55 protein-coding genes and 3 pseudogenes (1 of these 58 running past the window's edge) are annotated in these 57536 nt (G+C 69.6%); 36 read left to right on the top strand and 22 right to left on the bottom strand.

Features of this window, described 5'->3' with window-relative positions:
* Positions 1–245 precede the first annotated feature (245 nt).
* Positions 246–1403 carry an RNA polymerase sigma factor RpoD gene (rpoD, locus tag BCD49_RS27725; protein WP_007510895.1) on the top strand — a complete coding sequence of 386 codons (1158 nt, stop codon included), beginning with the start codon at positions 246–248 and terminating at the stop codon, positions 1401–1403.
* Positions 1404–2742: 1339 nt separating this feature from the next.
* On the opposite strand, the gene BCD49_RS44330 is transcribed toward rpoD, so the two are convergent.
* Positions 2743–3138, bottom strand: coding sequence for a hypothetical protein (locus tag BCD49_RS44330; protein WP_007510896.1), 396 nt, complete (start codon positions 3136–3138; stop codon positions 2743–2745).
* A gap of 168 nt (positions 3139–3306) precedes the next feature.
* Here BCD49_RS44330 and BCD49_RS27735 point away from each other — a divergent pair, with 168 nt between their 5' ends.
* Positions 3307–4011, top strand: a complete 705-nt coding sequence (locus tag BCD49_RS27735; RefSeq protein WP_232794126.1) for a MaoC/PaaZ C-terminal domain-containing protein — start codon at positions 3307–3309, stop codon at positions 4009–4011.
* 53 nt (positions 4012–4064) lie between these two features.
* Here BCD49_RS27735 and BCD49_RS27740 read toward each other — a convergent pair whose 3' ends face one another.
* From BCD49_RS27740 to BCD49_RS27800, 13 genes are all read right to left on the bottom strand, one after another.
* A complete protein-coding gene (locus tag BCD49_RS27740) occupies positions 4065–4388 on the bottom strand; it encodes a hypothetical protein (protein ID WP_007510898.1) in 324 nt (107 codons plus the stop codon).
* Complete coding sequence (locus BCD49_RS44335; protein ID WP_198536029.1) at positions 4385–4963, bottom strand: hypothetical protein; 579 nt, start codon at positions 4961–4963, stop codon at positions 4385–4387. Before BCD49_RS44335 ends, BCD49_RS27740 begins: the two co-directional genes overlap by 4 nt.
* 146 nt (positions 4964–5109) lie before the next feature.
* The gene (locus tag BCD49_RS27750) at positions 5110–6018 is read right to left on the bottom strand and encodes an SDR family NAD(P)-dependent oxidoreductase (protein ID WP_007510900.1); all 909 of its coding nucleotides are present in this window, start codon (positions 6016–6018) and stop codon (positions 5110–5112) included.
* Complete coding sequence (locus tag BCD49_RS27755) at positions 6011–6919, bottom strand: TIGR03619 family F420-dependent LLM class oxidoreductase (protein WP_071042069.1); 909 nt, start codon at positions 6917–6919, stop codon at positions 6011–6013. Before BCD49_RS27755 ends, BCD49_RS27750 begins: the two co-directional genes overlap by 8 nt.
* Positions 6916–7701, bottom strand: coding sequence for an SDR family NAD(P)-dependent oxidoreductase (locus BCD49_RS27760; protein WP_007510902.1), 786 nt, complete (start codon positions 7699–7701; stop codon positions 6916–6918). The genes BCD49_RS27755 and BCD49_RS27760 overlap by 4 nt, the downstream gene beginning before the upstream one ends.
* Complete coding sequence (locus BCD49_RS27765) at positions 7698–8210, bottom strand: nuclear transport factor 2 family protein (protein ID WP_007510903.1); 513 nt, start codon at positions 8208–8210, stop codon at positions 7698–7700. The genes BCD49_RS27760 and BCD49_RS27765 overlap by 4 nt, the downstream gene beginning before the upstream one ends.
* 452 nt (positions 8211–8662) lie before the next feature.
* Complete coding sequence (locus tag BCD49_RS27770; protein WP_083401734.1) at positions 8663–9358, bottom strand: TetR/AcrR family transcriptional regulator; 696 nt, start codon at positions 9356–9358, stop codon at positions 8663–8665.
* Between the two features lie 91 nt (positions 9359–9449).
* Positions 9450–11126, bottom strand: a complete 1677-nt coding sequence (locus BCD49_RS27775; protein WP_071042070.1) for an acyl-CoA synthetase — start codon at positions 11124–11126, stop codon at positions 9450–9452.
* A 123-nt stretch (positions 11127–11249) separates the two neighbouring features.
* Positions 11250–12476, bottom strand: coding sequence for an amidohydrolase family protein (locus BCD49_RS27780; protein WP_007510907.1), 1227 nt, complete (start codon positions 12474–12476; stop codon positions 11250–11252).
* Between the two features lie 41 nt (positions 12477–12517).
* Positions 12518–13975: a class I adenylate-forming enzyme family protein gene (locus tag BCD49_RS27785; protein WP_071042071.1), complete on the bottom strand. Its 1458-nt coding sequence runs from the start codon at positions 13973–13975 to the stop codon at positions 12518–12520.
* A 339-nt stretch (positions 13976–14314) separates the two neighbouring features.
* Positions 14315–15928, bottom strand: coding sequence for a class I adenylate-forming enzyme family protein (locus tag BCD49_RS27790; RefSeq protein WP_007510909.1), 1614 nt, complete (start codon positions 15926–15928; stop codon positions 14315–14317).
* A 120-nt stretch (positions 15929–16048) separates the two neighbouring features.
* Positions 16049–17215 (bottom strand): acyl-CoA dehydrogenase family protein, encoded by a 1167-nt coding sequence (locus BCD49_RS27795; protein WP_071042072.1) that lies wholly within the window; start codon positions 17213–17215, stop codon positions 16049–16051.
* Entirely contained in the window at positions 17205–18173 is a 969-nt protein-coding gene (locus BCD49_RS27800; protein WP_007510912.1) for an acyl-CoA dehydrogenase, read from the bottom strand. Before BCD49_RS27800 ends, BCD49_RS27795 begins: the two co-directional genes overlap by 11 nt.
* Positions 18174–18324: 151 nt before the next feature.
* On the opposite strand from BCD49_RS27800, the gene BCD49_RS27805 reads away from it, so the two are divergent.
* From BCD49_RS27805 to BCD49_RS27825, 5 genes are all read left to right on the top strand, one after another.
* The gene (locus BCD49_RS27805) at positions 18325–19530 is read left to right on the top strand and encodes an amidohydrolase family protein (protein ID WP_232794125.1); all 1206 of its coding nucleotides are present in this window, start codon (positions 18325–18327) and stop codon (positions 19528–19530) included.
* Positions 19531–19636: 106 nt separating this feature from the next.
* Positions 19637–20788, top strand: coding sequence for an acyl-CoA dehydrogenase family protein (locus BCD49_RS27810; protein ID WP_007510916.1), 1152 nt, complete (start codon positions 19637–19639; stop codon positions 20786–20788).
* Positions 20785–22065 carry an acyl-CoA dehydrogenase family protein gene (locus BCD49_RS27815; RefSeq protein WP_007510918.1) on the top strand — a complete coding sequence of 427 codons (1281 nt, stop codon included), beginning with the start codon at positions 20785–20787 and terminating at the stop codon, positions 22063–22065. Before BCD49_RS27810 ends, BCD49_RS27815 begins: the two co-directional genes overlap by 4 nt.
* Positions 22066–22111: 46 nt before the next feature.
* The gene (locus tag BCD49_RS27820) at positions 22112–23269 is read left to right on the top strand and encodes an acyl-CoA dehydrogenase family protein (protein ID WP_007510920.1); all 1158 of its coding nucleotides are present in this window, start codon (positions 22112–22114) and stop codon (positions 23267–23269) included.
* Between the two features lie 8 nt (positions 23270–23277).
* Positions 23278–24243, top strand: a complete 966-nt coding sequence (locus tag BCD49_RS27825; RefSeq protein WP_241832409.1) for an acyl-CoA dehydrogenase family protein — start codon at positions 23278–23280, stop codon at positions 24241–24243.
* A 155-nt stretch (positions 24244–24398) separates the two neighbouring features.
* On the opposite strand, the gene BCD49_RS27830 is transcribed toward BCD49_RS27825, so the two are convergent.
* Complete coding sequence (locus BCD49_RS27830; protein ID WP_007510923.1) at positions 24399–25127, bottom strand: TetR/AcrR family transcriptional regulator; 729 nt, start codon at positions 25125–25127, stop codon at positions 24399–24401.
* Positions 25128–25569: 442 nt separating this feature from the next.
* On the opposite strand from BCD49_RS27830, the gene BCD49_RS27835 reads away from it, so the two are divergent.
* From BCD49_RS27835 to BCD49_RS27855, 5 genes are all read left to right on the top strand, one after another.
* A complete protein-coding gene (locus BCD49_RS27835; protein ID WP_007510925.1) occupies positions 25570–26781 on the top strand; it encodes an acetyl-CoA C-acetyltransferase in 1212 nt (403 codons plus the stop codon).
* Between the two features lie 110 nt (positions 26782–26891).
* Complete coding sequence (locus BCD49_RS27840) at positions 26892–27278, top strand: hypothetical protein (RefSeq protein ID WP_007510927.1); 387 nt, start codon at positions 26892–26894, stop codon at positions 27276–27278.
* A gap of 60 nt (positions 27279–27338) precedes the next feature.
* On the top strand, positions 27339–28349 hold the full coding sequence (locus tag BCD49_RS27845) for an LLM class F420-dependent oxidoreductase (RefSeq protein WP_007510929.1): 1011 nt from the start codon (positions 27339–27341) through the stop codon (positions 28347–28349).
* 79 nt (positions 28350–28428) lie between these two features.
* Complete coding sequence (locus tag BCD49_RS27850; protein WP_035929319.1) at positions 28429–28836, top strand: nuclear transport factor 2 family protein; 408 nt, start codon at positions 28429–28431, stop codon at positions 28834–28836.
* A gap of 126 nt (positions 28837–28962) precedes the next feature.
* Entirely contained in the window at positions 28963–29391 is a 429-nt protein-coding gene (locus tag BCD49_RS27855) for a nuclear transport factor 2 family protein (protein WP_007510932.1), read from the top strand.
* 219 nt (positions 29392–29610) lie between these two features.
* Here the strand turns inward: BCD49_RS27855 and BCD49_RS46515 are convergent.
* A pseudogene (locus BCD49_RS46515) lies at positions 29611–29921 on the bottom strand (AMP-binding protein); the annotation flags it as partial.
* Positions 29922–30059: 138 nt separating this feature from the next.
* On the opposite strand from BCD49_RS46515, the gene BCD49_RS27870 reads away from it, so the two are divergent.
* From BCD49_RS27870 to BCD49_RS43735, 4 genes are all read left to right on the top strand, one after another.
* Positions 30060–31784, top strand: a complete 1725-nt coding sequence (locus BCD49_RS27870; protein WP_071042074.1) for an N-acyl-D-amino-acid deacylase family protein — start codon at positions 30060–30062, stop codon at positions 31782–31784.
* 18 nt (positions 31785–31802) lie between these two features.
* Positions 31803–33026 (top strand): amidohydrolase family protein, encoded by a 1224-nt coding sequence (locus BCD49_RS27875; RefSeq protein ID WP_007510938.1) that lies wholly within the window; start codon positions 31803–31805, stop codon positions 33024–33026.
* 132 nt (positions 33027–33158) lie between these two features.
* A complete protein-coding gene (locus BCD49_RS27880) occupies positions 33159–34469 on the top strand; it encodes an ABC transporter substrate-binding protein (RefSeq protein ID WP_007510940.1) in 1311 nt (436 codons plus the stop codon).
* A gap of 70 nt (positions 34470–34539) precedes the next feature.
* Positions 34540–34683 carry a hypothetical protein gene (locus BCD49_RS43735; RefSeq protein ID WP_157845252.1) on the top strand — a complete coding sequence of 48 codons (144 nt, stop codon included), beginning with the start codon at positions 34540–34542 and terminating at the stop codon, positions 34681–34683.
* Between the two features lie 96 nt (positions 34684–34779).
* On the opposite strand, the gene BCD49_RS27885 is transcribed toward BCD49_RS43735, so the two are convergent.
* Complete coding sequence (locus BCD49_RS27885; RefSeq protein ID WP_007510942.1) at positions 34780–35469, bottom strand: TetR/AcrR family transcriptional regulator; 690 nt, start codon at positions 35467–35469, stop codon at positions 34780–34782.
* A gap of 122 nt (positions 35470–35591) precedes the next feature.
* Here BCD49_RS27885 and BCD49_RS27890 point away from each other — a divergent pair, with 122 nt between their 5' ends.
* Both BCD49_RS27890 and BCD49_RS27895 read left to right on the top strand, forming a co-directional pair.
* Complete coding sequence (locus tag BCD49_RS27890; protein ID WP_007510943.1) at positions 35592–37319, top strand: N-acyl-D-amino-acid deacylase family protein; 1728 nt, start codon at positions 35592–35594, stop codon at positions 37317–37319.
* 55 nt (positions 37320–37374) lie between these two features.
* Complete coding sequence (locus BCD49_RS27895; protein ID WP_071042075.1) at positions 37375–38592, top strand: amidohydrolase family protein; 1218 nt, start codon at positions 37375–37377, stop codon at positions 38590–38592.
* Positions 38593–38724: 132 nt separating this feature from the next.
* Here the strand turns inward: BCD49_RS27895 and BCD49_RS46520 are convergent, their stop codons facing one another.
* The 3 genes and pseudogenes from BCD49_RS46520 to BCD49_RS45300 form a co-directional block, all read right to left on the bottom strand.
* Positions 38725–38964 carry a fibronectin type III-like domain-contianing protein gene (locus BCD49_RS46520; protein WP_083401735.1) on the bottom strand — a complete coding sequence of 80 codons (240 nt, stop codon included), beginning with the start codon at positions 38962–38964 and terminating at the stop codon, positions 38725–38727.
* Between the two features lie 56 nt (positions 38965–39020).
* Complete coding sequence (locus tag BCD49_RS44340; RefSeq protein ID WP_198939468.1) at positions 39021–39299, bottom strand: hypothetical protein; 279 nt, start codon at positions 39297–39299, stop codon at positions 39021–39023.
* A 64-nt stretch (positions 39300–39363) separates the two neighbouring features.
* Positions 39364–39483 (bottom strand): annotated as a pseudogene (locus tag BCD49_RS45300) (integrase); the annotation flags it as partial.
* A gap of 446 nt (positions 39484–39929) precedes the next feature.
* Here BCD49_RS45300 and BCD49_RS46525 point away from each other — a divergent pair.
* The 18 genes and pseudogenes from BCD49_RS46525 to BCD49_RS27995 form a co-directional block, all read left to right on the top strand.
* Positions 39930–40232, top strand: a pseudogene (locus tag BCD49_RS46525) (AAA family ATPase); the annotation flags it as partial.
* Positions 40233–40390: 158 nt separating this feature from the next.
* Positions 40391–40816, top strand: coding sequence for a cupin domain-containing protein (locus BCD49_RS27915; protein ID WP_158072969.1), 426 nt, complete (start codon positions 40391–40393; stop codon positions 40814–40816).
* 58 nt (positions 40817–40874) lie between these two features.
* Positions 40875–41768 (top strand): extradiol ring-cleavage dioxygenase class III protein subunit B, encoded by an 894-nt coding sequence (locus tag BCD49_RS27920; protein ID WP_007510951.1) that lies wholly within the window; start codon positions 40875–40877, stop codon positions 41766–41768.
* Complete coding sequence (locus tag BCD49_RS27925) at positions 41755–42057, top strand: hypothetical protein (RefSeq protein WP_007510953.1); 303 nt, start codon at positions 41755–41757, stop codon at positions 42055–42057. Before BCD49_RS27920 ends, BCD49_RS27925 begins: the two co-directional genes overlap by 14 nt.
* A 160-nt stretch (positions 42058–42217) precedes the next feature.
* Positions 42218–43432, top strand: coding sequence for an ABC transporter substrate-binding protein (locus tag BCD49_RS27930; protein ID WP_007510955.1), 1215 nt, complete (start codon positions 42218–42220; stop codon positions 43430–43432).
* 14 nt (positions 43433–43446) lie between these two features.
* Entirely contained in the window at positions 43447–44319 is an 873-nt protein-coding gene (locus BCD49_RS27935; protein ID WP_007510957.1) for a branched-chain amino acid ABC transporter permease, read from the top strand.
* The gene (locus BCD49_RS27940; protein WP_071042078.1) at positions 44316–46988 is read left to right on the top strand and encodes an ATP-binding cassette domain-containing protein; all 2673 of its coding nucleotides are present in this window, start codon (positions 44316–44318) and stop codon (positions 46986–46988) included. Before BCD49_RS27935 ends, BCD49_RS27940 begins: the two co-directional genes overlap by 4 nt.
* The gene (locus tag BCD49_RS27945) at positions 46981–48156 is read left to right on the top strand and encodes an aromatic ring-hydroxylating oxygenase subunit alpha (RefSeq protein ID WP_007513324.1); all 1176 of its coding nucleotides are present in this window, start codon (positions 46981–46983) and stop codon (positions 48154–48156) included. Before BCD49_RS27940 ends, BCD49_RS27945 begins: the two co-directional genes overlap by 8 nt.
* The gene (locus tag BCD49_RS27950; protein WP_071042079.1) at positions 48153–48698 is read left to right on the top strand and encodes a Uma2 family endonuclease; all 546 of its coding nucleotides are present in this window, start codon (positions 48153–48155) and stop codon (positions 48696–48698) included. Before BCD49_RS27945 ends, BCD49_RS27950 begins: the two co-directional genes overlap by 4 nt.
* Complete coding sequence (locus BCD49_RS27955; protein ID WP_007513321.1) at positions 48695–49699, top strand: PDR/VanB family oxidoreductase; 1005 nt, start codon at positions 48695–48697, stop codon at positions 49697–49699. Before BCD49_RS27950 ends, BCD49_RS27955 begins: the two co-directional genes overlap by 4 nt.
* 112 nt (positions 49700–49811) lie before the next feature.
* Positions 49812–50792: an ornithine cyclodeaminase family protein gene (locus BCD49_RS27960; protein ID WP_007513319.1), complete on the top strand. Its 981-nt coding sequence runs from the start codon at positions 49812–49814 to the stop codon at positions 50790–50792.
* Positions 50789–52231, top strand: coding sequence for an NAD-dependent succinate-semialdehyde dehydrogenase (locus tag BCD49_RS27965; protein ID WP_071042080.1), 1443 nt, complete (start codon positions 50789–50791; stop codon positions 52229–52231). Before BCD49_RS27960 ends, BCD49_RS27965 begins: the two co-directional genes overlap by 4 nt.
* Before the next feature lie 47 nt (positions 52232–52278).
* Entirely contained in the window at positions 52279–52614 is a 336-nt protein-coding gene (locus tag BCD49_RS27970; protein WP_027140879.1) for a carboxymuconolactone decarboxylase family protein, read from the top strand.
* Complete coding sequence (locus BCD49_RS27975; protein WP_007513310.1) at positions 52611–53420, top strand: alpha/beta fold hydrolase; 810 nt, start codon at positions 52611–52613, stop codon at positions 53418–53420. The genes BCD49_RS27970 and BCD49_RS27975 overlap by 4 nt, the downstream gene beginning before the upstream one ends.
* A gap of 28 nt (positions 53421–53448) precedes the next feature.
* Positions 53449–54474 (top strand): dihydrodipicolinate synthase family protein, encoded by a 1026-nt coding sequence (locus tag BCD49_RS27980; protein WP_007513309.1) that lies wholly within the window; start codon positions 53449–53451, stop codon positions 54472–54474.
* Positions 54475–54575: 101 nt separating this feature from the next.
* Entirely contained in the window at positions 54576–55316 is a 741-nt protein-coding gene (locus BCD49_RS27985; protein ID WP_007513307.1) for a GntR family transcriptional regulator, read from the top strand.
* A gap of 5 nt (positions 55317–55321) precedes the next feature.
* Entirely contained in the window at positions 55322–56122 is an 801-nt protein-coding gene (locus tag BCD49_RS27990; RefSeq protein ID WP_071042081.1) for an SDR family NAD(P)-dependent oxidoreductase, read from the top strand.
* 52 nt (positions 56123–56174) lie between these two features.
* Positions 56175–56918, top strand: a complete 744-nt coding sequence (locus BCD49_RS27995; protein ID WP_007513304.1) for an SDR family oxidoreductase — start codon at positions 56175–56177, stop codon at positions 56916–56918.
* A 76-nt stretch (positions 56919–56994) separates the two neighbouring features.
* On the opposite strand, the gene BCD49_RS28000 is transcribed toward BCD49_RS27995, so the two are convergent.
* Together BCD49_RS28000 and BCD49_RS45310 are read right to left on the bottom strand one after the other, a co-directional pair.
* Positions 56995–57486, bottom strand: coding sequence for a MarR family winged helix-turn-helix transcriptional regulator (locus BCD49_RS28000; protein WP_007513301.1), 492 nt, complete (start codon positions 57484–57486; stop codon positions 56995–56997).
* Between the two features lie 9 nt (positions 57487–57495).
* A protein-coding gene (locus BCD49_RS45310) for a recombinase family protein (RefSeq protein WP_007513299.1) crosses the window boundary here: on the bottom strand, positions 57496–57536 show its 3' portion. The gene runs 517 nt beyond the window's last position; the window shows 41 of its 558 coding nt (coding positions 518–558); its start codon lies beyond the right edge, outside the window; its stop codon occupies positions 57496–57498.

Below are 57536 nucleotides of genomic sequence, written 5' to 3' on the forward strand. Positions count from 1 at the left end.
GCCGACGGTCAGCGTGACACCCACCCAGCAACCTTCAGCGACGCCAACGTCGGGCTTCGCAGGGCTGGTCTACGCCCTACTCAACCCTTCGTCCTCCACGACACCATCCCCGTCGACGCGCTGACTGCGCGCCCACCTACCCCGTCGTCTCCAGAGCGCGCTGTTCGCAGGAGCGCGGACGTGATCCCTCCTGCGGTTCGTTCTCACGTAGCGTGGTGCTCAGGAGAGGAAGTGATGTTCCGTCCATGGCCACTGGCATCGAGCCGCGAGAGGCCCTCGGGAAGCGGATCAAGGATCTCCTCGTCCAAGGTGGGGACACCGGTGTCGCCGCAGCCGCCGACGTGACGACCACCGGGCAGGTGGCCCGCCTACAGCCTGAGCCGACCGAGGCAGTTGCGGGACTACCCACCGACATCGAGATCGTCGATGCTCCGGACGCGGCCCCCGCCGCGAGCCGGCGGCGTGGGCCTGAGAAGCCGGCAAGCGACGCTCCGGCCACTGACCCGGTGCGGGTGTACCTCAGGGACATCGGGAAAGTCGCCTTGCTGACCGCCGAAGGGGAGGTTGATCTCGCCAAGCGGATCGAGGCAGGGGTGTTCGCTGCCCACAAGCTCGCGACCGCGACGGGTGCGACGACCCCGCGGGAACGCCGCGACCTGGAGGCCGTGGAAGCAGACGGGAACATCGCCAAACGCCGGCTGGTCGAGGCCAATCTGCGGCTCGTCGTGTCGGTCGCGAAGCGTTACGTCAGCCGCGGCATGCCCTTCCTGGACGTTGTCCAGGAAGGAAACCTCGGTCTGATCCGCGCGGTCGAGAAGTTCGACTATGCGAAGGGTTTCAAGTTCTCCACCTACGCAACCTGGTGGATCCGGCAGGCGATTTCCCGATCCCTCGCCGATCAGGCGCGCACCATCCGTATCCCGGTGCACCTCGTCGAGATAATCAACCGGCTGGTTCGTGTCCAGCGGCAGCTCGTGTCCGAACTCGGCCGGGACCCGAGTCCGGAGGAGCTCGCGGCGGAGATGGACCTGACGCCGCAGCGGGTCCGGGAAATCCTCATGATCTCCCGGGAGCCGGTGTCACTGGACACGCCGATCGGCGAGGACGCCAGTGCCCATTTCGGCGACCTCATCGAGGACTCGGACGCGGTCGTCCCGTTCGAGGCGGCCACCGTCGGGCTTTTCCAGGAACAGCTCGACGCCGTCCTGCGTACTCTGCCCGACCGGGAACGGCAGGTCGTCCGGCTCCGGTACGGCCTGACAGACGGTCGTCCCAGAACGCTCGAGGAAGTCGGCCACGAGTTCGGGGTCACCCGCGAGCGCATCCGGCAGATCGAATCGAAGGCGCTCGCGAAACTGCGCCACCCTTCACGTTCGGAGAAGCTTCACGGCTACCTGGAATAGCCCAACCCGGGCTGGCGGCCCTCCCTGAACGCCGCCGCCGAGTTCGTGACCCGCCTCGCACCAGCAGCGGCGGCGGCAGCTCGACCGCGAGCTCGACGGTCACGTTCCGTCGCGTCGATCGCCTACGCGTCGCAGCGACGCAGCGAGGTAGTCCCGAGTCGCGCGGGCAGGAACTTACGTGCGGTTATGGGCACGCCCGGTGGTCCCACTTGTGCATGACACTGGCCCCACTTGGCGATCTTCAACGGGCTTGATCGTGAACGAGTCTTGACCCCGCCCCCCCAACCCTCCTCGCAGCCGGGTGTGGTCCTCGCTCGCCGCAGGCCCAGATCCTTCGTCCTCGCTTCGCTGGGGGCGCTCCACCTGGACCTGTGGCTTCGTCGAGGACGCGGCGGCACCTGGGAGGAGGCAGGGGAGCTGCGCCATAACCACCCGAAGGTGGCATCGCGGAGGTGGGTGTCCATTGACAGCGAAGATGACCCACATCCAAGCCTGGCCAGGGCGGGTCAGATTCGACGACAGGCCTTGCTCGTCACGATCGTGGTAACGGCCGACAGCCTGTCGGTCTGTGCCACTGAAGTTGGCCCTGGCGTGAACTCCGTGACGACCGCCGGCACCAGCCCATTCGCAGACATGGTGATTCGGTCCGGTCCAATTTCAGTGGCACGAACTGCTGGCGGGCCCGAAGGGCGCAAGTATGCGATTTCGCTGGTCAGCGCCCGATCGCGTCCCTTTGATATGCGTGGGGGAGACCACCGGAGCGGTCGATGCGTCTGATCGGCTGCGCTGTTGTCGTCGGGGCTGGGCAGGCGCGTGCGGTGGGTCTGGGCCGCGTCTTTTGGGCTGCCAGGCGATGTCGAGTGGGGGAGGGTGCAGACCGCGTGCGGTCGGCCGCAGCTGTTCCTGATGTGCGCATGCGGCGTGAGCGGCGGATGCGGACAGCCCGCGCTGGCCATGACCGTTGTGGGCGTGGATTGGGCGTGGACGCGCTAACACTGACCGGCACGGGCCAACAGCCGGTATCAAAAAACGCCGACAAGAATTTTGAGAACTGCGACGACATAAACATTTTCCATCATTATTCGGCACGTTCCGGCATTTAATATAGCTGGCTCTTAATCCGCGGGTGCGGCTTTCGGTTCCCGACTAGTGGGCCGGCGCGCAGGTCTGTGAACTGCATGTTTGGATCCGCTAAATGATGATCTTGCCTGCGCTTGATCGTGGTGAGCCCTGGGTGGGCGTGATCTTGTGTTCAGGGCTGGATCACAGTCGTGGCCGTTGTGGCGGCCGGTGGCGGGYTGTGGGGTGAGTCTGCTGGTGATCGTTCGCGTGGCTGGCGTCAGCGAGGGCGAGTTGGCGGGTGGCGACGAGTAAGTAGGACGGTGTAGAACCAGGCCTTGTCGGCGCGGAAGTAGTCGTCGTGGCCGGAGGTGGTGTCGACCGCGTTGGAGGCGATGAGCGCGGCCACGACCATGGCTAGGTAGACCCACAGTTCCGTGGTCTTGTAGGAGGCCTTGGTCTCGGTCGCGAGCCTCGTAGAGCTGGCCGAGGCCGACTGGCGACTTTCGACCTGGTGCGGGTCGGCCCGCAGCTGGCCTTGGCCGTCGAGTAGGAGCGTGACGTGGAGCCAGTGCAGGCCCGAGTGCAGGCGAAGTTCGTCATCGAGCGCACCAGGGCCGACTTCGGTCGGGTGGGCTCGACCCCGAGCGCCCTGTGTTGACCAGTAGTTCCGCATGAGAGGCGGGGCGGTGCTCGGATGACCGAGGCTGGAGTGTTTGTCGGGGAGTCGACGGGGCCTTTTCCGGGATCTCTGGATGCCGACCTGATCCGGCGTTACGCCGTGGCTACCGGTGATCGGTCGGCGCGGACGCGGGCCGGCCTGGCAGTGCCAGCGGTCGCGATCGTGACCCAGATCTGGGCGGCGCAGGAGGCCGGCCGAGGGGCGCTGGTCGGCAGGGAGGTACAGGCGTCGGCCTCGGGCGGGGTGCACGGTGAGCACGATGTCGTGCTGCACCGGCCGCTGGTCCCCGGCGAGCCGCTGCGGACCTGGGTGCACGGCTTCGCGGCCCGGCCAGTGGGTCGGAATGCGCTTGTCACGCTGCGCTACTCGACGCTGGACGGGCGTGGCGAGGTTGTCGCCGAGCAGCTGTGGACGACCGTCTACCTGAATGCCACCTGCGGAGCGATCGGACCGCCCGTTCCCGACCATTCCTTTCCTGCCGACGCACGGCAGCGCCCGGTGGGGGAGTACGCGGTGACGGTGGACGCCGACATGCCGCGCCGGTACGCGGAGGTGTCGGGGGACTGGTCGGATCACCACTTCGATGTGGCCGCCGCCCGTCGCGGTGGATTCGACCGGCCGTTCCTGCATGGGCTGTGCACGATGGCGCTGTGTGCGCAGGGCCTCGTCGACGCGGTGGCCGGCGGCGACCCGGACCGGGTCCAGCGGGTCGCGGTGCGGTTCGCCTCACCGGCCTTCGTCGGTGATGATCTGCGGGTCGGTATCTACGAGGCCGGTCCGTTCCGCTACGCATTCGAAGCGGACTCCGCCGGAAGCCCGGTAGTCACGCACGGCCGGTTGGAGCTGCGCGGCGATCGAGTTCGATGAAGAACGGCACGTACGGCCTGGCGAATGTAACTGCGTCGAGGGTGAGGAGCCGTTCAGGTGCGGAGCCCGATCTCGGTGAGGGGCGGTGGCTGGGCGCCGGCGACCGGCGTGGCGGTCTGCTCGAACAGGTAGCAGGCGGTGACCTCGACGCTGTCGGGGTAGGCGGTCGACCGCAGGATCTCGGCGAGTGCCAGCGTGTGCTGCAGCGCGGCCTTGTAGCCGCCGGTGAGATGTACGTCGACGGTGCGTGGCTGGCCTGCTGGCAGCTGGGCGGTGGCCGAGCGGACGGCCCGCAGGACGTCGCCGATCCCGAACGTCGCCAGRCTGAAACCTCGCTCGATGTGCGGGGCGAGGCCGGTGATCCGTACCACGGTCACCCGTCCGCGGGCGAGCGGGTAGTGCCAGGCCGTTTGCGTGAGGCCTTGTCCGGTCGCGGGCGTCGGCACCTGGGGGTGGCGGCGATGTCGACTCTGTCTGGGTCTCCGCCGGCCAGGAATGTGGCCACGAGCAGCGCGGCGCACATTCCGTCTGTGGTCTGGGTCGCGAGCACCACGGCCGCGTCGTCGGGATCGAGCAGCGTCGGCATAGATGTGCCGGTGATCTGGCGGCGGCGGGCGGCGAGTGTGGACACCTCGGCGCTGACCTGAGGCGCCCAGCCCGGGAGGGTCAGGTCGCTGGCGGGTATGGGGAACTGTGCCCGCCATGGGCGGCGACGCTGGCCGGCGGGTCGGTGGCGCCCGCGTGGCTGGTGGCCGCGGCAGGGTCGCTGGGCCAGGGTGGCCAGCAGCATCCGATCGAACGGGGCGTACCGCGGCCGGGCGACCTGGCGATGCAGCACCGCCATCTGATGGCGCAGGACGGCGATCTCGACGTCCTTCTCGTCCGGCCGACCACCGAGACCGGCCGCACCGAGCAGCCTACGGATCAGCAGGAACACGACGGTCGACACCATGGCCCGCATGATCCCTGACGCGTTCGACCAGCTCAGCACCCCTGACCGTCCATTCGCACCCCACAGGCCCTCGAAGACAAGTATTGGGCAGCCACAGGAATGTCCTGAACGAGGTTTCAGCGGCAGGTGAAGGTGACGGCGGCGGGTTACAGGGTGTCGTTCAGGAGTTGGCTGGGCACCAGTTCGTCGAGTTCCTCCTGGGTCCAGGGGGGTGAGGTGCGTGGGTCGCCGCGGAAGATGGAGCGTTCGTCGCGGTAGGGGGACCAGACGCTGATCTTGTTGCCGCCGCTGTTGAAGACCTTGCCGGTGACGGAGGCGGCGACGTCGGAGCAGAGCCAGGCGACGATGGGGGACATGTGGCTGGCCGGTCCGGGTCCGGCCTGGATGTCCTCCCACATCTTGTCGCTGATCTTTCCGTCGCGGTGTGCCTGTTCGAACTGGGGCACCACGAGTTGGGAGAGTCGGCTGGTGGCTCCGGGTGCGAGGCAGTTCGCGGTGACGCCGCGGTGTTGGTACTCCTGGGCGATGGCCTTGGTGAAGGAGATCACTGCGCCCATCGCTCCGGCGAAGATCGGATTGCCGAGGGTTCCGCGCGCGCCTTCGGAGGTGGTGGTGATGAACCGGCCCCAGCCGCGTTCGGCCATCCCTTCCACGGTCGCGCGCGCCAGCCAGAACTTCTGGGAGAGGAAGAGGTCGACGAAGCGGTGGTAGGTCTCGTCGGAGGCGGCCAGGTCGCCCTGGAAGACCGCGCCGGCGCAGGCCACCACGATGTCGACGGGGCCGAAGGCCTCCTGGGCGACGCGCACCGCGTTCTCGCATCCGGCCGCGGTGGCGACTGAGTCGTAGCTCGGCTCGGCCTTGCCGCCGGCGGCGCGGATCTCCTCGACGGTGCCGTCGGCCGCGGAGCGGCTCTGTCCCTGCGCGAACTCGTCGGTTCCGAGATCGTTGACGACGACGGACGCGCCCTGGGCGGCCAGTGCGAGCGCGCAGCCCTTCCCGACGCCGTTTCCGGCGCCCGTCACCAGTGCGACCCTGCCCTGCAGTCTGTCACCCATGTGACCCGTCCCTTCTCTGCGACGATGTCTGTTTCTGGCTGTTGATGGCGGCGAGTGCCTCGAGCTGTTCGAGGTAGTGGGCCAGCGAGTGGTGGACGAACCTGGCGGAGGCGATGGTGGCTCCGGAGGCGGCCAGCACGGCGAGCCCTTCGCGCGCGGCATCCGGTTCCTTGATCGGGTCCAGCGGGTTCTCCGGGCCCAGCACGATCTCGAAATCCACGGGGAGCTCCTCCCGCTGGATCCACTCGTGTGCCTGCGCCGGGGTGATGCCGAAKGGGCACCATCCGTCCGCCAGGGCGACTGCCCGCCGCAGCGACCGCGGCGTGCGGCCACCGACCCACAAGGGCAGCCGTTCCTGCACGGCGCAGGGATCCACCAGGAGGCCGCCGAAGGCGTAATAGTCGCCCTCGTAGGCGGGGGTGAACTGGGAGAGCGACGCGCGCAGCGCGCGCAGCGCGTCGTCGGCCCGTGCCCCGCGGTCGGCGAAGGGCACATCGAGGAGATCGAACTCTTCCTTGAGCGTGCCCACACCGACACCGAGGACCACGCGGCCGCCGCTGATCACGTCGAGGGTGCCGTAGCTCTTGGCGATCTCCAGCGGGTGGTGGTAACCGAGGACCAGCACGCTGGTGGCCAACCGGATGCGCTCGGTGCGGGCAGCGAGGTAGCCGAAGGTCGCCAGTGGGTCGAAGTAGCGGGCGCCGCGGCGGACCGCMTCGGTGGCCGGGACACCGACGTGCTCGCTGCAGGTGAGGTGGTGGTAGCCGAGCCGGTCGGCGGCCTGGGCTATGCGGGCCACGTCGTCGATGGTGGCGGTCTCCTCCCAGCGGGCGTGGGCGCCGGGGAGCATCGTGACGACGGGCGTGGGAACAGACAGCTGCAGGGCGGGTGCGCCGCTCATCCGAGCATCACGCCGCCGGCGTCGACGATGATGGACTGCCCGGTGATGGTGCGGCTCTCGTCGCTGACGAGGAACAGCGCGGTGTTGGCGACGTCGGTGGTGCTGGAGATGTCGCGCAGCGCCGTCCCGGACAGCACCGTCGCGCGGCGGTCGTCGTAGTCGATGCCCTGCTCGGTGGCGGTGCGCCGTACCCAGTTCTGCCACAGCTCGGTGTCGATGCTGCCGGGCACGAGGCAGTTGCAGCGAATCCCGAACTGGCCGACCTCGTTGGCGACCGTCTGGGTGAAGGCGCGCAGCGCCGTCTTCGCGGTCACGTAGTGGGTCTTGCGGGGCATGCCGCGGAAGCTCGCGGTGGAGGAGAAGTTGAGGATGACGCCCGTTCGGCGCTCGAGCATCGACTGCTTGAGGACTTCCCKGGTGCACAGCATCGCCGCCGTGACGTCGATGCCGATCGTGGCGTTCCAGTTCTCGAGGGTCTGTTCCCAGATCCAGGTGTCCTTGCCGGGCGCGGCGGCGTTGTTGCACATGATGTCGACCTGCCCGAACTCCTTCACGGCGCGGGCGACCATCGCGATCACGTCGTCCTCGTTGGTCACGTCGGCCCGCATCGCGACGGCGTCCGGGCCGCAGGCGGCCGCCGCCTCCTGTACCAGCTCCTCGCGCCGGGCGGAGAGGAGCACCTTGGCTCCCTGCTCGACGAAGAGCTTCGCCATCACGGGCCCGAGGCCGGTGCTGGCGCCGGTGATGATCGCGACCTTCCCGGCCAGGCGTCCGGCGGTCATCGGGCGACCGCCTCGGACAGCTCCCGCAGGGTGGCGCCGAGGAGCTCCCGGCCGGCCCCGGTGTCGTCGAGCAGCCGGTTCGTCCGTCGTCGCACCGCCCAGCCACCGTCGTCGCGGGTCAGATCCCAGCGCGCGGCGCTCACCCGCCACAGGTAGTAACGCCCGTCCGCCTCGTCGCGGCGCATGATCAGCGAATAGGTGATCGCGGTCGCCGTGTCACCGTCGACGTCGATCAGCGGCGGTCCCGCCACGTGGGCGACTCCGGCGTGGATCAGGCCCCGATGTCCGTCGGTCAGCAGCATGGCCTCCACGGCTGCCCGGCCCTCGTAGGGCGTGCCGTTCGCGTCCCAGTCGTAGACGCAGTCCTCCCGCCACACCGACGCGGCCAGGTCGGCGAACCCCGCGTCCGCCGCGGGGCCGTACGACAGGATCAGCCGCCCGATCGCCCGCTCATCCTCGACAGCACGTAACCGAGCCTCCAACGCGGCCAGATCTCCCGCGGCAGCCATGGACACCTCCTCATCCCACGGCGGCACCAGCCACCGCCCAGACCGACTCGCCAGCCCCGTCTGGCTTCCCGCCGGGCCCCGCTCGTGCCCGGCGGGGCAGGAACGGTCCGTCACGAAGTCGCCAAGGGGTGTCGATTAAATATTGACGTCAATATTGAGATACGCCGGTGAACGCTGGCTGCGACGTGCCGCCCAACCCGAGACCGGAGCGTACCCGAGGATGGGACAACATTGCGAGAGTGTCCGATCCTTTCGCATGATGCCGTGGTGCGGCGGCCCGCGCCAGCGACACCGAGGAGCCGGAGGTGCGGGGTGATCAGAGTGAAGACAACGTCGTCAACTACCCGGAACTTCGTTCGGTGCCGGGTGTCCTTCAGGTGCCGGGTGTAACCGGCGAGTGGCTCTACGGCTTGACCGACAGGGGGTTCCCAAGGTCGGCTCCTCGCCGACACTCAGCGCCGGGGGAGGAGCCCGGGCACGACGTAATTCTCGACGAACTCGCGCTTCGCCCGGTCCGGGCGCTGCGTCCACGGTGGTCCCAGCAGCAGCAAGGCCACGGTGTTCATCCACCGGCTCGTCTCTCGGAGGTCGAGATCCCCTCGGAGCTGACCCTCGGCCCGCCACCGGGCCAGGAGCGGGCCGAGATGCTGGTGGAAGGCGTCGACGACCGCCTCGGACCGCAACTCCAGCGAGGTGACCAACCACCGGCTGTCCGTCGCGAACATCGCCTCGTTGAGCGGATCACCCGCCACCAGACCGACCGAATGCATGATCAGATCGACGACGGACCGAGCCGCGTCGTCCGGGTGCTCCAGCATCCCGAGGACCCGCCGCATCCCGGCATCGACACGGCTGAGGATCACACCAAGAACCAGCTCGTCGCGCGACCTGAAATAGCGATAGACCGTGGACCTGGCCACCGCGGCTTCCCTGGCGACATCATCGACCGTCAGCCGCGTCGTGCCCCGAGCAACGAGACACCGCCCCGCCGCCGCCACCAGACGACGCCTCGCCTCATCGTCATCCACGAGCGCCGTCTCGCTACCCCACCGCACCCGGCCCCCCGAACCCACGCCGGACGACCTGGCCTTCTCGGACGACACAACGCCCGATCCTACGAGACCCCCACGTAGCGTCGTTGCGATCATGCTGCGACACGCTCCACCCAGGAGGACCGTGGTGACCGCTGGCGACGTCCCAGGTTGGTGCATCCGGCCGGCCCGGCGCATCGCGGCCTGTTCAACTCGCCGCGGCGGCGACCTTGACGGCCCAGCGGTAGTCGGCTTTCCCCGCGGCCGTCCGCTGGACCGCGTCGACGAACACCCAGGCCTTGGGGAGCTTGTAGCGGGCGATGTGCCGGGCGGCTTCCGAAGCGAGATCGCTCTCGGAAACGGAGGCGCCGCGGTGCAGGTGAACGATCGCGACGACCTCCTGGCCCCATCGCTGCGACGGCCGCGAGGCGACCACCACGTCGGAGACGTCGGGATGGGCGATGATCGCTGCCTCGACCTCCTCGCTGAAGATCTTCTCTCCACCCGAGTTGATGGTCATCGAGTCGCGGCCCAGGAGTTTGATCGTGCCGTCGGCGAGCCGCTGGGCGCGGTCGCCGGGTACCACCATCCGCTCGCCGGCGACGATGGGGAAGGCCTGAGCCGTCTTCACCGGATCACCGAGATACCCGAGAGGGATGTCGCCCCGCTTCGCGAGCCAGCCGACCTCGTCGTCTCCGGGACCGAGCACCCGGGCGAAGTCGGCGGACACGACCACAGAGCCCTCGGTGGGCGAGAAGGTGCCGGTCGAACTCGTGCCGCCCGCGGTAGTCGTCTGTACGGCCTGACCGCCCCCTTCTGACGATCCGACGCTCTCGATGAGCCTCACCTGGGGCATGCGGGCGAGCAGCCGTGTTTTCACCGGCGGGGTCAGCGCCGTTCCGCCGGACAGGACCGTGCGTAGCGACGACAGGTCGTAGCTCCCGCGTTCCATCTCCTCGACGATCGGGCGAGCGAATGCGTCGCCAATCATCTGGAGATACGTCACCTTCTCCCGGTGGATAGCGGAGCAGATGTCGGCTGGGTCGAGGCGTTCGACATTGTCCTGGATCACCACGGTCCCGCCCTGGTTCAGGCCGAGAAACGCCGTCCAGTGGCCGGCGCCGTGCATGTACGGGGACGCCGCGAGCACCACCTGTGGTGCGATGTTCGTCGCCGCGAACTCGGCAAGTTCGTCGAGTGTCCGCCACGGTTGCCGGGTGAGCGGGTTCCGTCCTCCCATGGCCGTGCGATGGATGTCGGCCTGTCGCCACAGGACGCCCTTGGGCATCCCGGTGGTGCCGCCGGTGTAGACGAGGTACAGGTCGTCGGGGGACCAGTCCGGCGCCCACTCGGGCAGGGTGGCGGGGGCCTGGGCGAGTGCCTGCTCGTACCACTCGGAGCCGGGGAGCAGCTCGTTGCCGGAGCCGTCGGCCACCTGCAGCCGGACCCRCAGTTCAGGCAGATCGGGCAGCACCTCGGCCAGCGTCGGAGCGAATGCCGAGTGGTACACGACTGCCTTCGCGGCGCTGTCCCGAAGGACGTGGCGCAGTTCCTCGGCGACGTATCGGTAGTTCACGTTCACCGGGACGACCCGTGCCTTGAACGCCCCGAGCATCGCCTCCAGGTACTCGTTGCCGTTGTAGGCGTAGACGGCGAGATGATCCTGGTGGGATTCGTGCGTGCTCGGTCCGCCGTGTCCCGTCGGGCGAGCGCCGAGGCCGCGATCGGCCAGGACGTGCGCGAGCTGCCGGGTGCGGGCGGCCAGCTGCGCGTGGGTGAACCTCCGGTCGCGGAAGACGATCGAGGCTCGATCGGGTACCCGCTCGGCAACGGCTTCGTTCACCGTCGCGAGGTTGTATTGGGGTGTCGTCGTCTCGGTGGTCATCGGCGCCTCGGCACGGTGTCGACGTTGACATTGATGTGATCGGCGGAAAATTCGATCTTGGTCGGGACCGGGAAAGTTTCGATGCCGCCCACTCACCCTCCAACCCGGTGCGTCAAATCACCGTCAGAGCACCTTTGCCAGTGGGTCGACACCCATGATCGTGGACAGGTTCCCGCCCATGATCTTCCGCTGTGCCGGCTCCGGCAGGCCGTCGATCTCGTCGATGAACGTGACCGGGTCGAACAGGCCCTCCGGGTGCGGGTAGTCGGACCCGAAGAGCACATTGTCGGCGCCCAGGACGTCTACCAGCCCCAGGACGTCCTCCTCGTGGAAGGGATGGACGAAGACGGACCGCCGCCAGGTCACCATCGGGTCTTCGTCGAAGAGGTCTGGCTGGCGGTCGTAGATCTTCTCGAACTGCGCGACCAGCGGGCGGACCCAGGAGCTTCCGTTCTCGACCGGCATGAAGCGCAGCTTCGGGAAGCGGGTCGCCAATCCGTGTCCGATGATCGACGTGACGACATCCTTGATCGTGCGGTGTTCGTTGGCCACCACCGCGGTGAAGGCGGACATCTTCGTCTTGAACGGCAGGAACTCCGAACGGTATCCCTCCCACTCGTTCAGGTAACGCTGGAATCCGTCGTCGGAGGCGTGCATGCCGACGGCGACGCCTGACTCCTCGACCCGCTTCCAGAAGGGGTCGAACTCCGGCAGAGCGAAGGACCGGCGCCGTCCGCTGTCGCTCGGGACGGGCGCGGGACGGACCAGGATCGCCTTCGCGCCCCGCTCGACGACCCAGTCCAGCTCCCGTATCGCCTCGTCCAGCAGCGGCAGCGTGATGATCGGAGTCGGGAAGATCCGGTTCTCGAAGTTGAACGTCCAGTGCTCGTGCATCCACTGGTTCAACGCTCGGACCACGACGACGGTGGCCTCGGCGTCGTCCGCGAGGCGCTCCTCGAGCAGGCTCGCCAGGGTCGGCCACATCATCGCCCGATCGATGCTGAGCTCGTTCATGAGCTCGAGGCGGTCCGCCGGGTTGAAGTAGGCCGGGATCGACGGGACGTGCCGCGGCGGCGGGGCGACCTCGATGTCGCCGGCCTTCGTCTTCGACGACGGGTTCTTCAACCGGAACTCGAGTTCCTGCGCTCCCGGCGGCGCGACCACGTTGAAGGTCGGGTTCGGGATGTACTCGGAGATGGTGTTCTTGAGGGCGATCTTCGTCCGGCCGTTCACCTCAACGTACTTCACGAGCCCGGCGTGGGTCGCCGGAAGGTATTTGGTGAACGCGTCCGTGGTCTCGTACATGTGATTGTCGGCGTCGAACACCGGAAACGCGATGGATCTCGACATGACGGCCTCCTGGGAGAAGTGTGGAAGAACGGCTGGGCGGTTCAGCCGCCGCGGGCCTGGACGAGGGTGCCGCGGTTGACCTTGGTGGCCTCGCTGCGGGGGATCGCGTCGACGATCTCGATGGTCTTGGGAACCTTGTAGGGGGCGAGGCGGCTCTTGGCGTAGCCGATGATCTCGGCCGCGGCCGGTGGGGCGCCCGGGTGGGTGGGTTCGATGATGGCGTGGACGCGGCGGCCCCATTCGGGATCGCGGAGCCCCACGACGACGATGTCGGCGATGTCGGGATGGTCGATGAGGGYGGCCTCGACCTCGGCGGGGTAGACGTTGGCGCCGCCGGTGATGATGAGGTCGACGCGTCGGTCGATGAGGTGGAGGTAGCCCTCGGCGTCGAGATAGCCCATGTCGCCGGCGGTCTGGAAGCCGTCGTGCGTCGTCTTCATGCGGGGGGCATTGCCGAGGTACTGGTAGCCGCGAGAGGAGGCCGACCGCAGGTAGATCTCCCCGACCTCGCCGGAGGGCAGTTCGGTGCCGTCGGCATCGAGGACGCGTACCTCGGTGCCGGCGAAGCCGCGGCCGACGCTGCCGGGATGGTTCATCCATTCGTCGCCGCGTAGCGCGGTGAGGCCGAGTCCCTCGGTCATGCCGTAGGCCATGAGGATCCGCTCGGCGCCGATCAGCTTCGCCCACCGGTGCACCAGGGAAGCCGGCATCGGCGCCGCGCCCTGCATGATCCAGTGGATGCTGGACAGGTCGCGGCCGTCGATTCCGGGGAGGTCGGCAATCCGCTGGAGCATGGTCGGCGTGGCGGTGAAGTGACTGATCCGGTGCCGCTCGATGACGTCGACGACACGCGTCGCGTCGAATTTCTCCATCAGGACCAACTGGTCACCACCGAGCAGGTTGTGCAGGGTCGTGAAACCGTTGGCGTGGTACATCGGCGCGGGCACGAGGATCGTCTGGGGACGGGGCACCGGTCCCCACGACTGTGCGAACGGCGTGGCCAGCCTTTCGTCGTACAACGACGGCCGGCTGGTCAGGATCACCTTCGGCGTGCCGGTCGAGCCGCTGCTGCAGATGCCGTTCACCTGAGGTGAGACCCTGTCAGGCAGCTCCGGAACAGGTGCCTGTGCCGTCGCGTCGATCCAGTCGAGGTCGGTCGCGCTCAGGTAGATCCGCGGCGCGATGACCTCTCGGACTCGGGCCAGCTCCCAGTCGGGTACGTCCCAGCGCACCGGTACCGGTACCGCGCCGACCTTCCAGGCCGCCAGCGCGGCCACCACGAACTGAGGCGTGTTGCGCAGACCGAGTGCCAGGTTGTCGCCCAGGTCGAGGCCGCGCTCGACGAGCGCGGCGGCGAGCTGGCTCGACCGCCGGTCCAGCCATGCCCAGGTGAACGCCGGCTCACCACCCTCCAACGCGATATGCCGCAATGCGATCTCGTCGGGATGCTCGTCGGCGAGCTGGCGGATGCGGCGGGCGTTACTTACCTCGGACTCCACGAGGTTGTCTCCTATCCGGTTCCAGCGAAGGTCGCGCTCACGGGATCGAGGCGCGGCTTGACCGGCTCCTCGACGGCGAAGGCGCCGCTGCCCGCTCGGCTCGGGACGTCGCGAGTCATCGTTCTCGAAGTCGAGGTTGACGTCAACATAGAGTCCCGCGCAAGCGACTCCACATGATCGCCCGTAGGTGGTGGCGATCCCGCGTCAGTGTGGATCTCTGGTCGCGTGCCCAGGCCCGGGCCCGTCCGCCGCCGCAGACCGTCACCGCGGCGACCAGGATCGCCGCCATGACCTTCGGTTGCCGGCTCCGGACCGCTATCTCGTCCGCCTCCGGGCTGTTTACGCGCGGCGTAGGCGGGCAGCCAGGTCGTTGGTCTTGGCCGGGGACTCCATGACCAGTCGCGAACGGATGACCTTTCCGGAGGCGGTCCGGGGGAGTGGTCCGTCCCAGCGGGCCAGTTGCTCGGGCAGCTTGCGTTTGGCGATTCCCCACGAGAGCAGGTGCGCGACGACGTCGTCGAGGGTGACCGCGGTGTCATCGGCTTCCAGCACGGCCACCGCCAGTCGCTCGCCGGTGTCCGGGTCGGGCATGGCGAAGGAGGCGTACTCCTCGACGCCTGGAAGCGCCGCCAGCGCGGCGTCGATCTCGGTCAGCGAGATCTTCAGGCCGTTGCGGTTGACGACCTCCTTGAGCCGGCCGACGACGGTCAGCCTGCCCCGATGGGCTTCGATCTGGTCACCACTTCGGTACCAGCCGTCTTCGAAGGCGGAACTGTCGTCCGCTGCGTCGAGGTAGCCGAGGAAAAGGCTAGGCCCGCGCAGCAGCCCCTCCCGCTGATGGCGCGTGGAGCCGATCCGCAGCTCGCTGCCAGGCATGAGCGCACCGTCATCGGACAGCCGTCGCTCGCGGTCGTCCGTGGCCAGGCTGCCCGAGAAGTTGGGTGCCTCGGACGAGCCGTAGACCCGGGCGATCTCGATGCCGAACGCGTCGGTCGCGAGCTCCAGCAGCGGGCGCGGCAGCATCGCGCCGCCGAGCGCGAGGGTCCGGAGGGTGACGCCGCCGTTCGCGCCGTCGCTGGCGGCGCGCAGCAGGCGTTCGGCGATGACGGGCGCGCCGCCCAGCAAGGTCGCGCCCACAGCCGCCATCCTCCGCAGCGTTCCCCGCGGCTCGAAGCGGTCCTCGAGCGCCAGCGTCGCGTGCTGGTCGGCGGCCAGGTGGACCTGCATCAGGCCGGTGATGCTGGTCAGCGGGCTGACGAGGAACGCCACCGTGCGCTCGTCGGCGGCGGTGATGCGGGCCATGTTGCTGGCGCCGGCGGTCAGCGTGTTCAGCGAATGAGCGACGCCCTTCGGGCGTCCAGTGGTGCCCGAGCTGAACAGGATCACCGCAGCGCGGTCGCGGTCTGGCTCGGCCCTCGGCGTCGATGGCGCCGCCGGAAGCACTGCTGGACGCGGTTCGCCACCAAAGATTTCCAACGGCGTGGTGTCGACGGCGACCAGCCCGTTCTCCAGACGTCCGGCCTCCTCCGAGGAAACGATCACCCGTCGCCGTGCCGGCAGGACGCCGAGCGCGTCCCGGACGTCGGCGACGCCACACCGGCGGTCGAGCACCGCGACCGTCGCGCCGATGCGCAGGAGGGCGTGGTAGGCGATCACGCCATGCCTGGTGTTACCGCTGATCAGGATGACGCCGTCGCCCGCGCCGATGTCTCGTGTGCCGAGCGTGGCGACCCCCTGGACGATCTCCGAGGCCAGCTGCGCCCAGGAGAGCTGCCCTTCACCATCCACCAGCGCCGCCGCGTGGGGACGGCGTTCGGCCGCGGCCTCGATCCCATCCGTGAGGACACGGTTGTCCCAGAGACCGTCCGCCCGATGCCGCAGGACGCGTTCGGAGGCCGCGCGAGGAAAGCTGTCGGGGACAGGCGCCGAAGCCCGTCCGGTTGTGGCGTCCATCTGTCAGTTCCTCCGTTCAACTCGCGGCGTCGCCAGGCTGTGGCCGACATCGTCGTGCGGCACCCGCGCGCTCAGGGCTTCCCGCCGGTGGTCCTGGCAGCCTCGAGGTGGCCAGGCTTGTCACGACCGCGGTAGGCCGAGGAGCTGGCGGCCGATGAGCCCTCGCATGATCTCCGAGGCGCCGCCCGAGATGGTCAGGGCTCGCCCCCAGAGGTAGTTGTGGTGCCATCGTCTCGCGACCTCGACGTCGGCATCGTCGAWCGAGACGGAGGAGGAGATCAGTTCCATCGCGAGGTCGCACAGCGCGACGTTGGTCTCGGTGTAGGCGAGCTTGGCGACGGGGCCGTCGCTGGGGTGCTCGTCGCCCGCCAGTATCCGGTCGACGGTGTCGCGGACGATGAGCGTGACCTCCTCGACGCGGGTGAGGGCGTCCGCGATCCGTGCCTGGACATCCTCGTGCTCCAGCGCGGTCGTGCCGTCGGCCAGCCGGGCGGCCGCGGCGAGCGAGACCAGGTCGGCGAACATGCGCTCGAGCTGTACGGCGTTGGCTCCGACGAAGGCGCGCTCGGAGGCCAGCCCCGACGTCACCACCTTCCACCCGCCGTTCACCTCGCCGAGGACGTGCTCGCGGCCGAGGCGCACCCCGTCGAGGAACACCTCGCAGAACTCCGCGTAACCGGTCATCTCGCGGATGGGTCGGATCTCCATGCCGGGAAGGTCCATCGGGACGACGAACGCGGTGATCCCGGCATGGCGGTCGACCGTGGGGTCCGTGCGGGCCAGCAGCATCCCCATGTCGGCCCATTGCGCGTCGGTGCTCCAGATCTTCTGGCCGGTCACGACGAACTCCTCGCCGTCCGGTTCGGCGCGGGTGCGCAACGACGCCAGGTCGCTGCCCGCGCCGGGCTCGCTGAACAGCTGGCACCAGATGTGCTCGCCGGCGCGGATGCGGGGGAGCAGCTCGCTCTTCTGGGTGTCGGAGCCGAACCCGATGATCGCGTGGCTTGCCAACATCACCTGGTCCAGCGGGCGATACGCGTCGCCGCGGATGAGCTCCTCCATCAGGACGAGGTCGTGGGCGGCGAGGTGGTCGGCCCGGCCGCCCCACTCCCGCGGCCAGCCCCCGCCCAGGTGCCCGGCCTCGTAGAGCGCCCGCAACCAGGCCCGGATCGCCTTCTCCTCGTCCTGGTTCCGGGGGACCCGAACGCCTTCTCCCTGCATGGGTACGCCGTGTTCGGCGATGAAGGACCGGACCTGTTCCCGGTAGGCCTCGACATCAGCGCGCATGGGTCCATCCCTCGAGGTCCGCGAGCGACCGCCGGGCCGCCCGGGGGTTGGCGGCCAACCGGGCGTCCTGATGGGCTCGGCGGTCGTAGAAGTGCAGCCCGTACTCCCAGGTGAAGCCGATCGCGCCGGTGAGCTGGAGCAGGTCGTGCAGGATGAGCGGCGCGCCGGAACTCGCGCTCAGCGACGCCGACGCGGCGGCACGCCGCAGGCGGACGGGATCGGCGCCGAACAACCTGGCCGCCTCACGGACCACGAGTGTCATGCCCCGCACCCGTACCGCGTGGTCGGCGAGACGGTGCTGTACCGCCTGGAAGGCGCCGATCGGCCGGCCGAACGCCTGGCGCTGGCCGGCGTAGGTGACGGCGCGGTCGAGCATCCGGCGCGCGCAGCCGACGGCGTCCGCGGCGAGGAGCAGCTCGTACAGGGCCACGGCGTGGCCGGGGGCCGTGAGCCGGTGGCCGCCGCGCGCGTCCACGGTGACATCGGCGCAGGTCCTGGAGACGTCGAAGTGATGAGGCGCGGTGTCGACCGTCCAGCTGCTCGGATCGACGAACAGCACCAGGCCGTTTCCTGGCTGTTCCAGCAGCAGGGCATCCGATCCTGGCAAGCCGTCGACCAGCCGGGCGAGCCGGCCGTCCGCGCCGAGGTGTCCGAACGCGCAGACCCGTTCGCCGGCGAGGATGCCACCGAGAAGTTCGTCGACGACGGGGTCGTCGGTGATCTGGGCCAGTGCGTGGGCGCTCGCGGTCAGCCCCGCATACGGGCTTGCGTGCAGCGCCGCGCCGAGTTCCATCGCGGTCATCACCGCCGCGTCGACCCGCAGCCCGAAGCCGCCCAGCGGCTCGGGCACGCACAGGCCCGGCACGCCGAGCTCCGCCATCGCCGGCCACGCCAGGCGCCACTCGGTGGCGACGGCGGATGGAAGATCTTGCCGGTCGGTACCGAGCGTCCCGCGCACGGCCTCCCGTAGCTGGTGAAGCTCGTCAGGAGCTGTCGTGGTGGACAGAGCGGCCTCGACTTTCGGTACCCAGGAACCTCGACATTGGTATCGACTTCGATATTCTGGCGACGCCGGGCCCGGCGTCAAGCCGCGCGCCCGATGATCGACCGTGGACGAGAGGCCGACCGGGATGAACCAGGCAGCTCCGTGGATCTTCGACTTCGACAACCACTACTACGAAGCGGAAGACGCGTTCACGCGGTACCAGGACCGGGCGCTGCGCAACCGGGGCGTCCGGTGGGCGGGCGTGGACGGGCAGCGGCGGATCCTGATCAATGGAAAGATCAACAACTACATCGCGAACCCGACGTTCAATCCCGTCGCCAAGCCCGGAGCTCTCTACGACTGGTACCGGGGTAACCCGCGCCGGCAGCAGATCAGGGACGCGTTCGGTGAGCTGGAGCCGCTGCGGCCGGAGTACCGCGACCGCAAGGCCCGCCTCCAGGTGATGGACGAGCAGGGGCTGGCCGGCACGCTGCTGTTCCCGACGCTCGGCGTCGGCGTCGAGGACGCGCTCAGGCACGATCCGGAGGCCTGCGCCAAGGTCTTCGAGGCGTTCAACCGGTGGCTCGACGACGACTGGGGCTTCCGCTACGAGGACCGGCTGTTCGCCGTGCCGTGCATCCCCCTGCTCGACCCGGCGGCCGCCACCGGGGAGCTGAGGCGCGTGGTCGAGGCCGGGGCCGTGGCCGTGAACGTCCGCAACGCGCCGGTGCCGGTGCCCGGTGGCTTCCGCTCGCCCTTCGACCCGGCCTACGACCCGTTCTGGGGGCTCGCCGCCGAGGCTGGCATTCCCGTGGCGACGCACGCCGGGCTCGACGGCTACGACGCCCTGGTCCAGATGTGGGAGCCGGGCGGCGAGGAGAACTCGCTGTTCCGCTCTCCGCTGCGCGGCATCGTGACCAAGGGCCGGGCGGTCAGCGACTTCTATGCCGCCGCGGTGTGCCACAAGGTCTTCGACCGTTTCCCCACCCTGCGGTTCGCGAGCGTCGAGAATGGCGCGTCCTGGGTTCCGGAGCTGCTGCACCGCCTCGACGACGCCGCCAACCGCAACCCGGGCTACTTCCGCGACCACCCGCGGGAGGTCTTCGGTGAACATGTGTGGATCACGCCGTTCTGGGAGGACCACATCGACGAGCTCGTCGCCGACGTGCGCGTCGACCGGCTACTGCTCGGTTCGGACTGGCCGCATGCCGAGGGCACCCGCGCACCGGCCGACTTCGTGACCGAGTCGCTCGCTGGCCTGCCGGACGAGGACGTCCGACGGATCGCGCGGGAGAACGCGCTCGAGGCACTGGGGATCTCGCTCGGCTGAACCGGCCGGAAACGGCGGGACGACACCACGCCGGCCCGGACCGGAGACGGTTTGGCGGTACGCGCGGGGACTGGGGCCGGTGGGATCCGGCCGAGTGGAGGATCTGATGAAGGTAGGACTGGCCGCGGAGCAGGAGCTTCTGGTCAGCACGACGCGCAGGTTCCTGCGGGACACCGTTCCCGGGGATGTCCTGCGCGAGCTTCGGCACGACCAGCGGGGATACCGACCGGAGTACTGGAAGGCCGGGGTCGAGCTGGGATGGACCTCGCTGCTGGTCGCCGAGGAGCATGGCGGCGGAAGCGTGAGYGGCGTGGGCCTGGTCGATCTGGCGTTGGTGGCGTACGAGTTCGGGCGTCATGCGGCGCCCGGGCCGTTGCTGGGGGCGAACGTGGTCGCCGGCGCGCTGTCCCGGGCGGGCGGCGAGGCGGCCGAGCAGGCATTGGACCGGATCTGCGCCGGTGACGCGGTCGGGGCGTGGTGTCTGAGTGAGCCGGTCCCTCATGACCGGTTGGGTGAGGTCACCGCGACGGCTGTGGCCTCGGGTGCGGACTGGGTGCTTTCGGGCGAGAAGGCGCCGGTCGAGCACGGCGCCGAGGCACAGCTGTTCCTGGTCACGGCGAGGACCGGCGACGGGCTGACGCAGCTGCTCGTGCCGGCCGACAGCGCCGGTGTCACGGTCACCCCGTTGAAGACCCTGGACACGTCTCGCAGGTTCGCCCGGGTCGGGTTCCGTGAGGTGCGGGTTGCGGGGGCGGCCGTCGTCGGGAAGCCGGGGGCGGCGGCGGAGGAGGTCGAGCGGCAGTTGCGGACGGCCCTGGTGATCCAGACAGCGGAGATGGTCGGCGCGATGGACCGGGCGTTCGAGCTGACGATGGCCTGGGCGGGTGACCGGTACTCGTTCGGCCGGCCGTTGGCCTCGTACCAGGCGCTGAAGCACCGGTTCGCGGATCTGAAGATGTGGCTGGAGACCAGCCATGCGGTGGCGGACGCGGCCGCGGCCGCGGTGGGGGCCGAGGACGAGCGGGCGGCGGAGCTGGTCAGCGCGGCGAAGGCGTACATCGGGCAGTACGGCCCGGAGCTGTGCCAGGACTGCGTCCAGCTACACGGCGGCATCGGCGTGACGTTCGAGCACGATCTGCACCTGTACCTGCGCCGGGTGGCGGTGGCGAGCGCGCTGCTGGGCACGCCCCGCGAGCACCGGCTGCGCGTCACCTCCCTGGTCGAAGCGAAGAGCGGCGCACGAAAGGTCGAGGCGTGAGCATCGAGGAGACCGAGTCGGTCGAGGACTTCCGGTCGCGTGCACGCGGCTGGCTCGCGCGGAACATGCCGCGCGCCGAGCCGGATGCCACCGGCCGGATGACCGTCCGTCCGGACGAGGAGGAGCTGGCCGAGGTCGCCGAGGAGCGGCGGCTGCAGCGGCTGCTGTGGGATGGAGGCCTCGCCGGCATCTGTTTCCCGAGGCAGTACGGCGGGCTGGGCCTGACACCCGCCCATGCCGCGGCGTTCAACGAGGAGATCGCTGGATACCGGTTCCCGGCGCGGCTGCAGGTGCCGACGATGACGCCGTGCGCGGCGGTCATCCTCGAGTTCGGGACCGAACAGCAGAAGCGAGAGCACATCCCGGCGATCCTGCGGGGGGAGGAGCTGTGGATGCAGTTCCTGTCCGAGCCGGGGTCGGGGTCGGACGTGGCGGGCGCGAAGACGAGCGCCGTGCGCGAGGGCGACGAGTGGGTGATCAACGGCTCCAAGATCTGGACGACCGGGGCGTGGTGGTCGGACTGGGGCCTGTGCCTGGCCCGGACCAACTGGGACGTGCCCAAGCACCGCGGGCTCACCGTCTTCCTGTTGCCGATCCACCAGCCGGGGATCGAGATCTCACGCATCGAGATGCTCGACGGGAACAAGGAGTTCTGCCAGGAGTACCTGACCGACGTCCGGGTTCCCGACAGCGCCCGCGTCGGCGGCGTGGACGACGGCTGGACCGTGGTCACCCGCTGGTTGTTCTTCGAGCGTTCGTTCACCTCGTCGCCGTACACCATCCGTCCGGCCGGAACCGGCGGCGGCGAGAGCTTCTACGGCGAGAACGGCGTCAGCCTGGTCCGGCTGGCGGAACGGGCCGGCCGGCTGGCCGATCCGAGTGCCCGTGACCTGATCGGCGAGGGACACACCCTGAACGTGGCGATGCGCGAGCTGGACCGCCGGCTGCAGGCGGTCGCCGCGGCGGGAAAGGGATCGGACCAGCTCGCGGCGGTCGGGCGGCTGATGCACGGGGTCGTCTCGGCCCGCCTGGCGACCATCGCGTTCGACCTGGCCGGCCCGACCGCGGTGGCCAGCGACGACGACGAAGACGCGCTCGGAAGCCGAGGCATGAGCTATCTGCTCCGCCAGATCGGCTCGATCGGCGGCGGTACGACCGAGATGGCGCGCAACGTCATCAGCGAGCGCGTACTGGGAATGCCACGAGAGACCGCTCTCGACCGCAACGTTCCCTACCGCGAGGTACGCACGGCGCCCTCGTCCGCGTCGCGGCCCTGACGAGTCCCCGGTGTTTCGAGATTCTGATGTTCCTACGTTGACGCCCATGGCGCAGACAAGTGCCAGCAGCGAGACCGGTTCGCTCCGTGACGATGTATATGCGTACGGGACGTCCTTCGAAGCGTGGCTGGCCTCCCGCCCGGCCGAGCTGGTGGCGGCGGCCCGCCCGCTCGCGGCGTACTCGGAGCGGGTCGCGGTGACGTCCGAGCTCATGCGCGCCCTGTTCGACGAGGGCTGGGCGCGCTACGGGTGGCCCGAGCAGGTCGGCGGGTTGGGCGGTGGCATCCTGCACCGGGCCGCGATGTGGGAGGCGCTCGCCCGGCACGGACTCCCGGCCATGGCGCTGTTCGAACACCTGGAGATCCTGGCTCCGACCCTGGTGGCCATGGGCGACCAGGGCTTCGTGGCGCGGACGCTGCCACGGTTCCTGCGCGGTGAGGCACTCTGGTCGCAGGGGTTCTCCGAGCCGGAGGCGGGCTCGGACCTCGCCAGCCTCCGTACTCGTGCCGTCGCCGCCGACGGCTCCTACCTCATCACCGGCCGCAAGATCTGGACCAGCTGGGCCCGGTACGCGACCTGGTGCCTGGTCCTCGCGCGGACCGGAACTCCTGAGTCCCGCCATCGGGGCCTCACGGCGTTCGCCGTGGACCTGCGCTCACCGGGCGTCGAAGTCCGCCCGATCGAGCAGGCGAACGGCACCGACGAACTCGCCGAGGTCACCTTCGACGCCGTCCCCGTCGGGCCGGACCGGATCGTCGGCGAGCGCGGCGGCGGCTGGCGCGTGGCCATGCACATCCTCGCCCACGAGCGGGGCACCTTCGCCTGGTTCCGGCACAACTTCCTCTACCGCCAGCTGCTCGACACCGCCGAAGCCGGCACGCCCGCGACCGACAGCCTCCTCGGTGACGCCCTGCTGGACCTGGCCGCTGTCCGAGCCAGCAGCCACCTCGGCCTGCACACCCACGCGACCGGCGCACCACTCGGCCCCAAGGCCGCCTTCGTGAAGCTCCTGCTGGCCGCGAGCGAGCAGTCGGTCAACGACTGGGCGCTGGCCAGCGACCCGGACCTCGCGGTCGGGACACAGGACGCGCACACCGCGACGCGTCGTCAGGACTACCTGTTCTCCCGCATCGTGACCGTGTACGGAGGTTCCCAGCAGATGCAGCTCGACACCATCGCCAAGCAGATCCTGCGGCTGCCATGACGATGGCCATGGAACAGGCCGACCGGGAGTTCCTCGACGCGGCGTGTCTCGCGCTGCGCGCGTCCAGCCAGGGCGGCGACCCGTTGGACGCGCTGGGCTGGTGGGACCTGCTTCCCGACCTGGCCGACCGGGACAGCCGGATGGCCGCGCTTGCGCTGTTCCGCGCCCAGGGCCGGGAACTGGCGACGTCCGCCGCGCTGGGCGCCCTGATGGCCCAGCCCTTCCTCGCTGTCACCGGGCACACCCCCGGATCGCTCATCGCGACCGTCAACCGCCACTCCCCGCGGCGAAGTGAGCGAGTGGTCGTCCTCGGCGACGTCGCCGGCAGGTCCCTGCTCATCGACCGCCCAGGCCAGGGCGCGGGCGTCGTCGACGCGGACCTGGTCGAGCTTCGTCCGCTCGACCTCGCGGGCCGCCTCGCCATCCACGAGGTCGAGATGGACCCGTCCGCCTGGACTCCCACGGTCGAAGAGCGCCACGCCTCGCCGGTCCGGGGCCGAGGTCTGTTCCTCGGCCGTCTGGCCGTCGCCCTGGACATCCTGGGCGCGGCCGAGGGCACGCTCGCGCTGGCGGTGGCGCACGCCGGCGCGCGAGAACAGTTCGGCCAGCCCATCGGCATGTTCCAGGCGGTCCGTCACCTGCTCGCCTGGGCGCAGACCGACTGCGTCGCGCTCGAGAGCGCCGCCGTCACCGCGGTCCGCCTCGACGAGGCGACGCCCCCACGCCACGACGAGGTCCTCAAGGCACTGGCCGGCCGCAACGGGCGCCGCGTCTGCGAACGCACCCTGCAGGTACTGGGCGCCATCGGCTTCACCGCGGAACACAGCCACCACCACTTCCACAGCCGGGTACTCGCCCTCGACGCCCTACTGGGCACCTCCGCGGAGCTGACCCACGCACTGGGCACCTGGGTACGTCAGACACGCACCGACCCGGCCGTGAACGCCGCGGTGCTGCTCGCCAACCCGAGGTAAAGATCGCCAGCGGGCAGGCGAGGCCCGGTGCGCGCACAGCGCGGGCCTGGTTGGGCCGCCGGCGGCTAGCGGGTAGGGCTGTGCCGTCCCTGGCGGAGTCGCCGCCGGTGTTCACCTGTGATCAGCGGGCGCTTCAGGGTAGGGGTGGCGCTGGCTCACCGCCGCGCTGCGATGGGGCCGGGCGGTGGGTGATCGAGATCGCGGATGCCGAGGGCGTTGGTCCAGATGCGGGTGAGGGCGTCGACGGCGGTATCCACGTCGAAGGCGACGGGGTCGTGGGAGTTGAACATCAGCTCGGCGAAGTAGGCGACCATCCCACCGAGGGCCTGGGCGGCGTAGTAGGGCTCGACAGTGGAGTCGGCGATGCCGTCCTGCTGCATCTGGCGGATGCGCCGTTCGATGGCGTGGGCGAAGGCGTCCTGGCGTTGAAAGCGGATGCGCCAGACCTCGACGTCGATGGTCGCGACCTGGTGGATGACGCGCATGATGCCGGCGTTGGCGGCGTAGGTGCGCAGGTAGTGCTCGTTGGCGGCGCGGATGCGCGCGACCGGGTCGGGGTCGCTGTCTGGCGCGGGGTCGACGGTGAGCAGATCGAGCTCGACCGAGTCGACGACCTTCCGGAAGATCTCTTCCTTGGAGACGAAGTACGTGTAGAACGAGCCGTGCGAGACGCCGGCCTCGTCGCAGATGTCGGCGACGCGGGCGTGCAGGAAGCCGTCGCGTTCGAACACGGTCCGGGCGGCGTCGAGGAGCTGATCGCGGGTCTGGCGGCCGCGATTGGTGCGTCCCGTGCCGCGTCGCTTCCCTCGGGCTTCGCCCTGCCAGCCGCGGGTGGCGTTGGGGATGGACGCGATCTGTTCGGCGCGAGGGGTTCCTTCGGACACGGGTGGATCCTCTCCTGACGACATGAACCCTGACGGCGCGCTGTCGGTTACCTGCCGTCCCTGGACAGGATCTTGCTCATCGTAGTGAGGCGCGGGCCTGGCGGACTGCGTCTCGGCCGCGCCTGGAGGCTCTGCCTGGCGCACGCTGGCGGTCGGTGTACCCGTTGCCAATGCCCACGGGTTGTCGTTAGGGTCCTCTATGTCGAAGTTGACGTCAACATAGAGGCAGCGATGCTGGTCGGCCAGCGCCCTGCCGTTCACCCCGGTGGCCACGCGTGGGTTGGGGACGAGGCGTGCGATGGCTGGCCGCGTGTTCGCGTCTCGCGCGACGGCTCCTCGTGCGGGTGCCCTGTCCATCGGACCAGGACGCCGCATCGTCGCGTCGTGTCTGACGCCCACCGGAGCCCACATGCGAGGACAAGCTGGCGAGGAGAGGACGGACATGCGGACAGCGGTGATCTGCGAGCCGGTGCGTACCGCGGTGGGTGGCTACGGCGGCGCTCTGAAGCCTCTGGCGGCCCATGAACTGGGCGCCGCGGTCGTGCGTGGCCTGCTGGAGCGGACCGGCCTGGGCAGCTCGGACGTGGATGATGTGCTGTTCGGTTCGTGCTACCCGACCATGGATGCGCCGGCGCTGGGTCGGGTGGTCGCGCTCGACGCCGGGCTCGACATCGAGGTTCCCGGACTGCAGTTGGACCGCCGGTGTGGTTCGGGGGTGCAGGCGGTGGTCACGGCGGCGATGATGGTCCAGACGGGTGTCGCGGACGTCGTGATCGCCGGTGGCGCGGAGAGCATGAGCAACGCCGCGTTCTACTCCACCGAGATGCGCTGGGGCGCCCGCGGCGGCGCGGTGACATTGCACGACGCGCTGGCGCGGGGGCGTACCACGGCCGGCGGCCGCCGTTTCCCGGTCCCCGGCGGGATGATCGAGACTGCCGAGAACCTTCGCAAGGAATACGGGATCTCTCGTTCGGAGCAGGACGAGCTCGCGTTGCGTTCGCATCGGCGCGCCGTCGACGCCCAGCGGGCCGGCCGGTTCGCCGGCGAGCTCATCCCGGTGACGGTGGCCACGCGCAAGGGCGACGTCATCGTGGATGCCGACGAGCACCCGCGCGCTGACACGACGCTGGAGAGGCTGGCCGCGCTGCGGCCCATCCTGCGGGCGTCCGACCCGGACGCCACGGTGACACCGGGCAATGCCAGCGGGCAGAACGACGGCGCCGCGGCCTGCGTCGTGACGCATCCCGCCGAGGCGCAACGGCTCGGCCTGCGACCGTTGGCGCGGCTGGTCAGCTGGGCCGTCGCCGGTGTCGCGCCCGCCAGGATGGGGATCGGACCGGTCCCGGCGACCGCGAAGGCCCTCGACCGTGCGGGGCTGAAACTGTCCGACCTGGATCTGATCGAACTGAACGAGGCGTTCGCCGCCCAGGTCCTCGCCTGCACCCGGGAATGGGGCCTCACGGACGCCGACTGGGACCGCGTCAACGTCAACGGCTCCGGGATCTCCCTGGGACACCCCGTCGCGGCGACCGGCGGCCGGATCCTCGCGACGATGCTCCGCGAGATGCACCGACGCGACGCCCGGTACGGGCTGGAGACACTCTGCATCGGCGGAGGCCAGGGAATCGCGGCGATATTCGAACGCCTCGACTGAACGCCGCGATGCGCGGGCCAGGATTCACCATCCCATCGTCTTCCGGTCGGCGGACGGCACTGCGCACCTGGACGAGACCCAGGCCGGCCAGTACTGACGAGCTCGTCGACGTGCTCGCGGCGCTGCACACTCTCGACCCGACCGCGGTCGGGCTCGAGTCGTTCGGACGCTCGGCATGGTCGTCCCTCTACTGGGGAGACATCGGCGCGTCGATCTGGACCGGCACGCAGGCCCACCGGGCCAACCCCGGCTTCGGGACCACCGACGAACCGCTGAACCGCTACGCGCGGGCCAGCGGACGTGATCTCGGCGCGGTCGAGTTCTACGCCGCGGTGGCCACCATCAAGATGGCCGTCATCATCGCGGGCGCGCGGGTCCGCGTCTCGGAGACCGATCCGCAACGGGCACAGCAGTTGGAAGACAAGACCCGCCTGCTCACGCGGACCGCGCTCAAGGCCGCCTGCCGTGTGCCGCCCGCAATATACGGCCGACCGTGAGTTTCTGGACGTGGCGTGCCTCGCGCTGCATGCCGTCGCTGGGAAAAGGAGAGAATGCCGGTGTCGAAGGTCGAGTTGGGGCTGAGCCTCGCCGGGATCCCTCGGGACGCGGCCGCGCTTGCCGCGGTGGCGCGGCGAGCCGAGGAGTCCGGGTACGGCTCCGTGTGGACGGGCGAGGCGTGGGGGAGTGACGCCTTCACGCCGTTGGCCTACGTCGCCGCGATCACCAGTCGGGTCCGGCTGGGCACGGCCATCGCGCAGATGCCGGCACGGACGCCGGCCGCGACCGCGATGACCGTGTTGACGCTGCAGCAGCTGTCCGGGGGGCGTTTCGTGCTCGGGCTGGGGGTGTCGGGGCCGCAGGTCGTCGAGGGGTGGCATGGCATGCCCTACCGTGCGCCGGTCCAGATGACGCGCGAGTACGTGGCCGTGCTGCGCAGGGCGCTGGCCGGGGCCGAGCGGCTGGAGTTCTCGGGCTCGGTCTTCTCGATTCCCTACACCGGTGCGGACGCGACCGGGCAGGGACGGGCGCTGCGGACCTCGATGCCACCGGCCGCTGACACGCCGATCCTCATCGCCGCCCTGGGCCCGAAGAACGTGGCGATGGCGGTCGAGGAGGCCGACGGCCTGCTTCCCTACCTGTGGAGCCCGACCCGATGGGACCGGGCCTGGGGAGACACGTTGGCGAAGGCCCCGGCGGGGTTCCAGGTGGCGCCGACGGTCGTCGCCTGCGTCGGCGACGACCTCGACGCGTGTCGTGACCGGGTGCGCCCGCAGCTGGCGCTGCATATCGGCGGCATGGGTTCGAAGTCGAAGAACTTCTATACCGCGCTTGTCGCCCGCTACGGGTACGAGGCCGAGGCCAGCCGCATCCAGGACCTCTACCTGAGTGGCGACCGTGCGGGTGCCCGCGCCGCTGTTCCGGACGAGCTCGTCGACGACCTGACGCTTGTCGGCCCGCTGCCCCGGATCGCCGACCAGCTCGCGGCCTGGCGTGACGGGCCGGTGACGACGCTGATCGTCGAGCCGACCGATCTCGGGATGCTGGAGCCGATCGCCAGCCTCTGGTGACCTGGCCCCAGGGGTCGTGCGCGGCTCGGAGATCATCACATATGTCGAAGTCGACGTCGATATTTACTACGCTGACGTTGTGACTGGCTTAGCGATCGAGGACCAGTTCGCCGTACGCGCGACGCTCGCCCGGTACTGCCACCGCTGCGACGACGGCGATCTCGCCGGTGTCGTGGCGCTGTTCACCGCCGACGGTGTCCTCGTTCACGGCGACCGAACCGCCCGCGGCACGGCTCAGCTGCTGGGGTTCTTCCAAAGCGCCCAGAGCAACCCCAGGCAGCGGGGCAAACATGTGACGGTCAACGCGGTGCTGGAGCCCGGTGGGGGCGGCCTGGTCCGGGTCATTGCCGACTTTGTGTTCCTGCGCTTCGCGGGTGAGCGCCTGGTCCCGGCGATCACCGGTCGCTACCACGACGAGATCGTCCGGGCCGACGGTGCCTGGCGGTTCGCCCGGCGCGAGGTGCACACCCTGGAGAGACCCGGGTGACCAGCCCCGGCCCGGCCCGGCGTGGCATCTCGCCGAGCCGTCGGCCGGCGCCACCGCTGGCCGTGACGGGTCACCCGGCCGGCCAGGATGTTCGTACACCTCTGACGGCTGCCCGGAGGAGTTCTGATGCTTCCCTCGCCCGCGGACCAGGTGGCCATCGGCGGCCTGCTGGCCCGCTACTGCCTGACGCTCGACCTGGACGACGTGGAGGGCTGGGTCGGTCTGTTCACCCCGGACGCCAGCTATCTGGTCTACGGGCGTTCCTTCGATGGGCGTGACGCGCTGCGGGCGATGATGCGCGCGGCTCCCGGTGGACTGCACCTCGGCGGCCCGCCGGTCATCGACATGGTCGGTCCGGACGAGGCCCGTACGACCCGCAACCTGCTCTTCGTCGACCGCGCCGACGGGGTCGCGCGGCATGCCGTCTACAGCGACGAGCTCGTCCGGACCCCGGACGGCTGGCGGATCAGCCGCTGCCGGTGCCAGTTCATCACGCCGGACGGCCTGTCCGACCGGCCCGCGCGCCCGAGGAGGCCGGCCACGGAAGGTTCGTGACGGCTGGGAGGTGATCCGGGCGAGCTCGGGGCGACGTGCTTTGTAAAAGTTGACATCAATATTGACATATGGGACGGTGGCTTCACCGTCGACCCGGTCAGACGGGACGGCCATGCGGCCGTGGCGGGGCTCGGGCAGGTCGGCCACGCCGGTGCTGCCTGCCTGGGCTCGCCCCGCCGGACGGATGTCCTCGTCGGTGAGCCAGTCGCGCGGCCATGGCGGGTGCGTGGACAGCACGTCCTCGATCTCGCGGGGAAGACGTTGAAGCCGCCGCTGACAATCATGTCCTTCTTGCGGTCCACGATCACGTAGAAACCGTGGTCGTCCTCAGGGGCGATGCCGCCGGTGTGCAGCCAGCCGCCCGCCTAGGCCTCGGCGGTCTGCTCCGGCTTGATCCAGTAGCCCTTCATGGCCAGCGGCCCACGCACGCAGATCTCCCCGGGCTCGTCGCGCGGGACCGGGTGTACCTGGCCGTCGAGCAGGGCGACCGTCAGCCACGGCACCGGTCGCCCGCAGGAGGCCAACCGGGAGCGGACGTATGCGATCTCCGGAAGGTCGGACAACGTGCCATCGATGTCCCAACTCTCCTTGACCGCTACTGTGCTCCGGGTCACTATGAAGCTCGATATTGAGGTCGATATCGGGCTTGGGAAGGTGAGTGATGGCGGATGCCGCTCTACGACCTTGTGATCAAAGGCGGAACGGTCATCGACGGCTTGCAGACTCCCCGCTACAGAGCTGACGTCGCCATCGCCGGCGGCCGGATCGTCCACATCGGCCGGGTGAGCGCGGCCGACGGCGCCGAGGTCGTTGACGCGGCCGGGAAGGTCGTCGCGCCCGGGTTCGTCGATCTGCACACGCACTACGACAGCCAGCTGTTCTGGGACCCGTGGTGCACGATGTCGGGCTGGCATGGCGTCACCAGCGTGGTGATCGGTAACTGTGGCTTTGGTTTCGCGCCCTGCAAGCCTGYCGATCGCGAGCGGGCCATGTTGAGCCTGTCGCGCAACGAGGCCGTGCCGATGGAAACCATGAAGGTCGGCATGCCGTGGGACTGGGAGACGTTCCCGGAGTTCCTCGAGAGCGTCGGCCGGGCGCCCAAGGGCGTCAACGTCATGTCATTCGTCCCGCTCGCCCCCCTGTATGGGTACGTGGTCGGCCTCGACGAGGCCAAGGGCCGCGCGGTCACCGACGACGAGCTGGAGCGCATGTGCCGGCTGCTCGTCGAGGCGATGGAGGCCGGCGGCTGCGGTTTATCGGCGCAGATCCTCGGCGATGTCGGCAACGTGCAGCTCGACTACGACGGCACGCCGATGGTGACCGATCTGATGAGCGAGCGCGACCTGCGGGCGTTCTGCCGGGCGCTTGGCTCGTTGGGCCGGGGTGTGGCCCAGGTGACATCGCCATTGGAAACGGCGGCGTTCATGGCCCGGGAGAGCGGTCGGCCGATCATCTGGAACGCGCTGTTGGCCGATGGCGCGCTCAACCAGCACGGCGGCCAGCAGCTCTCGCATCGGGACGCGCTCGCGCGCCTGGCCGAGCTGAATGAGGACGAGGGACTCCGGGTCTTCGCTCAGGCGCTCACCACGAACTTCGCCTCCGAGTTCACGTTCGAGGAGTACAACCTCACCGACACGATTCCGTGCTGGAAGGAGGCCCTGCTCGGCACGGTCGCCGAGAAGCGGGTGAAGCTCGCCGACCCCGCGCGGCGCGCAGCGATGAAGGAGGTCCACGAGCTGCGCGGTGGGCTGTTCGGTGCCGGCTATCCGCTTGGCGAGATCAAGGTTCACTGGATATCCAGCGACGTGGCGCGGGCCAGGGAGCTCAAGGAGACCTACGAGGGATTCACGGTCGGCGAGATCGCGGCGCGTGAGGGCAAGCATCCGATCGACGCGATGCTGGATGTGGCCGTCGCGGGTGAGCTGCGGGTCGGGTTCGCCACGCCGCTGCTGGAGACCCCGCCGGAGTCCATGCGCGAGATCGCGAACTGCCCGGTGGCGCTTCCCGGCGTCAGCGACGGCGGGGCGCACACCAAGTTCGTCACGACGGCCCGGTACCCGAGCGAACTGCTGGGGCTGTGGGTCCGTGAACACGGGATCATGACGTTGGAGCAGGCGCACTGGCGGCTGTCCGCCTATCCGGCCGCCGCCGCGGGCCTGAAAGGGCGGGGATTCCTGGCCGAGGGCGCGCCGGCCGACGTGGTCGTGTACGACCCGGACACCGTCGACAGCCTGCCGGCCGAGCGGGTCTGGGACTACCCGGCCGGCGAATGGCGGCTGATCCAGAAGGCCAGGGGCTACGACCGGATCATCGTCAACGGGAAGACCACGTTCATCGACGGCGAGTGCACGAAGGCGACTCCGGGCCGGCTCCTTCGCCACGGCACGGACTGAGCGCGGGAGCGAAACCTGATGGCAGACAACGACGCCGGTCCGTTAGAAAACGTGTTCGACGCGGACAACCACTACTGGGAGTCGAGTGACGCGTTCACCCGGCACCGCGACCCCGCGTTCGCGGATCGGGGCCTGCGGGTCATCGAGGTGGACGGCGCGCTGCGGTACTTCGTCGGCGACCGGCCGCATCCGATCCTGCCAGGCCCGGGGGACGCCCATCCGCGGCCCCGGCCCGGCGCCCTGTACGACTACTTCAGCGGCCGTTCCGACAAGGGCTCGGTCGGCGCGGAGCTGGCCTGCGAGGCGCCCGCCGAGCATCCCGAGTGGTTCGACCGGGACGCCCGGCTGGCCTGCATGGACGCCCAGGGCGTCCAGGCGGCGTGGATGTTCCCATCGCACGCCGTCTGCCTCGAGGGGCCGATGCAGCCCGACATCGAGGCGTCGCTGGAGGTCCTGAGAGCCTTCAACCGCTGGCTCGACGAGGACTGGGGGTTCGCCTACCAGAACCGGATCTTCGGCGTGCCGTACCTCTCGCTCTCAGACGTCGACGGCGCAATCGCGGAACTGGACTGGTGCCTGGACCGCGGCGCCCGCGTGGTGAGCATCCGCAATGGGCCGGCGTTCACCCCGGACGGCACGCGGTCGCCCGCCGACCTGATGTTCGACCGGTTCTGGGCGCGCGTCCAGGACGCCGGCGTCGTCGTCGCGCCGCACGCCGGTTTCGACGACGGTTACCGCGAGGTCGAGGCGGCGGTGGCGCGGGCATGGGGCTACGGCGCCGCCCAGCGTCAGGGCGACACGAACGCGATCACGCTGAGCGAGCCGTTCGTGACCATGCTGATGAAGCACCGGCTCGTCCAGGACTTCGCGGCCGCCCTCGTGGCCCACGGCCTGTTCGACCGGTTCCCGGGCGTGCGCGTCGCCTACATCGAGAACGGCGGAACCTGGGTCGGGTCACTGCTGCACGGCCTCGAACTGCTCGCGGCCCAGAACCCTGGCATGTTCACGACCTCTCCGGTCGACCAGTTCGTCGAGCACTGCTGGGTCGCCCCGTTCGTCGAGGACAGCGTCGAGGACCTGGCCACGCACCTGCCGGTCGAGCGGATCCTCTTCGGCTCGGACTGGCCGCACGCCGAAGGACTCGGCGCGCCGAAGGACTTCCTGGCCGGACTGACCGGGTTCACGCCCGAAGCCCAACGCCGGATCATGGTCGACAACGCCCGGGAACTGACCTTCGGCTGACGCCGGCGCCGGGCGCCGGCGACCTGCGCCAAACCTCAGCTCGTTCCTCGCCGAAATGGAGGAAGGAGCTGATTCCTTCTGCCCTTTCGTCTCGCCATCCTCCTCACCGCGACTGAAAGAGATGGGTAGAGCATGCACAGGACAGAGATCTCTCCCGGCCGGGCTGCCCGTGCGCGGTCATGGCGACGGCCGGCGGCCACACGCTGGGGTGCCGTCGCGTTGGCCACCGGACTGCTCGCCGTACTCACTGCCTGCGGCGGCGACAGCGGCGGCGCGGGCGCCTCCTCGGGAGGAACGCCGAGCGCGGACGGCCTCCTGGGGCCGTCCGACCTGGCGAAAGGCACCCCGGTGCGGATCGGGTTGATCTCGGACGACAAGGGCCCCGTCTCGGACCTGTCCATCGAGGCCGCCGTGGCCAAAGCCACCGTCGGCTTCCTGAATGACCACAAGGGCGGTCTCGCCGGCCACCCGATCGAGCTGGTCACCTGTAAGGCGCTGGCCGACCCGGCCATGGGCACGGACTGCGGGAACCAGATGGTCGAGAACAATGTCGCCTCCGTCCTCGTCGGCACCTCCTCGGTCGTGGAGAGCATCTGGCAGCCGCTACACGAGGCGCACATGCCGACGTGGCTCAGCTACGGGTCCGGAGACATGGTGAAGAACGCCGACACGACGTTCTCCCTCACCGACCTCGCGTACCCGGTCAAGGCCGTGATCCAGCAGGCCAAGGACAAGGGCGCGACCAAGGTCACCGCCGTCACGATCGACGTTCCCGCCGCGATGGGCGTCTGGCGGAACTCCGCGCCAGCGATGTTCAGGTCGGCCGGCCTCGAACTGGCGGTCGTCCCGGTTCCCCCGGGCACAGCCGACATGACACCGCAGATCCAGGGCATGATCTCGCGCGGCGATCCGGGGGTCGTGCACGTCGTGGGTAACGACGCGTTCTGCATCAGCGCCTTCAACGGGCTGCGCGCCGTCGCATTCACCGGCACGGTTGTCCCGCACCCCAACTGCATGTCGGACAAGACCCGGACGGCGGTGCCGGGAAGTTTCCTGAAGGGGCTGGTTGTGCCAGGGGTGGCCCCCGTCGGCGTGGACAGCCCGTCGACGCGTCTTTACAAGGCCGTCGTCGCCGCCTACGGCAACAAGGACATCGACATCGACAGAGTCGCCGGTCTCTCGATGTTCACCCAGGTCACCGCCTTCCAACTGGCGACAGAGAGCATCTCCGGCGACGTCACGCCCGAGTCCATCGTCGCCGCGATCCGGGCAATGCCGGAGCAGGACCTGCCAGGTGCGGGCGGCCTGCGGTTCCGGTGCAACGGCAAGGCCATCCCGAGCGAGCCCGCGGTCTGCGTCCGCGGCTGGCTCACCACCACCCTCGACGACAAGGGGCAGCCGACCGACTACGTGCCCGTCGGCGTCACTCCGATCGAGAACTGATCCCGGCCGGCGGCGGCGCCAAGGCGCCGCCGCCGCGTCCAGGTAGGACGCCGGGCCGGTTGTCCACCCGATGACCTCGATCGGCGCCGCGGCTGTCGGCGCGACGCTCTCCGAATACCTGGCCGTCATCTCCCGAGAAAGTACGTCCGCAGAGGCACACCGGTCGGTCATGGCATTCCTGCAGAGAGTGATCGGCGCCGCGAAGTCCGGCTGACCAGGGCGACAGCGTCTCGACGTTCCGGGATCGCCCGTCATGACAAGGGCGGCCAGGAAACGGTGGGAGTGGATCCCGAGCGCTCGCCTGGGCCAGCTAACGGTGCACGGACCGGGGTGGCCTGGCCGGAATGGTGGGCTCGTCCCGGGGCGGCGCGAGGGCGGATGTGATCCATGCCTGGCAGGCTTGCCGCGCCTGGCCTTTTTCGGTCAGGTGGGCGTCGGTGAGGAAGGTCGCGGCCACGCCGCGGACCAGTCCCTGAAGCAGGATCGCCCCGGTCCTGGGGTCGAGGTCTGTCCTGATCGAGCCGTCGCGCTGGCCTTGTTCGATCAGTCCGGCCCAGCCTTCGCGGCTGCGCGTGTCGGCTTCGAGCATGCCCTCGACCGATGCCTCCGCGGGGAAGGTGGCTCCCCACATGACGATCAGGGCTCGGTCGTTGCTGCTGGGGTCCTCGAACCGCTTCAGATAGGTGTCGACCGTCGCCCGGACGAGGTCGAGGCCGGGGAGGTCCTCGACATGGCGTCCGCCTCGTTCGACGGCGGCCCAGGCCGCGTCGTCGATCTGGTTCTGTGCTCTGCGGGCGAGTCGGGCGACGAGGCCGTCCTTCGACCCGAAGTGATGGGTCGTTAGGCCGCGGCTTGCCCCGGCCCGCTGTCCGATGCGAGCGAGGGAGGCGCCTTCGATGCCACGCTCGGCCACCAGGGCGGCGGCCGCGTCGAGCAGGGCATCCTCGGACTCGGCGCGTCGTTCGACCTGAGTCCGACGGCGGGGAGCGGCGGGATCCATGACGGCAGAGTACTTTCTTGCTCCCTGGCTATCTACTTGTTGAGCGACCAGCAAGTAGGTACGGTGCCTTGCGAGGACACGGGTGTCCGAGCGGTGTTCCGGCGACGGGAGGAAGCGGACCGATGGCCTTATACGACATCGTGATCAAGGGTGGCACCGTCATCGACGGGCTCAGGACGCCGCGCTACAAGGCCGATGTGGCGATCAAGGACGGCAGGATCGTCCAGATCGGGCGCGTCGACGCCTCCGATGGCGCCGAGGTGGTCGACGCCACCGGCAAGATCGTCGCCCCGGGCTTCGTCGACATCCACACCCACTACGACAGCCAGGTCTTCTGGGACCCGTGGTGCACCATGTCGGGCTGGCACGGGGTCACCACGGTGCTGCTCGGCAACTGTGGCTTCGGGTTCGCGCCCTGCAAGCCCGAGGACCAGGACCGCACGATGCTCAGCCTGTCCCGCAACGAGGCGGTGCCGATCAAGACGATGCGGGCCGGCATGCCCTGGGACTGGGTCACCTACCCCGAGTTCCTCGACAGCCTCGACCGGACACCCAAGGGCGTCAACGTGATGTCGCTGGTGCCGCTGGCACCGCTGTACACCTACGTGGTCGGTGTCGATCAGGCCAAGAAGAACAGGGCGTCCGACGAGGAACTGGACAGGATGTGCCAGCTCCTGCTCGAGGGGATGGAGGCCGGCGGCTGCGGGTGGAGCTCGCAGATCGCGGGTGACCTGTTCAACGTCCAGCTCGACTACGACGGCTCGCCGATGGTCACGGACATGATGACCGAACGGGAGATCACGGCGTTCTCGCGGGCACTGCGCAGGATCGGCCGGGGCACCACGCAGATCACCGGGCAGCTCGAGACAGCGGCGCTGATCGCCCGCGAGAGCGGCCGCCCCATCATCTGGAACGCCTTGGCGCCCACCGGGTCCGTCAACCAGCACGGCGAGTCGCAGTTCCCCCACCTGGCGACCATCGACCGCCTCGACGAACTGAACGAGAAGGAAGGCCTGCGCGTCTTCGCGTCGGCCCAGATCGTGCGCTTCCAGTCCGAGATCGTCCTCGAGAACTACAACCTCATGGACATCTTCCCCGCCTGGAAGGACGCCGGACTCGGCACGCTCGAGGAGAAGATCGCCAAGTTCTCCGACCCGGAACGCCGACCGGCTCTGCGCGCCGCGATCGACGAGCTGGGCGGTGGTTTCGGTGCCGCCGGCTACCCGCTCGCCGAGATCACGGTGAACTGGATCACCAGTGACGCCAAGGACGCCCTGGCGCTCAAGGAGCGCTACGAGGGGTTCACCATCGGCGAGATCGCGACCCGCGAGGGCAAGCACCTGGCCGACGCCCTGCTCGACATCGCGGTCGCCGGCGATCTCAACGTGGGATTCGGCACGACGATGATCGACATGGACGCCACGGCGGTCAAGGAGGTCGCGTCGTGCTCCGTGGCGTTGCCCGGCATCAGCGACGGCGGCGCGCACACCAAGTTCGTCACCACGGCCCGTTTCGCCACCGAGCTGATCGGCCACTGGGTCCGCGAGCACGAGATCATGTCCCTCGAGGAGGCGCACTGGCGCCTTTCCGCCTACCCGGCGATGGCCATCGGGCTGCGCGATCGGGGCTCGATCGCCGAGGGAAAGCCTGCGGACATCATCGTCTACGACCCCGACACGGTTGGCGCGCTGCCGCAGGAGCGGCTGTTCGACTACCCGGCCGGCGAGTGGCGGCTCGTCCAGAAGGCCGTCGGTTACGACCGGATCATCGTGAACGGCAGGACGACCTTCATCGACGGGATCTGCACGGACGAGACTCCCGGCAAGCTGCTGCGGCACGGCACGGCATAGCGACCGCGGTATGGCGACGAGGACGAGGCCACACAGCGATGACCGAGGAGACAACATGACCGAGACCGGGACGGCAATCCCCAGGCTCTTCGATGCGGACAACCACTACTGGGAGACGAGCGACGCGTTCACGCGTCACCGCGATCCGAAGTTCGCGGACCGCGGGGTCCAGATCAAGGAGGTCGACGGGGTACTCCGTTACCTGGTCGACGGCGTGCAGACCGAGTGGCTTCCCGGCCCGRCCGACGTGCACCCACGTCCGCGCCCGGGCGCGTTCCTGGACTACTTCCRGGGCGGCACCAGCCGAGACGCCTTCGAGTCCGGGTTCACCGAGCAGCCGTCGGACCATCCGGACTGGTACGAACGCGACGCCCGCCTCAGGGTGATGGACGGTCAGGGCGTCGAGGCAACCTGGCTGTTCCCGTCGCAGGGCGTGGTGATCGAGCCGCTGTTACACACTGACATCGAGGCGGCCGTCGAGTGCTACCGCGCCTTCAACCGGTGGCTGCAGGAGCAGTGGGGGTTCGCCTACCAGGACCGCATCTTCGGCGTGCCTTTCATCACCATGTGCGATCCGGACGAGACACTGCGCGAGTTGACATGGTGCCTCGACCACGGCGCCCGGGTGGTGAACATCCGCCACGGCGCCGCCTTCACCCGTGACGGCAACCGGTCACCGGCCGACCCGATGTTCGACCGCTTCTGGCACCTCGCCGCGGAGGCGGGCGTCGTGGTCGCCACCCACGACGGCTCCGACGAGACGTACACACCAGTGCACGAGCTGATGGACGAGGTCTGGGGCGAGGCGCACATGGGCGGGATCGCGCCGGGCGACACCGAGCACCTCGGCCAGTCCTCGACCTTCTCGGGGCTCACCAAGCACCGGATCGTCCACGACTTCGCCTACGTCCTCGTCGCCCACCGGCTCTTCGAGCGATTCCCGACGCTGAAGTTCGCCTTCATCGAGAACGGCGGAGCCTGGGTACCGTCGCTCCTGCTCGCCCTCGACTACCTGGCCCACGGCGGGGGCTTCAAAACCAGCCCACGCGACCAGTTCATCGAGCACTGCTGGGTCGCGCCCTTCGTCGAGGAGAACGTCCCCGACCTCGCCCGCTTCCTGCCGGTCGAACGCATCCTCTTCGGCTCCGACTGGCCCCACGGCGAAGGCTTCCCCGCACCGAAGGACTTCCTCACCAACGTCGCCGACTTCACCCCCGCCGAACAGCGCCGCATCATGTATGACAACGCCAGGGAACTCACCTTCCCCCGCTGAGGTACTCCCGATCGAGAGGCGCATCGTCCGGCCCCGTCTCTGTGGCTGCCCCGGGGCTCGTGACTCGACGGGAGGGCGAGATCTTCTGCTTGTCGCGGCAGCCTTGTAGCGAGCAGGCGGGCGGCGACTGGATCAAGGGAGAACCTTGAGTTCGACCGAATGCGTGTCGGCGGCGTTCGGTCCTACCATCACATCCACGGTTCCGGCCCCGACGGTGTGCTCCATCCTGCTGTCCCAGATCCCCAGCTGCGCCGGCCCGATGACGAACCTGACGGTGGCGCTCTGCCCGGCCTCGAGGCGAACCCGCAGGAAGTCGTCGTGGGTCTGTTGTACGGGGTCTCCGACCAGGTAGTTGACGACGTTGGCGGCGATCCTCGGACGCTTCTTCTGCGCCGCGGAGTCAGCTACTACTGGTGACTAGTCAAACATCAATCTTGGTCCAAGAGTGCGGGCGCTGTGTCTCTCCCAGGCACGCCAGCGTGGCTTGGAGAGGTGTGGGCGGCTGTCGCGGGCACTGGTCCGGGGTACAGCGCCGGCCCGAGCCACCGCCGGAGGTACCCGCGGAGCTCGTCGCGGGAGCGAGGTCRCTCCAGCGGAGCGATGACCATGGACTGGATGATCCGGAGCAGGAACTCGACGAGTTCGTCGAGCGTCTGGTCGTCGTAGCCGAGGGCGGCCCAGTCGACGCGGGTGTCCACGACGATCATCCGGCAGCGCGCGATGGCGGTCGACGTCAACATCTGGCGGCTGAAGAGCTCCGCTCGTCCRCTGGACCGCCACCTCATGGCGCAGCACCAGCAGTTCTGCCGTCCTAGCCGCGTCGCTGCGCGTCAGCAGCACGAGCCAGCCGAACACTCGCACCATGATCAGATAGATGAGCCGCACCGCCACGAGACACGATCATCCACTAAGGCGCGTGGTAGCGGAGCCGCAGGTCAGCGGCCCGGAATCGAGCTCTGGCACGGTACAAGGTCCAGTGGCGGCTGACCAGGTCTCGGTGCCAGCGCAGCACGGTTGCGGGGTGACGAGGAACGCCGACCAGCGCGACCGGGGGAGAAGCTGAGCAGCGTGGCCAACAGAATCCGATCGGCTTGGGTGTATCGCGGCCGGGCGACCTGACGGTGTAGCACTGCCAACTGATGGCGCAGGGCGGCGATCTCGACGTCCTTCTCCTCGGGCCGACCGCCGAATCCGGCCGCGCTGAGCAGTCTGCGCATCAGCGGGAACACCACCGTCGACACCATGACTCACCATGATCTCCGACGGCTGTCCGCCCAGCTCAGGGCCCCTGACCGTCGATTTGCACCCCACACGGCTGGCGACGCCGATCCGCGGCGCTGTTCAGTGAAGAATTCCTGCTGGCGCGACCCTTGCTGGAAGCAATCCTGGCCGCGGAGCCGCTAGTATTTCTGATCGACGAGATTGACCGAGTGGAGGTCGAGACCGAGGCTCTGCTGTTGGAGGTCCTGTCGCACTTTCAGGTCACCATTCCCGAGCTCGGCACGATGCGGGCCCGCAGCCAGCCACAGGTGTTCCTGACATCCAACGGCACCCGCGAGCTCTCCGACGCGCTGCGACGTCGTTGCCTCTTTCTTCCGGTCAACTACCCCGACACCGCGCGAGAATCCGAGATCCTCTTACCTGACCACACTGGCGATCACGTCGTCTCGCGAGAAATTGCATCTGCGGTAGGGGTCGCATGCCCGGCCGTTGCTCCAACCCAATTACCGCGGACGTGCTCTTGCCAACCGGCGGCGGCTATGGGAGCCTGCCGGACCTCATCGCAGGAGGAGCACACGTGACGGATCGCAGAGATACCCCTGTGCGGCATATCGATCGCGACGCCTTCGTGGCCCGCGCCGCCGACGAACGTCTTTCGCTGCCGCTGCTCGATCGGGCCACCGGCGCCGACCGCGTCTCAGCAAGTCTTATTCGCACGCCGACGGGTGGAGGCTYCCCAGAAGGGCTCCACACGCACGCGTTCGAGCAGATCTTCTACGTCCTCGAAGGCCTGATGCACCTGGAGATCGACGAAGAGCGCCACGTCGCTGGCCCAGGGAGTCTGGTCGTCTTCCCGGAGGGCGTCCCGCACCGCAACTGGGCTCCGGAGGGGCCCACCCTCCACCTGTCGATCAACGTACCGCCTCCCGCGGAAGGAGTTCCGGTGGCCGTACCGGTGGCGGCGCCGGTGGAGCGTAAGGGCTGGCTGAGGCCCTCGTCGTGACCCTTGACACTCCATCCGAAGTGGATACAGTTGTCACTACCGAGGTCGAGGAGGACCCATGAGCGACGTGGTTGCGGCGGTGGCGACGGTGCACGCACCGTTCATCACCGGTCTGCCGCAGCTCGCCCCGGACGATCAGCGGACCGCGGTCTACGACGGGTTCGCTCGCCTGCGCGAACGCCTCACGGCAGCCCGCCCCGACGTTCTGGTCGTGCTGTCGAGCGAACACATCACGAACATTCTGTCGACGAACGTCCCTCCCTTCGTCGTCGGGATCGGCAGCACGCACGCCTGTATCCCGGAGTTCAATCTTCCCGACGCAAAGATCCCCGGGGCGCCGGACTTCGCGCGCGCGTTCGTCCACTTCGCCTATGAGAACGACTTCGACGTCGCGCACTCGAGCGAGCTCGTTCTCGACCACGGTGTCGGGCTGCCGCTGCATCTCCTCCGCCCTGAGAACGACGTGCCGGTGGTTCCCGTGCTGCAGAACACGATCTGGTCGCCCATGCACACAGCCAGACGTGCCTATGACTTCGGCGTCCTGCTCCGCGCCTTCATCGAGCAGGACCCCGCCGGTCGGCGCGTCGCTCTCGTTGCCGCCGGAGGCATCTCACACTGGGTTGGCAACGCGCGGCACGGTGATCTGAACGTCGAGTTCGACGAGTGGTTCATCGGGCATCTGCGGGCCGGAGATCTCGAGGCGCTCCGRACGATGAGCCAGGAACAGATCGACGAGGGCGGGGACGGCGCCAACGAGATCCGGAGCTGGATCTCGGTCGCGGCGGCGATGTCCGACTGCCGAGTCGAGTCGATCGTCGAGGAAAGTTTCATTCCCGGCTGGAACGTCGGGGGGTACCAGGTCGCGTGGGACGTGGCCGGGCCGCGCGAGGCGAAAGCAAGACCGACTAGTCAGGTGCGGCCGGCCGGAGGTGAGTTCGATGGCGGTCACTGAGATCGAACGGCTGATCCGCGATCGCCACCGCTCTCCCGACCCGGTTCGCCTCGCCCCGTTGCGGGACAAATTCCTGGACGGCTATCGCCTTGAGGCCGAGGAGCGCGCGGCCATCCTGGCGAAGGACTACGCATGGCTACATCGCCACGGTGTGCATCCGATGGCGGTGCTTTTTCTCAGTCAGGACAACCGCGAGCCGATGGCCTCCTACCTCGCGGCCATCGGCGCCGGGTCCGAGCGCGTCGACCAGCTTGGCTCGCTGTTCTCGAAGGCCACGTCGAAGCGATAGCCACGGCCGGGCCGGCAGCGGCCGCCGACACCAACACCGCATTCAGCAGCGATACCGAACTCGGCGGACCACCGTGATCGACGGGTGGTCCGCGGTGGCAGCCCGTCCGACATCGGCCGCACCGATGGCGCCGGTCCACGCAGAGCCCTGGAGGCACCTCATGAAAGCAAGATTCGCCGACGCCGTCGGCCGTCGGCCTGGTCGCGTACGTCGGCTGGGCACGCTGGCGGCGGCGCCGGTCGCCGCCGCGGTGTGCCTGGCGGCCTGCTCGAACGGGGGTGGCGACTCCGGCGCGGCGGCGGGCGGCGGCGGCGACTCCTGGGTCATCGGCGGGATCGTCGACCAGACGGGCTCGGCGGCGAACGCCGGCGCGGCGTCGAAATTAGCGTTCCAGTTATGGGTCGACAAGTTCAACGCCGAGGGCGGCGCCGGTGGGCGCAAGCTCGAGGTCAAGTACTGCGACTCGAAGAGCACGCCGGCCGGCGGGGCGCAGTGCGCCGCACAGGTCGGCTCGGTCAACTCCCATGTCGTCGTCCTGATGACCGGTCTTCCTGCCGCGCAGAGCGCGCAGACGCGGCTGGCGAACCAGGTGTCGCTGTCGATCATCCCGGTGATGCTGCCCAAGGGCGGCAGCAAGTCCTTCCAGGTCGTCCCCCTGTTCGGCACCGTCGTGCAGCCCATGATCGCGATGGCGAAGTCGAACAACATCGGAACGCTCGGTGTGATCTACACGAGCGACAGCTCGGGCACCGCACAGCTCGCGGCGATCAAGGCCGCTGCCGCGAGCGCTGGTCTCTCCGTGGTCGCGTCTCCGATGGAGCCCACCGCGACGGACGTGACCCCGCAGCTCGTGCAGCTACGGTCCCAGGGCGCCGGTCTCGTCTTCTCCGCGACGCTGGGCAGCCCGACCAACGTGGTCCTGTCCTCGGCGGGGACCCTCGGCCTCACGCTCCCCGTGGTCGTCGGCAACGGCAACGTGACCAACAACTTCCTGCGGTCCCTCTCGGGCGGGGTCCCGAAGAACCTCTTCGGCATCGCCACCATGGCGAAGGGCTCGGCGTTCCCGCCCGCGGTGACGAAGGAATGGACCAGCTTCCAGGCCGACTACCAGCAGGCGATCGGTAAGCCGGTCGACTCCGTCGGCTCCTCGTTCGCCTACGCGAGCTGCCTGATGAAGGCGGCGATCGACGACACGAAGGCCAGCTCGGCCGACGCCATCCAGAAGTACCTGCTGAGCAAGACCACGACCTGCCTCGGGTCGCCGCTGACCTTCTCGAATCCCGCCCTGAACGTCGCGTCCGGCGTGCCGACGCAGGTGGTCAAGGCGACCGACGAGGCCGGTGGCAGCTGGGTCCCCGTGGGCGAGAACTTCTAAGGGCCGGATCGACCATGACTCTGGCGCTTCAAACCCTGTTCTCGTCGCTGGCCAACGGGTCGCTGTTCGTGCTCATGGGCGCGGGCATCGTCCTGTGCTACCGCAGCTCCCGGGTCGTGAACCTGGCCCACGGCGAGAGCTTCGCCGTGGCCGGGCTGGTCATCGCGAAGCTCGTGGCCGCCGGTCTGGCCCTGGCGCTGGCCGGCGTGATCGGGCTCGCCGCGGCGGTCGCGCTGGCCCTGTTCCTCGAACGGGTGATCCTCCGTCCCCGCCTGGACTGGCAGCCGGGGCGGCTCATCATCGTGGCCCTCGGCTTCGCGGTACTCGTCGAAGGGGTGCTCAACGTCGCCTTCGGCGCGGACGCACGCAACTTCCCGGCCATGCTCACGGGTTCGCCGATCCGGATGCAGGGGGCGGCGATCAGTCGCCAGGCCGTTCTCGCGGTCGGGGTCGCCGTCGTCGTGCCGCTCGCGCTGGCCGCGTTCTTCCGCTGGACGACCACCGGGAAGGCCATGACCGCAAGCGCCGAGTCGCCACGGGCCACGGAGCTGCTCGGGGTCAACACGGCGCGGCTGCGGCAGCTGTCCTTCGGCCTCGCCGGCGCGATCGGGGCGCTCAGCGCCCTGCTCATCGTCCCGGCCACCGGAATCAGCTACAACAGCGGGCTCGCCGTCACGCTCAACGGGTTCGTCGCGGCCGCCTTCGCGAACATGACCAGCGTGACGCGGGTGCTCTGGGGAGGCCTCGCTCTCGGGCTCGTCCAGGGCATCGTCGGGGCGTACTGGAATCCGCTGTACCAGGTGCCGGTCGTCCTCGGGGGCGTCCTGCTCGCCGGCGTCGTCCTGCTCAGCCGGGGCGTCCGATTCGGTGGGGTCAGCCGCGCATGACCACACCAGCGGTCCACACCGGCCCGTCCGGCGCGACGGGCACACCGCTGCGCAGGGCGCAGCGCGCCGACGGCCGAGACCGGCTGCGGCAGCTCGCGACGCATCGGGGCGCCGCGTTCGCCGTCGCCGTCCTCGCCTTCTTCAGCCCCTGGTACGGCCTGACGGGTCTCAACCTGACCCTCATGACCCTGGTCTGCATCTACGGCATCGCCGCGACCGGGCTGAACCTGATGCTCGGCTACGGGGGCATGCTGTCCCTCGGCGGCGCCATCTTCATGGGCGTCGGCGCCTACACCACGGCGATCGCGCACCTCACCTTCGGGTGGCCGGTCCTGGCGGCCGCCGGCCTGGGCGTCGTCTTMTGCGCGCTGGCCGCGCTGCTGCTCGGACTCCTGCTCGTGCGTCTTTCCGGGCACTACTTCGGGGTCGCCACGCTCGGCCTGTCGTTCGCGTTCAGCTCCCTGCTTCTCGCACTGCCTGGGACGGGTGGCGGGACCGGCTTCGTCTCGCTGCCCGAACTCGACCTCGGGGTGACCCGGCTGTCCACCGCGACCGACTGGTACGTCGCCTCGGTCGTCCTGGTGGCCGTCGTGCTGCTCGCGATGAGCTGGACCGTAGCGGGCAAGCGGGGCCGGCTCTTCCGCCTCGTCCGGAACGACGAGCTGGCCGCGTCCGTGCTCGGGGTGCCCGTGGCGCGGACCAAGGTGCTGCTGTTCACCATCGGCGGCACCTTCACCGGCATCAGCGGGGTGCTGCTGTTCACCTCGCAGGGCCTGGTCAGCCCGGACAGCGTGTCGGTGGTGACGTCCGTGCAGCTGACGATGCTGGTGGTCATCGGGGGTACGGGACTTCGCCTGGCCGGCGTCGTCGGCGCCTTCGTCATCTACTGGCTCCAGTCCGGGCTCGGCGGCTTCGGCGACTACGAGCTGCTCGTGTACGGCGTCGTCCTGCTCGGTGTCGTGCTGTACCTGCCGACCGGGGTGGAGGGCGCCGCGATCGCGGGGTGGCGCCGCCTCGTCCGGGACCGCGCGCACACCCGGGTCGCCGCGCGCGAGAGCGCGCTGCCGACGGTCGCGCGGACCGCGGACACCGCTCCCCGGCACGCCGGCGACCTCCTGGTCCGCAACGCCCACCGCAGCTTCGGCTCGGTCGTGGCCCTCGACGACGTCAGCGTCGACGTGCGCGCCGGGGCGGTGACCGCGGTCATCGGCGCCAACGGCGCCGGAAAGAGCACCCTGGTGAACGTCATCTCGGGCATCGAGCGGCTCGACCGCGGGACGATCACCCTCGGACCGGACGACATCGCGCAGGTCGGACCGGCGGGACGCACCCGCCGGGGGATCATCCGCACGTTCCAGGTGCCCCGCCTGGTCGGCGACCTGTCCGCGCTCGACAACATCGTCGTCGGCCCCGAGGCGTCGCACCGGCCGCTGCTGCGCAGGAGCCCGCGCGGCGAGCGGGACGGCCGAGCGCGGGCCGCGGCGACGCTGGCCAGCCTCTCGCTCGACCATCTCGCGCTCCGGCCCGCGGCCACGCTGTCGACGGGCGAGCGCAAGTACGTCGAGCTCGCCCGCGCGGTCTTCTCCTCCGCCTCGGTCCTCCTGCTGGACGAGCCGGCGGTCGGGCTGTCGGCGCCGGAGGTGGAGGCGCTGCGTACCTGGCTCGAACAGCTCCGCTCGGCCGGTGCCGCGATCCTGGTGATCGACCACAACCTCGACTTCATCAGGGACATCGCCGACCACGTGTACGCGATGGAGAACGGGCGGGTGACGTGGAGCGGCCGGGCGGCCGACCTCGCGACCCCCGACCGTCGTCCCGCCGCCGTGGCCGCCGGCGGGCGCGCCCCGCGGCCGGGCACGGCGCCGACGGTGACGCGGCCGCGGGCGGCAACGGCAACGGCAGCGGCGACCGCGGCCGGGGCCACTGGGAACGAGGCGAGATCCGGCCGCGGCGCCGAGCTGACGGTGCGGGGCCTCAGCGCCGGATACGGGCAGATCACCGTGATCCGCGAGGTGACCGTCACCGCGCGTGCCGGGGAGGTGCTGGGGGTCATCGGCCCGAACGGGGCGGGCAAGTCGACGCTGCTGTCCGCGATCGCCGGGGCCAACCGCACCGCCCGGGGCCGGATCGCGCTGGACGGTGCGAGCATCGAGCGACTGCCGAGCCACCGGCGCCTCGGGGCGGGGCTCGCCCTGGTTCCCGAGGGACGGCAGGTCATCGGCTCCCTCAGCGTCGAGGCCAATCTCGCCATCACCGAGGTCGGCAGCGGCCGCGCCCGGACGGACGAGCCCTTCGAGGTCCGACGCGCCCGCGTCTACGAGCTGTTCCCGCGCCTGGCCGAGCGGGCGGCCGTCCCTGGCGCGGTCCTGTCCGGCGGCGAGCAGCAGATGCTCGCGATCGGCCGCGCCCTGATGACCTCACCCGACGTCCTGCTGCTCGACGAACCGAGCCAGGGCCTGTCGCCAGCCATGGTCGACGTCCTCACCGACGCGTTGGCRCAGCTCAGGGGAACGATGACCCTGCTCGTCGTCGAGCAGAACAGGACAGTGCTCGACCGGCTCGCCGACCGGACCGTGCGCATGACGTCCGGCGCCCTGGTCACCGGTGAAACCGTCGGGGCCGACGCAATGCCCGCCATCGGCACGGCAGAAAGGACCCCTCATGACTGACAACATGTCGGCGGCGATCGAGAAGCTCGGTGGCCGCCGGGTCGTCGACAACCGTGTGTACACCGACCAGCGGACCTACGACCGCGAGGTCGAGCGCATCTTCCTGCGGTCCTGGCTGTTCGTCGCGCACGAGTCCGAGATCGCCAACACCGGCGACTTCGTCACCACCACCCTGTTCGGCAATCCGCTGCTCATCACCCGCGACCGGGAGAACAAGGTCCATGCCTTCCTGAACGTGTGCCGGCACCGGGGAAGCATGCTCGTCGACGAGGCGCGCGGGCACTGTTCGGCCTTCCGTTGCCCCTACCACTTCTGGGTCTACTCGCTGACGGGCGACCTGGTCGGCATCTCGCAGGAGGCGGCGTACGACGGGACCGGCTTCGAGAAGGAGAACTACCCGCTCATCGAGGTCGACTGCTCCATCGAGCTCGGGCTGGTCTTCGTCAACCTGTCCAAGGAGCACGGGACGCTGCGTGCGTGGCTGGGCGAGGAGCTCCTCGAGACGATGGCGAAGCCACTCGGTCTGGCCGAGTTCGCGGTCATCAACAGCAACCCGCCCCAGCCGATACCGGTGAACTGGAAGGTCGTGACGGAGAACGGCCGCGACGGGTACCACGTGCCCTTCGTCCACCCGTTCCTGCGCAAGGCCAGCCCGCCGGGGCCCTACCGGCTCTTCGCGAACGGCCACGCGGTGCAGCAGCTCGGGGCGGACCCGGCCGGCTTCGACCCCGCCGACTGGGAGTACGTCGCGACGAACCCCTTCCCGGGGCTGGAGGTCGGCGACGGCTGGATCGTCAACCTGTTCCCGGACACGATGATCATGCTGCGCTGGAACATGATCTCGATCGATTTCCTTCGCGTCCTGTCGCCGACGGAGTCGGTGATGGAGAACCGCACGCTGGGACTGGCGTCCGACGACGACGACGTGCGTGAGGTGCGACGCCGCAACCAGCGCTACTGGTTCGCCAATCCCATCGAGGAAGAGGACGCGCCGGTCTTCCTGAAGCAGCAGGCCGGCGTCTCCGCCCCGCTCCTGCGCTTCAGCGTGATCGCCCGCGGAGCCGACGCGACGACCGGCACACGCGGCGACGACAACCGGCTGCGTCAGTTCTGGGACGCCTGGCGCGACATGATGGGACTCGACGAGAACTCGGGTGACGGGCTATGACGCTCGATCGGCCCGACGACCTGTTCCGAGGCGAGACCGGGCGCTACGAGCTGATAGACGGCGCGCCGTTCGTGYGCGCCGAGCCGACGCCGTTGCTGATGCGGGCCATCAACCAGATCGCCGACGCCCTCACCGACGCGCTGCGCACGACGTCGAGTCTCGTCGTCGCCGTCTTCCGCCCGTTCGATCTCGATGCCCGCAACCATGTGGTCCCGGCGATCTCCCTCGTCCGCGACGGCGCGCCTGTTCCGGAGACGGTCATCGAACTGCGGGTCGAGTCCACCGCCCGGTTCGCGCTGGGACCCAAGCGGCTGCTCTACGGACGCGCGGGCATCGCCGAGTACTGCTTCGCCGACCCGCAGGCGGGGCGGATGCGCGTCATGCGGCCCGCGCCGGCCCGCCACGACTACGCGTGGCCGGCCCGCGACCTGCTCCCGGGCGAGTCCTACGAGCCGCTGTGCTGCCCCGGCGTGGCCGTGCCCGTCGACGTCCTGTTGCCTGACTATCTGCGCCGGAGCCCGGTGGGGAGCGTGGCCGCATGACCACGAACACCGCCCCTGCGACCACGAACGCCGTCCCCGCGACCGTCCAGCGGCTCGTGGTCAGGGTCGCCGACGTCACGCGGGTCAGCGCCGATGTCGTCCTGCTACGGCTCGTCGACCCGGCGGGGGCGCCGCTTGCCGAGTGGAGCGCCGGGGCGCACGTGGACGTGGTCCTTCCGTCGGGGCTGGTCCGCCAGTACTCGCTGTGTGGCCTGCCCGACGACCGCGACGGGTACACGATCGCCGTCCGCCGCGAGGCGCAGGGGCGGGGAGGCTCGCGGGAGATCCACGACAGTGTGGGAATCGGGTCCAGACTGACGGTGAGCGCGCCGCGCAACACCTTCGCTCTCGTCCCCGCGGCGCGATACGTGCTCGTCGCTGGCGGCATCGGCATCACCCCGATCCTGGCGATGTGCCGCGCCCTGCACCGCGCCGGCGCGCCCTGGACGCTGTACTACGGCGGGCGCAGCCGGCGGGCCATGGCGTTCGTCGACGAGCTTCGTGCCCTGGATCCCTCGCGGGTCCATGTCGTGCCCGAGGACGAGGCCGGACCGCTCGACCTGGCCGGGATCGCGCGCGGCCTCCGGCCCGGCACCGAGATCTACTGCTGTGGGCCCGAGGGCCTGCTCACCGCCCTCGAGGGCGCCGTGGCGACGCACCTGCCGGGCGGACGCGTACACACGGAGCGATTCAGCGCGGGCCGGCCTGTCGAGCCCGCTCATGTCGACGACGAGACGAGCTTCGACGTCGAGCTGCGGCGCAGTCGCATCACCGTCACCGTTCCGCCGGGCCGCACCGTCCTCGACGTCGTCGCCGAGGTCGTCCCGACGGTCGTCTCCTCGTGTGAGGAGGGCTTCTGCGGCACCTGCGAGACCCGCGTGCTCGACGGCGTCCCGCTCCACCGCGACGTGATCCTGAGCGACGAGGAGCGCGACCGCGGTGACCGTATGTACATCTGCGTCTCCAGAGCACGCTCACCGCGGCTCGTCCTGGATCTCTGAATCCCCAGGGATCTCCGAGCTCGAGGGGGGCAGCAGCGCCGCCGCCCGGCCGCCGGCCCGATACCGACCTGGACGAGAACGTCGTCCGGGCGCCTGATCCGAAAGCGAACCCATGCTGATACTCCGCCACGACGACGTCGCCTCGACCCTGACGATGGAACTGGCCATCGACGCGATGAGAGATGTCTTCTGTTTACAGTCGGAGGGCCTTGCCGACACGCCCCGGCGGCTGGACGTCCCCGCGGGCGGCGGATGGCTGCGGCTGATGCCCGTCGCTATCGGTGGGCTGAACACCTTCGGCTTCAAGGCGATGAACCTCGCTCCGCGGGTCGGGGTCCGGTACGCCATCTGGATCTATGACCTCCCGTCAGGGGAGCTGCGCGGCATCCTCGACGCTCGACTGATCACCGCCATGCGGACCGCCGCCAGCACGGCGGTCGCGACCGACCTGATGGCCCGCAAGAACGTCGACCGCCTGGCTGTCATCGGGACCGGCGCCGAGGCCCGGCACCATCTCGCCGCCATGCGCCTCGTCCGGCCGGCCAGCCAGGTGGCCGTCTACAGCCGGTCGAGCGCGAACCGCGCCGCGTTCGTCACGGACATGGCCGACCCGCTCGTCGACGAGCTGGTCGCCTGCTCCAGCGTCGAGGAGGCGGTGGACGGCGCCGATCTGGTCGTCCTCGCCACCAAGTCGCCGACTCCGGTGCTGGCCGCCTCGCACCTGCGGGCGGGCATGCACGTCAACTCGATCGGCGCGGCCCGTGGAGACCAGTACGAGCTCACCACCGACGCCTTCGCCCGTTTCGACGCGATCGTGTGCGACTCCGCCGTCCAGGTGTTCAGCGAGGCTGGCGACGCCATCGTGGCCCGTCGGGCTGACGAGGGGTTGTTCACCGCCGCGGCGAACCTGTCCGACGCCGTCGCGCGCCGAGTACGCGGTCGCAGCCACGACGACGACATCACGCTCTACAAGTCGGTCGGCCTGGCCACCCAGGACGTCGCGCTCGCGCATGCCGTCCTGGCCCGGGCCGAGCAGGCGGGCCTCGGCACGGACGCCGGAGATCTTCTCTCGCTCAAGGCGGTCGGCCGATGACTTCCACGACGGCTACGGCCCACCAGTTGCTGATCGGTGGCCGGTGGACCGCGGCATCGGAGGGAACGAGCTTCTCGGTGACCGATCCGGCCACCGAACGGGTGATCGCCGACGTCGCCTCGGCCGGCCCGGCGGACGCGCTGGCCGGGATCGACGCCGCGCAGCGCGCGGGCGCCGACTGGGCGGCCGTCAGCCCTCGCCAGCGGTCCGTCCTTCTGCGGCGTGTGTATTCGACGGTGATGGCCGAGGCCGACGAGCTGGCCGACCTCATCGTCGCCGAGAACGGCAAGGTGCGCGCCGACGCGCTGGCCGAGGTCCGGTACGCCGCGGAGTTCTTCCGCTGGTACGCCGAGGAGGCCGTGCGCAACTACGGGCAGCTGCTGTCCGCCCCGGACGGCGGCGCCGACATCGTCGTGCGGCACCAGCCGATCGGGACAGYCCTGCTCGTCACACCCTGGAACTTCCCGTTGGCGATGGCGACGCGCAAGATCGCRCCGGCGCTCGCGGCCGGCTGCGGCACGCTGCTGAAGCCAGCCGAGGAGACTCCGCTGACCGCCCTCGCCCTGGGACGGATCCTCGCGCGCTGCGACATCCCCGACGGGCTCGTGAACATCCTGCCCACGGCGGACCCCGGCCCGCTGGTGGAGGCGGTTCTGCGGGACCCGCGGGTGCGCAAGCTCAGCTTCACCGGCTCGACCGAGGTCGGGCGGCTGCTGCTGCGACAGGCGGCCGATCAGGTGATCAGCTGCTCCATGGAGCTGGGGGGCAACGCCCCGTTCCTCGTGCACGCCGACGCGGACGTCGCGGCCGCGGTCGACGGCGCCATGGTCGCCAAGATGCGCAACGGCGGCCAGGCCTGCACGGCGGCGAACCGGTTCTACGTGCACCGGCGGGTGGTGGCCGAGTTCACCGAACGGTTCGCCGAGCGGATGCGGTCGGTCTCGGTGGGGCCGGGCAGCCGCGCCGGCGTCGACCTCGGCCCCGTCATCAACCGTCGCGCACAGGTCTCGATGGGCACGACCGTCGCCTCGCTCACGCAGGCCGGCGCGCAGGTCGTGACCGGCGCCGCCGAACAGCGGCCCGGCTGGTTCTACGCCCCCACCGTCCTCGCCGACGTGCCGCCCGAGGCCGACGCGCTCCGCCACGAGATCTTCGGTCCGGTCGCGCCGGTCGTGACCTTCGACGACGCGGACGAGGCCGTCGCGCTCGCGAACGACACCGGGTACGGCCTGGCGGCCTACCTGTACACCCGTGATCTCCGGCTCGCCACGCACTGCTCCGAGGCGCTCGAGTTCGGCATGGTCGCCGTCAACCGCGGCCTGCTCTCCGATCCCGCCGCGCCCTTCGGCGGCATGAAGGGCAGCGGCCTCGGGCGGGAGGGCGGCCACGACGGGCTCCTGGAGTTCACCGAGACCAAGTACGTGAGCGTCGCGCGATGACCGCGCCACCGCGTACGCGCCCATCCACGGAGAGGACATCGAGTTCTGTGCCCACGACCGAACTGGGAAAGCTCGCCGCCGTGCTGCCGGACCTCGCCGACGGGTTCCGCCACCTCCGGCGCGAGGCCCTGAAGGCCGGCCCGCTCACCGACGAGACGATCGAGCTGATCGTGGTCGCCGGCCTGGCGGCCACACACCGGCGCGACGCGCTGCGCGTGCATATCACGCGCCTGCTGGACATGGGTGTCGAGCAGGCGGCCATCGCGCACGCTCTCGTCGCCTGTTTCGGCGCCGCGACGACCCTGACGGAGACCGTCGACGGGCTGGGCGTGCTGTCCGGGTGCGTGCGAGAGCACGGCGGGGCGCCGGAGTCCACGTCGTGACCGAGGTCGCGACGATGCTCCTCGCCCACGAGCGGCACGACGCCGGCTCCCGAGGCGACACCGGGGGCGACACCGTCCCGCTTCTCCTGCTGCACTCGCTCGCCCTCGACCGGCGCGTCTGGGACGGCCTGCTGCCCACGCTGCGCCGTCGCCGACCGGTCGTGACCGTCGACCTGCGCGGGCACGGGGCCTCGCCGCCGAGCCCGGACTTCACGATCGAGCAGATGGCCGACGACGTCGCCGCGACACTGGACGCGGCCGGGATCGGGCGGGTCGCCGTCGCGGGCCTCTCGCTGGGAGGGTCGGTGGCCCAGGCCTTCGCGAGCCGCGACGTCGACCGGACGGTTGCCCTGGCGCTCATCGACACCACCGCCTGGTACGGGCCCGACGCGCCGCAGCAGTGGGGGCAGAGGGCCGCCAAGGCGCACGCCTCCGGCATGCGATCACTGGCGGAGTTCCAGCTCGACCGTTGGTTCTCCGACGGTTTCCGGCAGGAGCACCCGCGGCTGTGCGAGGAGCTGCTGGACCGCTTCGCTCGCAATGACCTGCCGTCGTACGAGGCGACCTGCCGGGCGCTCGGCGCGTTCGACCTGCGCGACCGGGTCACCGAGATCAGCGCACCGACCCTGGTGATCGTCGGCAGCGACGACCCGGCGACGCCGCCGAGCCACGCACAGGACCTCTGCGAGCGGATTCCCGGCGCCTCACTGCATGTGCTGCGAGGCGCTCGCCACCTCACCCCCGTCGAGCGCCCCGAGGAGGTCGGTGGACTGCTCGAGACGTTCTTCACCTCCCACCACGCCTGACATCGGGCTCATCGAAAGGACAGCCACCATGGCGCAGTACACGAAGAGCACCGCCAAGGACTGGGCGCTCGACAACCTCAAGGGCGTCTGCAACGTCATCATGCCGAGCTTCCGGCAGGACCTCAGTGGCCTCAACGAGGCCGCGATCCGCCATGACGTGCGCCGGAACATGGAGCTCGGCTTCTCCGGCGGCCTGCTCGTCTCCGAGGCCGGCACCACCCTCGACGAGATGCGCCGGTTCATGGAGGTCGCCGTCGACGAGGCGGGCGGCCAGCACCAGATCCTGCTGCACGGCGCGTTCGACACCTCGCGGGACATCATCGCGATGTGCAAGGCGGCCGAGGACGCCGGTGTGGACGCCGTGCTGCTCGGACACCCGAACAGCTTCTATCCACGCACCGCCCAGGACATCATCGACTACACGAGCCACATCTGCGACGCCACCGAGCTCGGTGTCATCCTGTTCTGCGCCGTGCATTTCAACTTCCAGCGCGTGGACCCGAGCGGATATCCGCTGGACGCGATCGAACACCTCGTCGACAACGTGCCCAACGTCATCGGCGTCAAGTACGAGGTGGGTCGGCCCGGCGTCGTCGGAAACGCCGAGTGCTTCCGGCGCCTGGCCGGCAAGCCGGTGGTGGTCTCGGACCCGTTCGAGGCGAATGCGCCGGTGTGGACGGAGTTCTTCGACATGCAGTGGGTGGGCACGTCGAACTACGAATACTACGGAAACTCCGTGCCGCTGATGTTCGACCTCCTGAAGAAGGGGGATCGGGAGAGCGCGCTGGAGCTCTACTGGAAGATCCAGCCCGCGCGGGTCATGCGGGCGAACATCCAGGCCGAGCTCGGGGGTGCCAACTTCATTCACCGTTATCTTTGGAAGTACCAGGGCTGGCTCAACGGATACAACGGCGGCCCGCTGCGCCAGCCCGCGATGAAGCTGGCCGACGGCCAGATGCGCCGTGCTGCCGATGGGCTCATCAAGTCCGGCATCATCGACAGCCAGCCCGACGACCTCGGCGCGTATTTTCAGGGCCGGGTCACGGACCAGTGACAGGCGCGCCAGTACGATGAGCATGAAGTGCTGTACGTTGCCGCCGCCGGTATTCGCCGGCGGCGACGATACATGGCCGTCACGGCAGGCGGCGTCCGGGCATGCCCCGGGCGCGCCTGCCGGTGCCTGGCGGCGGCGACACGATCGAGGCGGTCGGCATGGCTGAGAACGGCGTGGTCCGTCGTCAGACCATGGCTGACGACATCTACCAGCTGGTGCGCGAGCAGGTGCTCGACGGCACGCTCGCCGTCGGTGTCGAGCTGAACCAGGTGCACCTCGCGCGCGAGCTCAACGTCAGCCGCGTACCGGTGCGCGAGGCGCTGCGGCGCCTGCAGGCCGAGCGGCTCATCGAGGGCACCCCGTTCCAGCGCTACGTCGTCACGGGGATCAGCCCCGACGCGCTGATGGAGCTGATCGACCTGCGGGAGCACCTTGAGGTGTTCGCCGTCCGCCGCCAGACCGACAGACTCTCGCGGGCCGGGTCCTCGGCCCTGTTCGCCGCGAACAGAAAGCTCGCCGCGGTCAAGGATCCCGAATCCTGGTTCCAGGGCGACATCGCGTTGCACACCCTGCTGAACGGCGCCGGGACCGAGGCCAGCCGCATCGTGCAGGACATCCGCGACCGCGTGCACCGTTACGTCAGATCGGTCGTCTCGAGTCCTGGTCGGCGGCAGGAGGCCTGCGCCGAACACCATCTGATCATCGAGGCGATGGCGGCGGGCGACGCCGACGAGGCAGAGCGGGTGCTACGGACCCATATCCGGCATACGCGCGACATGCTAGCGAGGCATTTCACGCCGCCCGCCGCCGGCCTCGGCGGCGGACCGAGCGAGGAGGCCTGAGCGAGGTGGACCTTCATCTGACCGGCCGCCGCGCGCTGGTCACCGGGGGCAGCGGTGGCATCGGAAAGGCCATCGCCCGACAACTCCTTTGGGAGGGCTGCGACGTAGCACTTCTCGCCCGGGGTTCCGAGCGGCTGGACGCGACGGTCCGAGAACTGTCCGGCCATGGAAAAGGGAACGTCGTGGCCGTCGTGGGTGACACCGAGGACGACGGCTCGGTCCGCGAGGCGGTCGATCGGGCCGTGGGCCTGCTCGGCGGCCTGGACATCCTGGTGAACTGTGCTGYGGCGCCGGGGGGCGCGGCACCGGTCAGGACGGTCGCGGAGCTGAGCGGTCCACGGTTCGCCTCAGCCATGAACGACAAGGTGTTCGGCTACGCCCGCTGCGCCCAGGCCTGCGCGCCCCGCTTCGTCGAGCAGCGCTGKGGTCGGATCATCAACATCGCGGGCCAGGCCGCCCGCACCACCGGTTCGCCCCTCACCAGCATGCGTAACGCCGCCGTCGTGGCTCTCACCAAGACGTTGGCCGACGAACTGGGACCGCACGGCGTCGGAGTCTTCGTCGTCAACCCGGGTGCTACCCGGACCGAACGCACCGCCCAGCTGGTACTCGACCGCGCACGGCGCGCCGGCGTCGAGCCCGATGAGATCGAGGCGCGTCTCGCCCGCGGGTCGGCGCTGGGGCGCATGGTCACCGCGCGGGAGGTGGCCGACGTGGTCACGTTCCTGGCGTCCGAACGGTCGATGGCGATGCACGGCGACGTCGTCGGTGCCGGCGGCGGCCTGCCCGGGACCATCCACTACTAGACCCGGCCGCTTTCACAGGCGGCCGTCGGCTTACGGAGGCGGGCTCGCTCGCATGACACTGTCCGTACTGGTGACCGGGGGAGCCTCCGGCATCGGAAAGGCCGTCGCTGACAGCTTTCTCGACGACGGCGCCGCTGTGACCATATTCGACAGGAGACGGTCGACCGATCCTCGCGTGAAATCGGTCCTGGGGGATGTCCGGGTCTACGAGGACAACGAAAGGGCGGTCGGGACCGCCGCCATCGACGGTAGGCTCGACGTTCTGATCGTGAATGCCGGAATCCATGATGGGGGACTGCGTCTCCTCGATACCCAACCGCATCATCTCGAGGAGACGTTCAGGCGTGTGATCGATGTCGACGTCGTCGGCTACCTGCTGGCCGCGCGTGCGGCGGCAGACTCTCTGATCGCTGCCTCAGGATGCGTCGTACTGACGTTGTCCGACGCCGCGTTCGACGTCAGGTCCAACAACGCCGGAATCGCGTACCTGACCGCCAAACATGCCTGCGTCGGTCTCGTGCATGGCCTGGCGCGTGACCTGGCGCCGGCTGTTCGGGTGAATGGTGTCGCTCCGAGCGGAGTACCGACATCCCTTGTCGCCGCGGACGGTGATCGCGACGAACGCCCCGCGATCACCGACGCCGCACGCCTTCGTAGCGCTGTCGCCTCCCGCACCCTTCTGAATCGGGCGATCGAACTCGAGGACGTCGTTTCCGCCTTCCGTTTCCTCTGCGGACCTGGGGCGGCATCGATCACCGGACAGATCCTCCGAACTGACGGTGGGCTCATTCCCTAGCCTTGAGCCCACCGGTCCTCGCGGGCGCGTCGCTGGTGATTGCTGGAAGGACCCGCGGTCGACGTGGTCAGACGACTCAGCCGGAGAATCTGTCGAGGTCGCTACCGTCAGGATCGACGGTGCGGGAGATGCGGCGCCCGATGTCGCCCAGCTGCCGCTGCTGCGCGCGGGTGAGGGGATCGAAGACCAGAGCGCGGACCGTCTCGACGTGCCCGGGAGCGGCCGCGGCGAGTTTCTCCCAGCCCGCGTCCGTCAGGGTTGCCAGGGTGCAGCGGCCGTCGGTGGGGTCCGGCGCGCGGCGGACCCAGCCCGCCTTCTCCAGCCGCCCGGCCACGTGGGAGAGCCGGGAGAGTGATCCGTTGGCGAAGACGGCCAGGGCGCTCATGCGCAGGGTGCGCTCGGGGGCCCCGGACAGCATCGCCAGCACCTGGTACTCGAAGTGGCTGATCCCGGCGTCCCGCTGGAGCTGGTCGTCGAGTGCGGCGGGAAGCCTGATCAGCACCCTGGCAAGGGTCAGCCAGGTCTGCATCTCCTCGTCGGTCAGCCAGCGCGGCTGCTGCGCGTCCACACCGTCAGCCTAGCTTGAAGCATCAACAAGGCAACGATCGGAAACTATTT

This window comes from Pseudofrankia sp. EUN1h (assembly GCF_001854645.1).
Classification (GTDB): Bacteria; Actinomycetota; Actinomycetes; order Frankiales; family Frankiaceae; genus Pseudofrankia; species Pseudofrankia saprophytica.

Coding starts and splice junctions, on each gene's coding strand:
- rpoD (WP_007510895.1), top strand. CDS start 246: ATGGCCACTGGCATCGAGCCGCGAGAGGCCCTCGGGAAGCGGATCAAG.
- BCD49_RS44330 (WP_007510896.1), bottom strand. CDS start 3,138: ATGCGGAACTACTGGTCAACACAGGGCGCTCGGGGTCGAGCCCACCCG.
- BCD49_RS44335 (WP_198536029.1), bottom strand. CDS start 4,963: ATGGTGTCGACCGTCGTGTTCCTGCTGATCCGTAGGCTGCTCGGTGCG.
- BCD49_RS27750 (WP_007510900.1), bottom strand. CDS start 6,018: ATGGGTGACAGACTGCAGGGCAGGGTCGCACTGGTGACGGGCGCCGGA.
- BCD49_RS27765 (WP_007510903.1), bottom strand. CDS start 8,210: ATGGCTGCCGCGGGAGATCTGGCCGCGTTGGAGGCTCGGTTACGTGCT.
- BCD49_RS27770 (WP_083401734.1), bottom strand. CDS start 9,358: ATGATCGCAACGACGCTACGTGGGGGTCTCGTAGGATCGGGCGTTGTG.
- BCD49_RS27780 (WP_007510907.1), bottom strand. CDS start 12,476: ATGTCGAGATCCATCGCGTTTCCGGTGTTCGACGCCGACAATCACATG.
- BCD49_RS27790 (WP_007510909.1), bottom strand. CDS start 15,928: ATGGACGCCACAACCGGACGGGCTTCGGCGCCTGTCCCCGACAGCTTT.
- BCD49_RS27820 (WP_007510920.1), top strand. CDS start 22,112: ATGGCGCAGACAAGTGCCAGCAGCGAGACCGGTTCGCTCCGTGACGAT.
- BCD49_RS27825 (WP_241832409.1), top strand. CDS start 23,278: ATGGAACAGGCCGACCGGGAGTTCCTCGACGCGGCGTGTCTCGCGCTG.
- BCD49_RS27835 (WP_007510925.1), top strand. CDS start 25,570: ATGCGGACAGCGGTGATCTGCGAGCCGGTGCGTACCGCGGTGGGTGGC.
- BCD49_RS27855 (WP_007510932.1), top strand. CDS start 28,963: ATGCTTCCCTCGCCCGCGGACCAGGTGGCCATCGGCGGCCTGCTGGCC.
- BCD49_RS27875 (WP_007510938.1), top strand. CDS start 31,803: ATGGCAGACAACGACGCCGGTCCGTTAGAAAACGTGTTCGACGCGGAC.
- BCD49_RS27880 (WP_007510940.1), top strand. CDS start 33,159: ATGCACAGGACAGAGATCTCTCCCGGCCGGGCTGCCCGTGCGCGGTCA.
- BCD49_RS43735 (WP_157845252.1), top strand. CDS start 34,540: ATGACCTCGATCGGCGCCGCGGCTGTCGGCGCGACGCTCTCCGAATAC.
- BCD49_RS27885 (WP_007510942.1), bottom strand. CDS start 35,469: ATGGATCCCGCCGCTCCCCGCCGTCGGACTCAGGTCGAACGACGCGCC.
- BCD49_RS27890 (WP_007510943.1), top strand. CDS start 35,592: ATGGCCTTATACGACATCGTGATCAAGGGTGGCACCGTCATCGACGGG.
- BCD49_RS27925 (WP_007510953.1), top strand. CDS start 41,755: ATGGCGGTCACTGAGATCGAACGGCTGATCCGCGATCGCCACCGCTCT.
- BCD49_RS27930 (WP_007510955.1), top strand. CDS start 42,218: ATGAAAGCAAGATTCGCCGACGCCGTCGGCCGTCGGCCTGGTCGCGTA.
- BCD49_RS27935 (WP_007510957.1), top strand. CDS start 43,447: ATGACTCTGGCGCTTCAAACCCTGTTCTCGTCGCTGGCCAACGGGTCG.
- BCD49_RS27945 (WP_007513324.1), top strand. CDS start 46,981: ATGACTGACAACATGTCGGCGGCGATCGAGAAGCTCGGTGGCCGCCGG.
- BCD49_RS27955 (WP_007513321.1), top strand. CDS start 48,695: ATGACCACGAACACCGCCCCTGCGACCACGAACGCCGTCCCCGCGACC.
- BCD49_RS27960 (WP_007513319.1), top strand. CDS start 49,812: ATGCTGATACTCCGCCACGACGACGTCGCCTCGACCCTGACGATGGAA.
- BCD49_RS27980 (WP_007513309.1), top strand. CDS start 53,449: ATGGCGCAGTACACGAAGAGCACCGCCAAGGACTGGGCGCTCGACAAC.
- BCD49_RS27985 (WP_007513307.1), top strand. CDS start 54,576: ATGCCCCGGGCGCGCCTGCCGGTGCCTGGCGGCGGCGACACGATCGAG.
- BCD49_RS27995 (WP_007513304.1), top strand. CDS start 56,175: ATGACACTGTCCGTACTGGTGACCGGGGGAGCCTCCGGCATCGGAAAG.